The organism is Stenotrophomonas sp. Nf1, assembly GCF_003028475.1.
Taxonomy (GTDB): domain Bacteria; phylum Pseudomonadota; class Gammaproteobacteria; order Xanthomonadales; family Xanthomonadaceae; genus Stenotrophomonas.
Genome location: NZ_PYTV01000006.1, coordinates 55,295 through 111,277 on the forward strand (window position 1 = coordinate 55,295; position 55,983 = coordinate 111,277).

Genomic DNA, 55,983 nt, shown 5'->3' on the forward strand with positions numbered 1-55,983 from the left:
GTCGGTGATCAACAAGGGCTACGCCGATTTCACCGGCCGTGTCGCCGAGGCCCGCAAGAAGCCGGTCGAGGCCATCGATGAAGTGGCCCGTGGCCGCGTGTGGAGCGGTGCCCAGGCCAAGGAGCGCGGTCTGGTCGACGCTTTCGGTGGTTTGAAGGATGCCGTGGCCGATGCGGCCGGCCGCGCCAAGCTCGGCAAGACCGACGCCTACCGCGTGCGCTACATCGAGAAGGCGGCCACGCCGTTCGCGCAGTTCGTCAGCGGTTTCGCCGGCAGCCGTGCCGGTGCGTGGATGCTGTCCGACTCGGGCATGGCGCGGATGATGCTGGCACGCACGATGCCGGAAGTGGACACGCAGCTGCGCTTCGTCGAGAACGCGGCCCGCGAGAAGGGCAACGGCGCGCCGGTGAAGGCGCTGGCGTACTGCTTCTGCGGGTTCTGACCGGCAACGGTATCGAATGAGAACGCCCGGCCCAGGCCGGGCGTTTTCATTCATGGGCCGGATCCCTTTGCGGTGCAAAGGGCTCTGACCCCACCGGTCACTGCGTCGCGTCGGCCTCGGCCTTGCGCTCTCGCGTGTCGGTATCGTCCAGGGTCTTCTGCACACCCTTGGCGCGGTCCAGCGGCTCGTTGATCGCGCGCGACATCGCTTTCGGCACCGGCGGCTGTTCCGGGTTCGGTGCGGGCGGGCGCTGGCAGGCACACAGCAGCACGGCAGCCAGCAGGGGCATGGACAGGTTCAGGATGCGCATGGCGGCACTCCATGACGGGCGTGCCCGCAGTGTCGCATCCCCGGCAGGGGGCCGCCGTGAGCGCGTATCCTTGCCGCATCGGAACACAGCGGGCGCGGCCCGGGAGAACACATGACCCAGCAACGGTGGCGCCTGGATGGCCAGACGGCCCTGATCACCGGCGCCAGCGCCGGCATCGGCCTGGCCATCGCGCACGAACTGGCCGGCTTTGGCGCCGACCTGATGATCGTCGGGCGCGATATCGACATGCTGGAGACCGCGCGCGACGAACTGCTGGACGTGCATCCGCAGATGCAGGTGCATGCGCTGGCCGCCGATGTCTCCGATGACGAAGACCGCCGGCAGATCCTCGACTGGGTGGAAGACCACAGCGATGGCCTGCACATCCTGGTCAACAACGCCGGCGGCAACATCACCCGGCCCGCGACCGAATACACCGAGGACGAATGGCGCAACATCTTCGAGACCAACCTGTTCTCGGCGTTCGAACTGTCGCGCTACGCGCATCCGCTGCTGGCGCGCCACGCCGCCTCGTCCATCGTCAACGTCGGCAGCGTGTCCGGCCTGACCCACGTGCGCAGTGGCGTGGTCTATGGCATGACCAAGGCGGCCATGCACCAGATGACCCGCAACCTGGCCGTGGAATGGGCCGAGGACGGAATCCGGGTCAATGCGGTGGCACCGTGGTACATCCGCACACGGCGAACCTCCGGCCCGCTGTCGGACCCGGACTACTACGAGGAGGTGATCGAGCGCACGCCGATGCGTCGCATCGGTGAGCCGGAAGAAGTCGCGGCGGCCGTGGGCTTCCTGTGCCTGCCGGCAGCCAGCTATGTCACCGGCGAATGCATCGCCGTGGATGGTGGATTCCTGCGTTACGGGTTCTGATCGCGGGCCGCAGTAGTGCCGGCCGCTGGCCGGCAACTGCAATCCTCTGAACATCATGTGATTGCCGGCCAGCGGCCGGCACTACCGGGTGGCAGTCATTCCGGCACCGGGCAATGGCTGGCCTCCAGCACACCCTGCAACCGCTCGCGCTCGCCCTGGGCATGTTCGCGGTTCTCCGGCGCGGCAAAGCGCTCGCGGCCGCGTGCGTCGCGGAAGCGCTGCTGCCAGCTGCCACAACGCTGTGCCTCGGGCAGCTCCTCGCAGGTGTCGCGCACCACTTCGCAGCTGGCCGCATTGACCGGCGTTGCACCGCCCAGGCCCTGCACGGTCATCAGTTCGCAGCGTGCCGGCGAGGCTTCGTATTCGTGAAGGTAGCCGCCGCCTTGGCTGTCGGTGCACTGGAAGATCGGGGGCAGCGGCGGCCTCGGCGGCCCGTCGCTTGCGGCGCGCGCCTCGGTATCGTGGCGTAGCGCCGCGCTGTCGAGGATCTGGTCGCCACCCTCGGCTTCCACCATGCCCGCTTCCATGATCGTGCGCCCTTCGTCCGCGCGTCGTGGCGCCGTCGGCGTTGCCGCCGGCGCAGCCGCTCCGCTGGCCTCGGAAACGGTGGCCGCAGCGGGATCCTGTACCGGTGAGGGTTCGGTCACGACCGGTTCGGCGTTGGCCGGCGCCGGTACGCGAAGGACCTGCTGCTGGCTGCCGGCCGGGCAGGGCGTACGTTGCAGGGTCGGAACGTCGCTGCTGCCGGAGGTGCAGCGGTAGATCACGCCTTCTTCGGCCATTGCAGCGCCGGGCAACACGGCCAGGGCCAGCCAGATCAGTCTGTTCATGCGCACAGCGTACAGGCTGCGCTCAGCGCTCGCAGTCCTGCGACAGGCGTGCGTCGATGCCGCGCTGTTCGGTGCTGATGGTGGTGCGTTCGCTTTGCAGCGCACTGTTGTAGCGGCGGTCCAGTTCCCAGCGGCGGTCACGCAGGCGCGCGCACACTTCCTGCTGCGGCAGGGCGTGGCAGGTGTCGCGCACCAGCACGCTGCCGGCCGGTATCTCCACGCCGACACCGACCGTGGGCGGGCGATACCCGGCGCCTGCGCCGATGGGCCGACCCACCGGCCCACCGATGGCCGGGCGCGGGCCGGGATGGCCGCCGCCCGGGTACCCGTGCGGCAACCAGATGCTGGTCCACAACGGGATCCAGCGCGGATTGCCCTCGTTGCTGTCGCTGGTGTAGCGCCGGCCGTCGTCGCTCACGCATTCGTACATCGGCTGCGGTGGCTGGACGTAGACGTGGCGCACTTCGCGCCCGCCAATGTCCGGCGTTGCGCTGGGCGGTGGCGGCGGGGCGTCGCTGCTGACCACTCTCGGCGGCGGATCGCGCGGGCGCTGCAGGTCGCGCACTTCCTGCCGCCCGTTGCTGCAGGGTTTGTCCTGCAGGGCCACGGCACCATTGCTGGCCACGCAGCGGTACACGCGCACGTCGTCGTCGGCGGCCGGCGCTGCGCTCCACGGCAGCAACAGGCACAGACCCAGGGCGGTGCGTGTCAGGTTCATGGCAGCAGGGTGCGGGATTGTCCGGAACCGTGCAATCGTCGGCTCAGGAGCGCAGCACGTTGCCGCTGAGCGCATCGCGGATCGGCGTCGGCTGGGCCAGGCCGCCGGTCTGGCCATCAAGCACCCCATCAAGCAGGCGCAGCAGGCGTGGATCCAGCTCTTCGCGGCGGCGCGCCGGCGGCTCACCGGCCAGGTTGGCGCTGGTCGACACCAGCGGGCCGCCCCAGGCGTTGCACAGGGCGGCCACCAGCGGATGCGCGCTGATGCGCACGGCGATGCCGCTGTGCTCGCCGGTGACCCAGGGCTGCGCCCGCGGACCGGCCGGCAGGATCCAGGTGTTGGCACCGGGCCAGCTGGCCAGCACGGCACGTTGGCGGGCGTCGGGCAGCGCCTGCAGGCGCACCCAGCCTTCCAGCTGCGGCAGGTCGGCGGCGACCAGGATCATGCCTTTCTCGATGGGGCGCTGTTTCAGCCGCAGCACCATGTGCACCGCCGCTTCGTGCGAGGGATCGCAGCCCAGGCCCCAGACCGCTTCGGTCGGGTAGGCGATCACGCCGCCGGCACGGAGCGTGGCGACAGCGGAGTCCAGGGTGAGTTCTTTCATGGCAGGGACCGGCCCGACGTGGGCCTTCATTATCCCCCTGCGGCGTGCAGATGGGGTGGTGGGTGCGGACCGTTGGTCCGCACACCTTGACCCTCATCAACGCAGGGCGTGGCAGAGCATCCACGCATGGCGTGGATCTACTTTGCGGCTTTTTTCACCGCTTTCTTGGCCGCCTTCTTCACAGCCTTCTTCACCGCCTTCTTGGCTGGCGCCTTCTTGGCGGCGGCCTTCTTCGGTGCGGCTTCCTTCTTCACTGCCGCCTTCTTGGCCGGGGCCTTCTTCGCCGCGGCCTTCTTGGCGCCGAAACCCTTGCGCACCGGCTTGCCGGTTTCTTCCATCAGCTGCTGCACCTCGGCCAGGGTCAGCGATGCCGGCTCGCGATCCTTGGGGATCTTGCCGTTCATCTTGCCGTCGCTGATGTACGGGCCGAAGCGGCCGTTCAGCACCTGGATGTCGCTGCCTTCGAATTCCTTGATGATCCGGTTGCGCGCGATCTCTTCCTTCTCTTCCACCAGGAACACGGCGCGGGCCAGGTCGATGGTGTACGGGTCGTCTTCCTTCTTCAGCGAGGCATAGGTGCTGCCACGCTTGGCGAACGGCCCGAAGCGGCCGATGCCGACGCTGACCGGTTCGCCCTTGTCCTCACCCAGCGCGCGCGGCATCAGGAACAGTTCCAGCGCGTCTTCCAGGGAAATGGTGTGCATCGACTGGCCGGGGCGCAGCGAGGCGAATTTGGGCTTTTCCTCGGCGTCCTCGGCGGTGCTGCCGATGGCCGCGTACGGTCCGAAACGGCCCAGGCGCACGCTCACCGGCTTGCCGGTCTTGGGATCGGTGCCGAGCTCGCGCGCGCCACTGGCCTCGGCGCGGTCGACCGATTCCTTCTTGTCTTCCACCAGCTCCTTGAACGGCTCCCAGAAGCGGGCCATCAGCGGAATCCACTCTTCTTCGCCACGCGAGACGGCGTCGAGCTCGTCTTCAAGCTTGGCGGTGAAGTCGTAGTCCACGTACTGGGTGAAATGGCTGGACAGGAACTTGGACACCGCACGGCCGACGTCGGACGGGCGGAAGCTGCGGCCTTCCATTTCCACGTACTTGCGGAACAGCAGGGTCTGGATGATCGAGGCGTAGGTCGAGGGACGGCCGATGCCGTACTCTTCCAGCGCCTTCACCAGCGCCGCTTCGGTGTAGCGCGGCGGCGGCTGGGTGAAATGCTGTTCGGCCAGGATGCGTTCCAGCGGGATGCGGTCGCCGGGCTTCATCGCCGGCAGCTTGCGGCCTTCGTCCTCGTCCTCGGCGCTCTTGCTGTCCTTGCCTTCCTCGTACACGGCCAGGAAGCCGGGCACTACCACGGTGGTGCCGCTGGCGCGGAACACGTGCTCGCTGCCGGCGGACAGATCGACGCTGACGGTATTGAGCGTGGCCGGAATCATCTGGCAGGCCACCGCACGCTTCCAGATCAGTTCGTACAGGCGGCGCTCGTCGTCGGTCAGGAAGCGAGCGACCTGGGCCGGGGTGCGCAGGGCCGAGGTCGGGCGCACCGCTTCGTGCGCTTCCTGGGCGTTCTTCGACTTGGTCTGGTAGGTGTTGGGCTGGTCGGGCAGCGAAGCGATGCCGTAGTCGCGGGCGATCACGTCGCGGATCTCGGCCAGCGCATCCTGCGACAGGTTCACCGAGTCGGTACGCATGTACGAGATCAGGCCGACCGTGCCTTCGTCACCGATCGCCACGCCTTCGTACAGCTTCTGCGCCACCTGCATGGTCTTGCGGGTGGTGAAGCCGAGCTTGCGCGAGGCTTCCTGCTGCAGGGTGGAGGTGGTGAACGGCGGCGCCGGGCGGCGCTTGCGCTCCTTGCTGGCCACATCGGTGACATGCAGCGAGCCCTGCGCGGCCTGCTGGATGCGCAGGCGGGCGGCCTCGGCAGTGTCGCCGTCGGTGATGGTGAACTGTTCGAACTTCTGCCCGTCCAGCTTGATCAGCTTGGCATTGAAGTGCTGCGACGGGTGCGCGCACTCGGCGCCGATGGACCAGTATTCGCGGGCGATGAAGGCTTCAATCTCCTCCTCGCGCTCGACGATCATGCGCAGCGCCGGGCTCTGCACGCGGCCGGCGGACAGGCCACGCTGCACCTTGCGCCACAGCACCGGCGACAGGTTGAAACCGACCAGGTAGTCCAGCGCGCGGCGCGCCTGCTGGGCATCGACCAGGTCGCTGGCGATGGCGCGCGGCTGGCTGATCGCTTCCTTGATGGCGCGCGGGGTGATCTCGGTGAACACCACGCGCTGCATCGGCTTGTCCTTGACCAGCCCGCGCTCTTTCAGGATCTCGGCGATGTGCCAGCTGATCGCCTCACCCTCGCGGTCCGGGTCGGTTGCCAGCAGGATGTCATCGGCGCCCTTGGCGGCCTTGGCAATCGCATCGACGTGCTTCTCGTTCTTGTCGATGACGTCGTAGTGCATGGCGAACCCGTTGTCCGGGTCGACCGCGCCTTCCTTCGGAATCAGGTCACGCACGTGCCCATACGAGGCCAGGACGGTGTAATCCTTGCCGAGGTATTTGTTGATCGTCTTGGCCTTGGCCGGCGATTCGACGATGAGCAGGTGCTTGGGCATGGCAGCAGGGTCTGTGGGGCGAACCGTGGGGAAGGGGCCGCTAGGGTGGAGCAAACGGCCGCATTAGTGAAGCGGCCACGGGCAAATCCATAAACTGAACGCCCGGTACTGTGCCGGGCGTTCAGGTTTCACCTTGTTAGAGGAATCATGCCCGGCCAGCTCGTGTCAAGCAGCCAGACGTGAGGATGGCCGTTCAGGAGGCCATCTTGGCGAGGAAGCCGACCGCGAACACCAGCAGGGCCAGGCCTGCCAGCGTCAGCAGACCGGTCACCACCAGGATCGCGATGGTGACCGCGCCCAGTTCGCGCCGCTGCAGGTGCGGCTGGTCAGTGAAGGCCCAGCGATCCACCACCAGGGTGTCGCAGATCATGTCGTGCAGGCCCTGCTTGCGCTCGGTGAAGGCGGCCATCAGGAAGCCGATGCCCAGGGTCACACTGCTCAGCATCGCCGCCCAGTAGCGACCAAAGGCGCGGCCCTTGGTCAGGCGCTCGCCGTTGCTGCGCACCACCTTGATGCCAACCGCCATCTTACCCAGCGTGGCGCCGCCCTGCGAGGCATGGAACCAGGTGTAATACGCCATGCCGATGCCGAGGTTGATCAGCGCGCTGGCCAGCTGCGCGACGATTTCGATGGCGGTATCACCGCCGCCGAACGCACCCATGCTGGCGCCCAGCACGACACCGATGATGGCACCGATGATGCCGCCGGGAATGGCCAGCACGAAGTAGTCGATCATGTAGGCGGCCACACGCTTCCAGAAGCCGGCGTAGACCACTTCGCCACCGGCGATCGGTTGGCCATGGCTGCTGTCGCCGGCGGCCGCGGGGGCGCTGTAGGGCGAGCTGCTGAGGGCGCCGGTGCCGGGCAGGGGCGCGGTGCCGTTGTCGATCGCGGCATAGTCGCCGCGCAGGTCGAAGCCGCCACTGGCGGCGGTCGCGCTGGCATCGGCCAGCGTCTGCAGGCCGAGCTCGTCGACCACCTGGCGCAGCGCGGCCCATTGCGCCATGCCCTCGCGCCAGACCAGGGTGTCCAGATTCAACTGGCCGCGCTGGAAGCGCTGGCGGATCTCCTGGACCGGCAGCGGGCCCTGGCGTTGCTGCCCTTCAGCGTAGTACCACTCGGTCATTGCATGTTCCCCGTAGGATCGTCCTTGGAAGCGCGGTCGTGCATGCGGCTCAGCCGCGGCACGACGGCGGCAGATACTTGTTGTCGCTCTCGCCGCTGCATTCCCAGCGGCCGCTGTCGCGGTCGTATTCCAGCCACAGCAGGTCGCCGTCGATCTGCTTGCCCGGCGCGGCCAGTGTGGCTTCGATGCCGCAATGGCCGTTGTTGAAGCGGCCGATGTGCACGGCCGACAGGCCCGCCTGGGTGAAGTCGCCCGGGGCCGGGAAACCGGCGTCGTTGGCGCCGGGGCAACGGCCTTGCTCATCGGCGAAATGCTGCACCTGGTCCTGCAACGGGTGCAGGGCATCGGCCGCGGCAGCGACCTTGGCACGCACGGCGTACTCGTTGTAGGCCGGCAACGCGATCGCCGCCAGAATGGCCATGATCGGCACCAGCACCAGCAGCAACCCACCACCGATGATCGCGGTGAGGGCGCATCCGGAGAGCTTCTTCTTCGGTGGCGGCAACACGCCGGCGGCGGCGGCCGTGGCGGCATAGGGGGTGGAGGGCGGCAGCACCGGTGGCTGCGGCGGCGCGGGTTCCGGCGTGGGGTCAGGCGTCAGCGGCGGTGTTGCCGCGTCCAGTGCCGGCACGATCAGGCCCAGCTCGTCCACGACGCTGCGCAACGGCTGCCATTGCGGCAGGCCGTCGCGCCACACCAGGGTGTCCAGGGTGATCTGGTTGTTGCGGAACAACTCCACCACCTGTTCCGCCGGCAGCGGACCCTGCTGCCGGTTGCCTTCTGCATGGAACCACTCGCTCACGGGGACGCTCCTGAATGCGCTATGCCCCCAAGTGTACGGTCAGTGCAGGGGTTCTGGCTCGTCCATGAACATCTGCGTTTCCATCCAGGCGTAGGCTGCCTCGGAGCCGGGCTGGTTGAACAGCACCATCAGCACGACCCATTTCAGGTCGTCCAGGTCCAGTTCGTCCTGGTCCAGGGCCATCGCCCGGTCCAGCACCAGCTCGCGCTGGTCGGCGTCGAGGATGCCGTGCTGTTCCAGATACAGCAGGAAACCGCGGCATTCCACGTCCAGCTTGTCCAGCTCGGGGCCGTGGTAGACGCGCACAGGGCCATCGACCCGTGCCTGGGCCATGCTCGGCCGCTGCGCGGCCAGGGCGTCGAGCCAGTCGAACGCCTTGTTGATCTCGGTTGGGCTGAAACCGGCCTGGATCAGGCCGTTCTGGAGCGAATCGCGGTCACGGATCAGGTCCGCATCTTCGCTGAAATAGTGTTCAAACAGGTACAGCAGTACGTCCAGGATGCTCTCTTTCATTGCCCCTCGGCCTGCGTCGCGCGACGCTGTGGAGGTGAAGAAACTAGGGAGTTCGACAGTAGCGGCCGTGTACGCACACCACGATTCCCGCCAGTTCCATGGCCAGCAGCATGGAGGACACCTGTGGCGCCGTCAATCCACAGCGCGTGATCAGTGAATCCATACCGCTTGGGTTGTGGTCCAGGGCCTGCCACAAGCACTGGTAGTCAGGGTCGTTCGCCCAGCGCGCCGGCAGGAGCGCCGGCGGTGCCTGTTCAGTGGGGGTGGCCAGCCGCGATTGCAAGTCCGGCAGCTGCTGGCGCAGGGCGGGGGCCAGCAGCTCCAGTACGTCCTCGGGGCGCTCGACCAGCGCTGCACCCTCGCGGATCAGGCGGTGGCAGCCGGCGGCCCGTGGGTTGAGCACCGAGCCGGGCAGGGCGCAGACCTCGCGGCCGGCCTCGGCAGCCAGCCGGGCAGTGATCAGCGCGCCCGAGCGTTGCGCGGCTTCGACCACCACCGTGGCCAGTGCCAGCCCGGCCACCAGCCGGTTGCGTGCCGGGAAATGGCCGGGGCGCGCGGGCGTGCCGGGCAGGTACTCGCTGAGCACCACGCCGTCGGCGGCGATCCGCGCCTGCAGCCGGGCATGGCTGTCCGGATAGGCCCGGTCCGGGCCGGTGCCAATCACCGCCACGGTACAGCCGCTCGCGTCCAGGGTGGCCTGGTGGGCCGCGGCATCGATGCCGGCCGCCAATCCACTGGTCACGGCCAGGCCGGCCTCGACGAAGCACCCGGCAAAGCGGGCCGCCAGCGCGCGGCCGCCCGGCGTGGGCGAGCGGCTGCCAACCAGGGCCACCGACGGGCGCCAGGCCAGGCTGGGGTCGCCGGCCATGAACAGGGCCAGCGGTGGGTTGGGCACCTCCAGCAGCGACGGTGGGAAGGCGGGGTCGGTGCAGGCCAGCAGATGATGGTGGTCGCTCTGCAGCCAGCGCAGCGTGCTTGCCCACGCCTTCGGGTCGGGGCGCTCCAGTGCCGCGCACTGCTCCGGCGTGCAGCCGTGTTCACGCCATCCGGCGACGCCCCGTGCGATGGCCGCCGCGGCGTCCTCGGCCCCCTGCAGCAGTGCCCGCCGTGGCGCCAATGCGCCGCCCGCCATCACCAGGCGCAGCAGCGCCTCATCCATCGGTCTGGTCATTGCCCCACTATCGGCCGGATACAACGAAGGCGCCCTAGGGCGCCTTCGCATGTGACCGTCAGGGTTTGCCGGAGGCCGCCCCTGTAGAGTCGAGCTTGCTCGACTCCCGCTCCAGTCAGTCGAGCAAGCTCGACGCTACATTCATGGCCAGTCGAGCAAGCTCGACGCTACTTCGCGTCCGGGTGCAGTGCGTTGTAGCCCACCCGCACCGGCTTCACGCCCTGCATCACCAGCGCGTAGCTGACGTTGTCGAAGGTGCGGAACACCATCGCGTGCGCGGCATACTCATCCGGCAGCGAGACGCGGCCGGCGCCGGTGCCCAGCGCGTCGTCCATGCGCGAGGAGGTCGGGTACTTCATGCGGTGCGCGACATGACGGCCCGGACGCCACAGCGAGAACACCGTTCCGTTGTCCACGCCCTGCGCGCGGCCGGCCGAGATCGCGATCACATCGCGCGGGCCGCCGGCGGTGAACATGTCGGTCACTGCCAGCACGCGCACATCCACGCCTTCGACCCCGGCTGCCGGTACGTGCGGCACGAACTGCAGGTCGTACGGGCGGGCTTCGACCGGCACCAGGCGGTCGCCGGAACGCACTTCACGGCCGCCGACGTTCTTGTCCAGGACCAGGGTGGACGCTTCGACCTTGCCGCCGGCGATCTGGGTGATGGTGCCGGTAGCGACCTGGGCCAGCTCGTAGCCCAGCACGCCGCGGCGCGCGTTGGGGGCGTTGTAGGCCTTCCACAGGTTGCCGCTGCCGGGGGTGACATCGCCATTGGCGGTCAGGTCCTCGGTCGGCTTGGGCTGGGCGTAGCGCACGGTCGGGCGGACCACGGCCCAGCGCTGGCCGACCTGGGCATCGGCCAGGCGGACATAGACGGTATCGCCGCCGGAGACGCGCAGCCGGTTGTCTTCCAGGCCGACCACGTAGGGCAGCTGCTTGACACTGTCGACCACGCTCAGCTGCTTCAGGAACGGCTCGACCTGGGCCAGCGGAATGGCATCGATCGGGGCCTCCTGGCGCGGGCCGGGCTGCGCGGCCACGGTCACCCGGTCCAGATAGGCCAGGCTCAGCACGTCACCGGGATAGATCAGGTGCGGGTTGGCGATCTGCGGATTGGCCTGCCAGATCTCCGGCCACAGCCAGGGCTTCTGCAGGAAACGCGCGGCGATATCCCACAACGTGTCCCCTTTTCGGACCACATAGGTGTCCGGGTGCCCGCCATTCACTTCCACGGCGGTAGCATAGGCAGCCACGGTCAGCATCGCCGCGGCGACGACCGTACGAAAACGAAGCAACATAGGTGTGAAGCCCTGATTCCCCAACAGGTTCGCGCACTATAGTCCAGAAACCGGGGCGCAAGGCAAGCGTTGGAGCTAGAATCTGCGACGTATGCCGGCGTGCCGGCCCTTATATCCGGAAACAGCCATGGCCCTTCTCCCCATTCTCGAGTTCCCCGATCCGCGCCTGCGTACCAAGGCCGCGTTGATCGACGCCGCCGAAGTCACCACGCCGGCCTTCCAGGAGCTGGTCGACAACATGTTCCAGACCATGTACGACGCCCCCGGCATCGGCCTGGCCGCCACCCAGGTGGACGTGCACAAGCGCTTCATGGTCATCGACGTCAGCGAAGAAAAGAATGAACCGCATGTGTTCATCAACCCGGAAATCATCGCCAAGGACGGGGGCCGGGTGTACCAGGAAGGCTGCCTGTCGGTACCGGGCATCTTCGCCGACGTGACCCGTGCCGACACCATCACCGTGAAGTACCTGGACCGCAACGGCCAGCCGCAGCAGATCGAGGCCGGTGAAGTGCTGGCCACCTGCATCCAGCACGAGATGGACCACCTGGACGGCAAGCTGTTCATTGATTACCTGTCGCCGCTCAAGCGCGAAATGGTCCGCAAGAAGCTGGCCAAGCAGCGCAAGCACGTGGCGTGATCGCCCATCCGGGCCACCCGTCGGGTGGCCCGTGCCTGCGCACTGCGCAGGCTGCACGGCGCCGGCCGACGGCGCCGTTTTCTTTCCTGCACGAATCCATCCTGCAAGTGGGGTAGCCATGAGGATTGTCTTTGCCGGTACGCCGGAATTCGCGGTGTCGTCGCTGCGCGCCGCCGCGCGCCACCACGAGGTCGTGGCCGTCTACACCCAGCCGGACCGCCCGGCCGGCCGCGGCCGTGGCCTGGCGCCGTCGCCGGTCAAGCTGGAGGCGGTGGCCCGTGGCATTCCGGTCTACCAGCCCGAGTCGCTGAAGGACCAAGCCGCACAGCAGCAGCTGCGCGATCTGCAGCCGGACCTGATGGTGGTGGTGGCCTATGGCCTGATCCTGCCCAAGGCGGTGCTGGCCATCCCGACCCATGGCTGCTGGAACGTGCACGCTTCGCTGCTGCCGCGCTGGCGCGGCGCCGCGCCGATCCAGCGCGCGATCCAGGCCGGTGACGAAACGACCGGCGTCTGCCTGATGCAGATGGAAGCCGGCCTGGATACCGGCCCGGTGCTGCTGCACCAGGAACTGCCGATTGCCGCGACCGATACCGGCGGCCAGCTGCACGACAGGCTGGCCGAGCTGGGCGCGCAGGTGCTGTCCGACGGGCTGGGCCTGCTGCGGGCCGGCATCAAGCCGATCGCGCGGCCGCAGCCGGAGCAGGGCGTGACCTACGCGCACAAGCTGGACAAGGCCGAAGCGAAGCTGGACTGGGCGCAGGACGCCGGAGCGCTGGCGCGTACCGTGCGCGCATTCAACCCCTGGCCGATCGCCGAGGCCACGCTGGCCGGCGAGCGCGTGCGCATCCATGGTGCCGTGGCGCTGGACCTGGCGCACGGCCAGGCACCGGGCACGGTGCTGGCCGCCGGCCGCGAGGGCATCGACATCGCCTGCGGCCAGGGCGCGCTGCGCCTGCGCGTGCTGCAGCGCGAAGGCGGCAAGGCGATCACCGCCGCCGACTACCTCAACGCCCGCCGCGACCTGCGCGTGGGGGCATAAGCGGTGTCGAAGCAGAACGATTTCTCCATCGCCAAGGCGGCACCGGGCGCAGCCACCCGCATGCTGGCTGCGCGCGTGCTGGCGCAGGTGTTCACCCGCGGCCGTTCGCTGAAGGCCGAACTGGCCTGGGCACTGCCGAAGCTGGCCGACAGCCGTGACCGTGCGCTGCTGGAAGCGCTGTGTTTTGCCGTGCTGCGCCGGCGCAGCACCTACGACGCGGCGTTGCAGTCGTGGATGCAGAAGCCGCTGTCGGCACGTGATGCCGACCTGCGCACGCTGCTGATGGTCGGGTTCGCCCAGCTGGACGTGCTGGAACTGCCGGCCCATGCGGCGCTGTCGGCGACCGTTGACGCCGCGCGCGCGCTGGGCCGCGAGCGCCAGGCCGGCCTGGTCAACGCGATCCTGCGCCGTGCGCAGCGCGAAGGGTTCCCCGAGCAGCCGGCCCGTGACGCGTTCCCCGACTGGCTGGCCGATGCCCTGGAGCGCGATTGGCCGGGCCAGGCCGAGGCGATCTTCGCCGCCAGCCTGCAGCCGGCTCCGCTGTGGCTGCGTGCCAACCGCCAGCACGGTGGCCGCGACAAGGCCCTGGCGGCGCTGGCCGAGGCCGGTATCGCCGCCGAGCCCAGCCCGCTCAGCGCCGATGCGCTGCGCCTGGCGGCGCCCGTCGCAGTGAACCAGCTGCCGGGCTTCGCCGACGGCGCGCTGTCGGTGCAGGACCTGTCGGCGCAATGTGCTGCCGACGCGCTGGCACCGGCGCCCGGTGCCCGTGTGCTGGACGCCTGCGCGGCCCCCGGTGGCAAGTCGGCGCATCTGCTGGAACGGGACCCGACCCTGCAGCTGCTGGCCCTGGATATCGATGCCCGTCGCCTGGCGCGCGCCCGCGATACCTATGTGCGCACCGGCGTCGGCGAAGCTGCGCAGACCCGGGTGGCGGACGCAAGTGATCCCGGTTCCTGGTGGGATGGCAGGCTGTTCGACGCCATCCTGCTGGACGCGCCGTGTTCGGCCACCGGCGTGATCCGCCGTCAACCGGACGTCATGTTCCACCGCCGTGCCGAGGACATCGAGGCCCTGGTTGGTGTGCAGGCACGTCTGCTGGAAGCCTGCTGGTCGATGCTGCGCCCGGGCGGGGTGCTGCTGTACGCCACCTGTTCGATCCTGCGCGCCGAGAACGTCGATCAGGTCAAGGCGTTCCTGAAGTGGCATCCGGATGCGCAGGCGCAACCACTGGGCGACGCATTCGGCCTGGATTGTGACGGTATCGCACGCCAACGACTGCCCGGTGACAACGATGCTGACGGATTCTTCTACGCACGTCTGCTAAAAACGGCCTGACCCCCGCTGCCGTTGCGAGTCCCATGCTGAAAACCCGCGCGTCGCGCGAGACCTGGTTGTTGGCGGTGATGGCCCTGCTGGTGCTGGGGGCCGGGCTTGGCCTTCGCGATCCGTGGCCGTCGGACGAGCCACGCTTCGCGCTGGTGGCCAAGCAGATGATCGACAGCGGGCACTGGCTGTTCCCGCATCGTGGCACCGAGCTGTACTCGGACAAGCCACCGATGCTGATGTGGTGGCAGGCCACGCTGTACAGCCTGATCGGGCACTGGCGCGTGGCCTTCCTGCTGCCGTCGCTGCTGGCGGCGCTGGGCACCCTGTGGTGCGTGGTGGATCTGGGCCGCCGGCTGTGGACGCGGCGGGTGGGGCTGTATGCGGGCTGGGCCCTGCTGTTTGCGCTGCAGTTCACCTTCCAGGCGAAGAAGGCGCAGATCGACGCACTGCTGCTGCTGTTCATCACCCTGGCCAACTACGGCCTGCTGCGCCATCTGCTGCTGGGCCCGGCCTGGCGCTGGTGGTGGCTGGGCTGGTTCTTCGCCGGTATCGGGGTGATCACCAAGGGCGTGGGCCTGCTGGCGCTGCTGATGCTGGTGCCGGCGGCGCTGGCCGCAGCGCTGCACTGGCCGCGGCTGCAGCTGCACGCACGCGACTGGCGCTTCTGGCTGGCGCCGCTGGCCTTCGTGCTGGCCGTGGCGCTGTGGCTGGCGCCGATGCTGCTGGCGGCGTTGGCCACCGGCTCGGACGCCTACCGGGCCTACATCGACGACATCCTGTTCCAGCAGACGGCGCGGCGCTACACCCATTCCTGGGACCACCACCAACCCGGCTGGTATTTCCTGGCGACGATGCCGCTGCTGTGGATTCCGCCGATCCTGGCCTTGCCCTGGGCGCTCCCGGCGTGGCGCCGGCGCCTGCGCCGCCGTGACCCGCGCTACCTGCTGCCGCTGGCTTGGTGGCTGCTGGTGGTGGTGTTCTTCTCCCTGCCCGACGGCAAGCGCGATGTGTACATCCTGCCGGCGCTGCCGATGTTCTGCCTGGCGTTGGCGCCGTTGTTGCCGGGCCTGCTGAAGCGGCGTGACGTGCAGGCCGTGGTGGGCGCGTTCACCGCACTGTTGGCGTTGGGCCTGGCGGTGGCCGGAGCCCTGGCACTGCTGGGTGACCCGGGCTACGAGCTGCGGCTGACGCACAGCCGCGGGCTGGCGCCGGGGGCGGTCGACGCGCTGGCGTGGGCGATTCTGGCCATGGGCCTGTGGGGGGGCTTGAGCCTGCTGGCCAGTGGCCGCCGGCGTCACCTGGCGCTGGTCTCGACCCTGGCCGGGATGTGGACGGTGTACAGCCTGATCGGCTACCCGCTGCTGAACGATTCCAGTTCCGCCCATGGGCTGATGCGGACGGTGGGGGCCCGCATCGGCCCGGACGCGGAACTGGGGCTGGTGGCGTGGAAGGAACAGAACCTGCTGCTGGCCGACCGCCCGGCAGCCACGTTCGGCTTCCAGACCCCCTGGTACGCGCAGCTGGCGGCCGCGACCCGCTGGCAGCGACTGGTGCCCGAACGTCGCTGGCTGCTGGTCAACGAGCACGCCCTGCTGTCCTGCGTCGACCGCAGCCGCGCGGAACTGGCCGGCGTGGCCAACCGCCGCCGCTGGTGGCTGGTGCCTGCCGCAGCGGTCAGCCTGCCGTGCGTGGCCACCCCGGCCGAGCGGGAACGTGAACGGCGCTTGCAGGAACATGACTAGCGCCTACGATTTCTGCTTGTCCAGTCTGCCCAAGCGCGGCCAAAGGCAGTAAAACAGCAGGCGGGGACGGCCTCCGCCGGCCGCTTCCGTTCATTCCGCAGATTGCAGCGATATCTCCCGACGTGCCAGCTTCACCGGACAACCTGAATTCAAAGGGCGGCGATCTGCTGGGCGTTCCCGTCGGTGGGCGCCAGGGCGCTGCGCACGGGCTGGCCCAGCTGGGCCTGTTCTGCCTGCCGGCGCTGGTCCTGACCGTGCCGATCAACCTGCTGCCGTATGGCCTGCTGCTGCTGCTCAGCACCTTGCTGGCGCCGGAGCTGCTGTGGCGCGCGCGTGGCATGGCCGGGCAGCCGGTCAAGGTGCTGACCTGGCTGATGCTGGCCGTGCTTGCGCTGGGACTGGTGTCGGTGCTGCTGTTCGAACAGGGCCTGCGCGACGTCGACAACCGCTCGCGTTTCGTGGTGATCCCATGGATCGCGCTCTGGGTCTGCGCGCTGCGTCCTGACCTGCGCTGGCTCTGGTACGGCGCGCTGACCGGTCTGCTGGCTACGTTCGCCATGTCGCTGTGGCAGGTGCTCGGCGGTGCACCGCGCGCCGAACTGTTCACCAATGCCATCGTGCTGGCCGACATCGTGATGGTGCTGATGGTGCTGCTGGTGTTCTGCCGCCCATCGCGGCGCTGGTCGCTGGTGATCGTGGGCATGGCGGCCGGCTGCGGCACCATCGTCCTGACCGGCAGCCGCGGGGTCTTCGCGGCGTTGCTGGCGCTGCTGGTGGTGTTGGCGCTGAGCCTGCGCTGGCGGACCGGTGCGGCGCGGCTGTCGGTGCTGGCGGGCATGCTGGCCATCGGCGCGACACTGCTGCTGTCGGTGCCGGAACTGCGCCACCAGGTACGCCTGAGCGAACTGCACAGCGATGTGCAGCGCATGGAGCAGGGCGACAGCGATTCGTCGGCCGGCGCGCGCGTGGAGCGCCTGCAGGTGGCCTGGGACACCTTCCGTGACCACCCGCTGGTTGGGGTTGGCATCGGGCATTTCGACAACGCCATGCAGCGGGTACCGGTCTGCCGTGACAACCCGGCCGAGGCGCGTTGCCACCTGGGGCATGCGCACAACGATATCGCCGAATGGGCGGCCACCCAGGGGGTGCCGGGCCTGGCGCTGCTGCTGGCGGTCTACGGCATTCCGCTCTGGTTGTTCGTGCGCCTGCACCGGCGCAGTGGCCGGGCGACGTTCCGTGGTCCAGCTGCCGCCGGCGTGATGCTGGTGATCACCTACGCCCTGTGCGGCTTGACCCAGTCGATGTTCGCGCACCAGATGACGGCCAGTTTCTACGTCACCCTGGTCGGCCTGCTGACCGGCCTGTCGATCGTCGAAGGTGCGCGGCATCGGGCACGCCTCGGCGGTTGACCGCCACGCGACAGCCGACGATCAGGCGCCTGGTGGATCGGCCACGGCCTGGCCGTTGCCCAGCATCCACAGCATGATGGTCTTCTGCCGAACGTAGTTGGCGCGTACATAGGCATAGACCAGGCCATGCCAGCCGTCGCAGAAACCGCCACGGAACAGGAAGCCGCGCCAGAACCGCCAGGCCGGCGCCAGCACCAGTTTGCCCAGGGTGGCGCGCTTGCCGCGTGCGAACTCGTGCTCGGCCATCATCCGCGCGTACTTCTCGGTCTTGGCCAGCTGCTGCTGCAGCGAACGGTACGGGTAGTGGATCAGGTCACCATGCAGGGTGCCGACGCGGCCATCGACGCTGGCCGCCTCGTGGATCTCGCGCTTGCCGCGCCAGCCGCCCTGGCGGCGGTCGAACAGGCGCATCACCCGGTCCGGGTAGGCGTTGCCGTGGCGCAGGAACTTGCCGAAGTACTCGGAAAGGCGCGCGAAGCGGTAGCCGGCGTGGCCTGCGAAGCCGCCGTCGCGGGCCTGTTCGATGGCCGTGCGCAGCTCGGGGCTGATGCGCTCATCGGCGTCCAGGCACAGCACCCAGTCGTGGCTGGCCTGCTCGACGCAGAACGCCTTCTGGCTGCGGAAGCCGTCGAACGGCCGCTGCAGCACACGGGCACCGGCCGCTTCGGCGATGGCCACGGTGGCGTCGGTGGACTGCGAGTCCACCACCACGATCTCATCGCAGAAGGCCAGCGAGGCCAGGCAGTCGCCGATGCGGCCGGCCTCGTTGAACGTGATAATGCACGCCGAGATGCGAGGCCGTTCGATGGGAGCGGTCGTGGAGGACATGATGGCCGGTTACCTGTTGTTTGCGACGGAGCGCTATGCGCTGCCTATTCTCGCCCCGTTGGCGCAGGCCTTGCACGCCTCCGGGCAGGAGTTGGCCGCCTGGTTCGAAGGCGGCGCGGCCGGCAGCAGCCTGCCGGGCGTGCCCAACATCGGCCTGAAACAGGCCCTGGCGATGCGTCCGCGCGCGGTGTTCAGCGCCGCCAACTGGGTGCCGACCTTCCTGTCCGGGGCCAAGGTGCAGCTGTTCCATGGCTTCAACGTGGAGAAGCGTGACAGCGCGCGTGGCCACTTCCGGGTGCGCGGCATGTTCGACCTGTACTGCACGCAGGGCCCGGCCACCACCGCACCATTCCGCCAGATCGCCGATCAGCAGGGCCACTTCGCGGTGGCCGAGACCGGCTGGCCGAAACTGGATCCCCTGTTCCGCGATGATGGCGGCGAGAGCGCCGCGCTGCGCGCGCCTGCGGGCGATCGCCCGGTGATCCTGTTCGGCTCGACCTTCACCGAACGCCTCAGTGCGGCCCCGCACCTGCATGCACAGATCGCCGCCGACATCGCCGCCGGCGAACGCTACTGGCTGCTGACCCTGCATCCGAAGTGCCCGCCACAGCTGTTCGAGCAGTACCGCGCGCTGGCCGGTGCCAATGCGCGCTTCATCGAGCCCGAGCAGGTGATGGCCGCGCAGCGTGCGGCCGACGTGCTGGTGTCGGATACCTCATCGATCGTTTCGGAGTTCATCGTCCAGCACAAGCCGGTGGTGACCTTCCGCAACCGCGTGCCGAAGCCGCACATGATCGACTTCGACGACCCGGCGCAGCTGGCGGCGATGCTGCAGCGCGCGCTGCACCCGGACACCGCGTTGAGGGCGGAGATCGTGCGTTATGCCGATGCCATCCATCCCTACCGTGATGGCCTGTCCAGCGAACGGGTGATCGCGGCCACCGAGGATTTCCTGTCCGGTGAGATGGGCGCGTTGCGCCGCAAGCCGTTCGGCAGCTGGGTGCGCGACCTGCAGATCCGCAGGGACCTGGGGTATTGGGGCCCGTCGCAGCGGTGAACGAGGGGATGTAGAGCCGAGCCATGCGTGGATGCGCGGGAAAGTGATCCGACCCCGAAATCGGTAGTGCCGGCCGCTGGCCGGCAATCGCGCATCATGGTTCGGCAGTAGATCCACGACATGCGTGGATGCGCGGAATGTCCCCGCCTCACCAGCGAAGTTTGCGACGTGCCAGCGCGCTGGCCAGCTGATCCATCACCTGCTGCGCCTGTGCCTGCGACAGGTAGGACAGGGTCAATGCCACATCACCGTGCGCACCGGCGGTGTCCAGCTGCAGGCTGCTGGTGCCCAGCAGTCTGTCCAGCGGCGAGCGTTGCAGGCGCAGGCCCTGCACCTTGTCCAGCTCGGCCCAGCGCCACCAACGGTTCCACCAGCCGCCACGCACCGCCACGTAGTGCGCATCCAGGTACCAGCCGATGCGCGCCATCTGCTGGCGTGCCACCCACAACGCCACTGGCAGCCAGGCCAGCACGATCAGGCCCCAGCCACCCCAGCGCCAGTAGCCGGCCGCCGCCAGCGCTGGGACCAGCACCAGCGCGCCCACGCACAGCCGCCACCGGCCGCGTTGCGGCACCGCCTGCCAGTGCGCGGGCGGCCAGTGCAGGTGCGGCAGCAGCTGCTGCACCAGCTGCTCGCAACGCAGTGCCGGAGCCAGTGGCGCCAGCTCGCGCAGGGCACGATCTTCCTCGCGCGACGGGCCACCGGCGGCGCTGTCGATACGCAGCTGACGCAGCCCGAACCATCGATGCAGGGTGCCCTCACGCAGCGTCCAGGCCTGGATGCGGCGACGCGCCACGCTGCTGCGGGTGCGGCTGAGCAGGCCGGCCGACACGGTCAGGCGGCCGGCCTGCTCGGCGAGGATGAAGCCGTGATAGCGCAACAGGGTCAGCACCACCGACAGCGCGCGCAGCACCAGCCAGCCCAGCAGCAGCGCACCGGCCAGCAGCGCGAAGGCACCGGCCACGCCGGGGTGCAGATGGCTGGCATAGCCGAACGCCTCGCGGCCGCCGCGCTGCAGGGCATCGTCCATCAGCGAACGCGGCACGATCTGGAACAGCACACCGATGGCGGCCACCACCAGAGTCCAGCCGCGGTTGGAGAGCAGCCCCATGCGCACCACCTCCCAGCTCGACAGGCGCAGCAGTACCTGCCCGTCGCCTGCATCAGCGGTGTCGGTGGAGGTGGGGCTATCAGCGGCCTGTGGCGCGTGCCCGCGCTGGCGCACCAGACGCTCCAGCGCCAGCGCCTGGTCCAGCTTCAGGACCCGCATTTCCGCTTCCGGGCGGGTGCCGCCGGCCGATTCCAGGCGCAGTTCGGCCACGCCGAACAGGCGATGCAGCGGGTTCTGCCGCACCTCCACGTTGTGGATGCGGGCGAACGGAATCTCGCGACGATTGCGCGCAAGCAATCCGCTGCGCACGGTGATCGCATCGCTGCCGATACGGTAGCGATAGCTCAGGTACTGCAGCACCGACACCAGCACCAGCACGGCGATGGCGGAGAGTGGAACCAGCTGTGCCCACATCGGATCGCGGTCACCGCGCTGGCCGAACACCAGCAGCGCAACCAGCGGCAGGAAGTAGTGGCGCAGCTGCATCAACAGCACGAACAGCCACGACCACGGGTGCAGGCGATGGTCCTCGCCACCGGCGGGCAGCGATGCGGGCAGGGGCGGCGGCAGGCTCACAGGGCGTCGGCGTCCTGGTCCAGCTGGTGCGCCAGGGTGTCACGCAGGCGTTCGGCGTCGGCTTCGTCCAGGCCGCTGACGGTGACCGCGCTCATGCGCGTGCCGGCGGTGTGCACGATCAGCGTGGCCAGGCCGGCGCGGCGTTCCAGCGGGCCGCGGCGCAGGTCCAGGTGCTGCACGCGCGAAACGGGAATGCGCGTTTCCAGCTGCCACATCAGGTCGCGGCGCAGACCCAGGCCCTGTGCATCCAGCCGCCAGCGGGTGCGGGTGAGGCGCCGATGGCCCAGCCAGGCGCCGAACAGCAGCCCCGCCAGCAGTCCCGCCGGTGCAGCCCAGAGGCCGCCGGGAAGATCGAAGAACCACCAGGCCGCCGCCAGTGGCAGGCCCGGCACGAACAGGCCGCCGAAGGCGCCTTCAAATGCGGCCAGACGCGCCGCGCGCGGGGGCAGCGACTGCCAGGCGGCGGTGGGCGGGGTGGCAGGAACGACGTCGGTCACGCAGGCTCCGTCAGGCGGCAGGGCGGGCGATGGCGGCCGTGGCCGCACCGCGCAGACGGTAGCAGGTCGGCTGCGTTACTGCGCAGCCTGGATCAGCGCATCCACATCCAGCAGGTGGCCGGCACGGTCGGCCTTGGTGCGCAGATAGTGCTCGTTCTCGGTGGTGATCTCGCCGGTGACCGGAATGCAGTCCAGCACCTCGATGCCGGCATTGCGCAGGCGCTGCGCCTTGGTCGGGTTGTTGCTGAGCAGGGCCACGCGGGTAATGCCCAGGCCGTGCAGCATCGCCACCGCGCTGCCATAGCGGCGCTCGTCGGCACCGAAGCCCAACTGCGCATCGGCGTCGATGGTGTCCAGGCCGTCGTGCTGGTAGCCATAGGCGCGCATCTTGGCGGCAATGCCGGTGCCACGGCCTTCCTGGTCCAGGTACAGCAGCACGCCGCCGCCCAGCTCCTTCAGCTTGCGCAGGCCACGCCGCAGCTGGTCGCCGCAGTCGCACTTGAGCGAACCGAACAGGTCGCCGGTCAGGCACGAGGAGTGCACGCGTACCGGCACCACCGCCGACAGGTCCGGCTCGCCGACGATGATTGCCACCTGGTCGCGCTGTGCCACGCCGCCGCGGAACACCGCGAAGGTGGTCATGCCGACATCACGCAGCGGCACCGGCGAACGCGCCACCAGTTCGTAGTCGTGGGCCGCGTGTGCCGCACCCTCGGCCAGGTCGCACAGGGCCACTTCGGCGGCACCGTCGAAGGTGCTGTCGCCGGATTCCAGGCGCACTGCCACCATCGCCGGCAGCAGCAGGCCGAGGCGGGCCAGTTCCACCGCGCCGGCATCGAAGTCGTCACCGGCGCTCCAGTCGGCCGGCATCGGGCCCGGCTCGCGCAGATAACCCAGCGAGGGCAGCGCATCGAAGGCGATGCCGGCCAGCGGCAGGCGCGCACCCTGCGCTGCCTCCACGCCGAGCACGCGGGCGCGGGTGGCGGTCAGGAACAGGTAGTGGCGCTCGCGCGCTGCGTTGGCAAAGGTGGCGAAGCTGCTGGCGGTGGCACTGTCCAGGGCGATGACCGCCAGGCGCTGGCCCTGGCCATCGTGGAGCAGCACCGGGCGGCCGGCGCGCAGTTCGGCCACCGCGCGTTCGCAGCGGATCGCGGCGGGGTCGCCGAACAGGGAAGAAGCAGGCATGGCAGGACCGGGGGAGGCGGACATCGCAGTCTCTATGGGGGCGCCAGCGTCGTATTCAACACGGTGCGGCCGCCGGTCGCAGGGGCCGGGCGGGCCTCGGTGCGGTGGCCGTCAGTGAGGCGGCCGTCAGTGAGGATGTTCCTCGGTGGCGTACGGGTCGTCCTCGCCGCTGCCCGGTGGCCGCAGCGTATAGCGCTTGTAGGTCCACTGGTACTGCGCCGGGTCGCGCCGGGCGATGCGCTCGATGCCGGCATTGAGCGCGGTGGCGGCCACCTGCGGGTCCGGATCGGCCACCGCAGGATCGGTGGGTTCGATGTGCAGGGCAAATTCCATGTCCGGCCCGATGCGCTCGCACCAGCCGTACAGCACGGTGGCACCGGTGCGCTCGGCCAGGCGGTTGACCAGGGTCATGGTCAGCGCCTGCACGCCGAAGAACGGCACGAACACGCCGTCGCCGGCCTTGGGCTGCTGGTCGGGCAGGATGCCGGTGGCACCGCCCTCCTTGAGCACCTTGAACAACTGACGCACGGCCGGGCCTTCGGCGCGCACCTGCTGCACGTTCTGGCCGCCGCGCACCAGCTGCAGGAAGGCATCGCTGGCCTCGTCCTCCGGCGGCTTGTAGACGATGGCGATCTGCCCGCGCGAGGCCAGCCACTGGTTCAACAGCTCCCAGTTGCCGAAGTGCGGGGCGGCCACGATCACGCCCTTGCCGCTGGCCAGCGCCGCGTCGTACAGGGCTTCGCCGTGGCGCTGCTTCAGATGCAGGCGCAGGTTGTCGGCCGGCTTCTGGCTCCACAGGCGCAGGGTCTCGATGGCCTGCAGGGCGGTGGAACGCAGCAGCTCGCGGTGCAGGCGGTCGCGCGCGGCGGCGTCCAGTTCCGGGTAGGCCAGTTCCAGGTTGCGGCGCGTGACGCGGCTCTCACGGGCGTTGAGATTGATCCATGCCCACGCCAGGGCGCGCGCGACCCCCCGCAGCAGCGGCCAGGGCAGGCGGGCGAACAGGGTGGTGGCGCGGTAGACCAGCCGGGCTTTGCGTTGCGGATTCATCGGCGCCAGTTTAGCCAAGGGCGCTGCTATCGTGGCCGGCCCTGTTCATTGGAAGCCCCCGCATGCTCGTCCTGATCCAGCGCGTCAGCCAGGCCGCCGTCCACGTCGAGGGCGAAGCGGTGGGGCAGATCGGCCCCGGACTGCTGGCACTGGTCGGCATGGAGCCGGGCGACAGCGAGGCCCAGCTGCAGCGGATGGCCGAGCGCCTGCTGGGCTACCGGGTGTTCGCCGACGAGGCCGGGAAGATGAACCGGTCGCTGCGCGACACCGGCGGCGGCCTGCTGCTGGTCAGCCAGTTCACCCTGGCCGCCGACACCCGTTCGGGCATGCGGCCCAGTTTCACCACGGCCGCACCGCCGGACGAGGCTGAACGCGGGTTCAACCGATTTGTCGGGATCTGCCGTGAAAATCACGCCCCAGGGGTGGAAACCGGCCGATTTGGTGCCCATATGGTCGTCAGCCTGGTCAATGACGGTCCTGTGACCTTCCTTCTCAGGCCCTGAAGCCGCCGGGACCACCGCCCGGCAGGCGGGGCCCCGGGCTGGTATAATGCTACGTTCCCTATTTCCTACCCAGCCGGTGGCGCGAGCACTACATGGCCAACGAACGTCCTGCCCAATCCGAAATCAAGCAACTGATCAGCAAGGGCCTGGAACAGGGCTACCTGACCTACGCCGAAGTCAATGACCATCTGCCGGACGACATGGTCGACCCGGAACAGATCGAAGACATCATCGGCATGATCAACGGCATGGGCATTGATGTCCATGAAGTTGCGCCGGATGTGGAGACCCTGCTTCTCAACGACGGTAACACCGGCAACCGCGAAGTCGATGACACTGCGGCCGAAGAAGCCGCCGCCGCGCTGAGCGCGCTCGACACCGAAGGTGGCCGTACCACCGACCCGGTGCGCATGTACATGCGCGAAATGGGCACCGTCGAGCTGCTGACCCGCGAAGGCGAAATCGCCATCGCCAAGCGCATCGAGGAAGGCCTTTCGCAGGTGCAGGCCGCACTGGGCCAGTTCCCGGTCTCGGTCGAGTCGCTGCTGAACGACTACGAAGCCCACAAGGAAGGCAAGAAGCGCCTGGCCGAAGTGATCGTCGGCTTCAACGACCTGGCCGACGAAGAGCCGGCGCCGCCGGCGGCCGCTGCCGATGACAGCAGCGATGCCGACGCCGAAGGCGACGAAGACGAGGACGATGATGTCGACGGTGGCGAGGAAGAAGCCGCACCGACCGGTCCGGATCCGGAGGAAGTCGCCGCGCGCATGCAGGCGCTGAGCGATGCCTTCAACGCCTTCAGGAAGGCCGCGACCAAGGGCGACAAGAAGAACCTGCCGCGCCTGCGCGAAGAAATGTCGGCGGTGTTCGTCACCCTGAAGCTGCCGCTGCCGCTGACCGACGTGCTGACCAAGCAGCTGCGCGACACCATGGCCGACATCAAGGCCCATGAGCGCCGCGTGCTGAACCTGGCCACCGTCACCGCACGCATGCCGCGCAAGGACTTCATCCGTTCCTGGGAAGGCAACCAGACCAACCTGGAGTGGGTGGAAGACGCACTGAAGCGCAAGCAGAAGTGGTCCTCGGCGCTGCGCGAGGTGAAGGACCAGATCATCGCCGAACAGCAGGCGACGATCGACATCGAGACGCTGACCCAGCTGGACCTGGAAGAGCTGAAGGAAATCAGCCGTGCCATGGCCTACGGTGAAGCCAAGGCGCGCAAGGCCAAGAAGGAAATGGTCGAGGCCAACCTGCGCCTGGTGATCTCCATCGCCAAGAAGTACACCAACCGTGGCCTGCAGTTCCTCGACCTGATCCAGGAAGGCAACATCGGCCTGATGAAGGCCGTGGACAAGTTCGAGTACCGCCGCGGTTACAAGTTCTCGACCTACGCCACCTGGTGGATCCGCCAGGCGATCACCCGCTCGATCGCCGACCAGGCACGCACCATCCGTATTCCGGTGCACATGATCGAGACGATCAACAAGTTGAACCGCATTTCCCGCCAGATGCTCCAGCAGTACGGCCGCGAGGCCACGCCGGAGGAGCTGGCCAAGGAAATGGACATGCCGGAAGACAAGATCCGCAAGGTGATGAAGATCGCCAAGGAGCCGATCTCGATGGAAACCCCGATCGGCGACGACGAGGATTCCCATCTGGGCGACTTCATCGAGGACACCAACGTGGAGTCCCCGATCGAGAACACCACCAACATCAACCTGTCTGAAACCGTGCGCGACGTGCTGGCCGGCCTCACCCCGAGGGAAGCCAAGGTGCTGCGCATGCGCTTCGGCATCGACATGAACACCGATCACACGCTGGAAGAAGTCGGCAAGCAGTTCGACGTGACCCGCGAGCGCATCCGCCAGATCGAAGCGAAGGCCCTGCGCAAGCTGCGTCACCCGAGCCGCTCGGAGCAGCTGCGCAGCTTCCTGGATATCGATTGATTTCCCGGTTGCGCTGATGTGTTGAGAAAACCCCGCTTCGGCGGGGTTTTTTTTGGGTAGCGCCGGGCCATGCCCGGTAGATTCGTATCGCAATTCGTATCTGGATACGTCTTGGTTACGTAACACTATTCTGGCGGGCTCCAATCGCGTCGTGGATGAAATTCCCTATAAACAGAGGCTTGCGCTTTCACGTGGACGTGTGAGGCGCGTTGTTTGACGAGCATTACGTAACACTATTCGTCCCACAACTCCCCGCTTGGTAGCGCCAGGCCCAGTCCGCTGCGCCTACCTGGTGTCGCATCTGTCGTTTGAATTCTCCCTGCGACAGCTGCACGCTGGTTCGGCGCAGGTGTACGCAGAGGCTGCTGAAGCTCGGTTGCGGCAGGTCTCGAAGGGGCTTGCCGTTGATGACTGAGTAGCGAGGGAAGGGCGGGCTCCACTACACTGTGGCGCTGCGCAGGGCCTATAGCTCAACGGTTAGAGCAGGGGACTCATAATCCCTTGGTTCCGGGTTCGAATCCTGGTGGGCCCACCAGCGCCGCCACCGCCGCCAGCCTTCAACGCCACGCTCACACCTGCAGCGCCACGCTCAGGCCTCTGCACGGAGGCTCGCCATGGCACCTACCATCCGCATCGCCTCGCTTTCCGACCTTCCGCAGGTGGCTGCACTCTTCAACGAGTACCGGCAGTTCTACGAACAGCCTGCCGATCTTGAACTGGCCACCACCTTCATGCGTGAGCGGTTGCAGAGCGGCGATTCACTGCTGCTTGTAATCGAAACCGAACACCACGGAATCGTCGGCTTTACCCAGCTGTACCCACTGTTCGATTCCGTAAGTGCACAGCGCAGTTTTATTCTTTATGACCTGTACATCGCGCAATCGGCGCGCCGCCAGGGCTCGGCCCGCGCACTGATGATCGCAGCAACGGACGAGGCACGTCGGCGTGGTGCTGGCCGGTTGGAACTGCAGACCGGCCGCAGCAATCTGCCTGCCCAGCGGCTCTATGAAGGCCTGGGTTGGCAGCGCGACGACGCATTCTTCGTCTACGCCATTCACCCGTAGAGGGCGCCGGGCGCGGGGCGTCTGCGGCAAAGCCAGCTTGACAGTCCGCCCGCCAACATGGACCTTCCCCACCATGACTATCGATATCGAATCGCTCAGCCTGCGCGAGCTGGGCGCCCTGGTGGTGGCTGCCGAACAGCGCAAGGCCCTGATCACCACCCGTCGCCCGGCCGCAGCGGTGCGCCGCCTGTTGAAGGCCGCCGCGGCCGAAGCCGGTTACACCATCGAAGAACTCTTCGGCGATGAGGCTGCGGAAGACGCGGCACCCGCGCGCAGACCCGTCCGCCGTAAGTCGGCCAAGGTCGCCCCCAAGTACCGCGATCCGGAATACAAGCGCCTGACCTGGAGCGGCCGCGGGCGCATGCCGCGCTGGCTGGCGGCCAAGGTGTCCAAGGGCCACAAGGTCACCGATTTCCTGATTCCCGGTCTGGCCAGGCCGACGGCGGGCAAGACCAGCACCATCGGCAAGCGCACCGTCATCAAGAAAGCCTGAGGCCTGCATCCCACTGCGCATGCGAAGTGGGGCTGCCTGCCTTCGCATCCGCACTTGAATCGATCTAGGATGCGCCCATCGATCCAGCACGGGAGCGCACGGCATGGCGTTGGGTACGTGGATGATGGTCGCCTGCATGGCGGCGGCAGGGGTAACGGGTGCGCAGGCCGCGCCGGCGGTCACCTCGGGTAATCCAGTCCTGCAGGGCTGGTATGCCGACCCGGAAGCAGCGGTATTCGGAAACCGCTATTGGATATTCCCGACCACCTCGGCGGACTACGATGCGCAGACCACCTTCGATGCGTTTTCTTCGCCCGATCTGCTGCACTGGACCAAGCATACTGACGTACTGAACGCCAGGGCGGTGCCGTGGGCCAGGCGCGCGATGTGGGCGCCTTCGGTGGTGGAGAACAAAGGAAAGTACTACTTCTTCTTCGCCGCCAACGACATCCAGAATGATGGCGAGCTCGGTGGCATCGGCGTGGCTGTGGCCGATCACCCGCAAGGGCCGTACAAGGACCTGCTCGGCAAGCCGCTGGTGGGCGCGTTCCACAACGGCGCACAGCCCATCGACCAGTTTGTCTTCCGCGATGACGATGGCGCCTGGTACATGATCTACGGCGGCTGGAAGCACGCCAACATCGTGCGCCTGAAGGACGATTTCAGCGGCGTGCTGCCACTGGCCGATGGCACGCTGTTCAAGGAGATCACGCCGGCACCGGAGTACGTCGAGGGCCCGCTGATGTTCAAGCGCGGTGGGCGCCACTACTTCATGTGGTCGGAAGGCGGTTGGGGTGGGCCGGATTACTCGGTCGCCTACGCCATCGCCGATGCACCCACCGGGCCCTTCAAGCGCATCGGCAAGGTGTTGCAGCAGGACCCTGCCATCGCCACCAGTGCCGGGCACAACTCGGTGATCCAGGTGCCGGGCAGCGACCGCTGGTACATCGTCTACCATCGCCGGCCACTGGGAGACCGCACGCGCGACCATCGGCAGACCGCCATTGAACGCCTGCAATTCGATGCGCAGGGGCACATCCTGCCGGTGAAGATCACCCGCGAGGGTGTACCGGCCGATCCGCTGCGCTGAGCCGGAACGGGGCCAACCGCGCTACCCTGCGCGGGTCCTCACCGCAGGGAGTCAGCGCATGGCAGACAACGGCAACATGACGATCACACCCAGGGCCTTGTATATCGCGGGCGCCGTGGGTGTGCTGATCAGCATACTGGCGTGGTCGGTGGAATGGAGCGGGCTGGCCTATGTCTGCCCGTACTGCCGCGTGCAGCGCACGGTCATCGGCGTGCTCGGCGTGCTGCTGCTGTTCGCGCGACCGGGCCGCATCGTGGTGCCGTGGCTTGCCTACACGTGCGGCGGTTTCGCCTTCGTGGTGGCAGCGATGCAGCACTTCAACGGCTGGAAGCGCATCTCTGCCGGAGAATTCAGCCTCAACGCGCAGTGGTACATCGACCCGTGGCTGCTGTCCGGCTGCGCGATGCTGATCCTGGTGGCGCAGCTGATGCTGGTACAGGCGGCCTGCCGAGGACCGCTGCATTCCCGGATGGAGGTCCGCTGATGCGCAGTTCCTGCCTGTTGTTGGCTGTCTTCCTCCTCCCCGGTACTGCGGTCGCTGCGTCCGACGACGCTGCTTCGCCCAGGCGCCCGTCGGTGGAAACGCTGCAGCGCCTGATCGTGGACAAGGCGCCGCAGACACGCGTGGAAACGCCGGACAGCGAACGCATCACCGCGCGCCGCATCGATATCGTCGATGACCAGGGCGTGATCCGCATGACGTTGTCCGGCAAGACGCCGGCGCCGATCATCGACGGCATCCAGTACAAGCGCGCCTTCAACGTGGCCGGCATGGTGCTGTACGACGACAAGGGCAGCGAGCGCGGCGGCTTCGGCACCGCCGATGTCGACGGTGGCATGGCGGTGCTGGCGCTGGATCATCCGGCCATGGATGCGATCGGGTGGCGGGTGTCACCCGACGGGCAGGTGAGCTTTTCGATCAACCAGGCGCCGAAGCTGATCCGCGAGCCGGCGCTCGACAACAAGCTGATTCCCGGCGTGCAGGCACCGACCCGCATCGGCCTGGTGGTCGGCGCCGATGGCACGCCGGCCATTGCGCTGAACGACAAGGCCGACCGCACCCGCCTGCGCCTGACCGTCACCGCCGAAGGCTATGGCGCGATCGAATTCCTTGATGCGCAGGGCAAGGTGATCCACACCTTGGCACCGGAGGCCGAACTGCGTCGCTGATACGCTGGCAGGGCCGGTTGGCGCCTAGCCGCGCCGGCCGCGCCCGTCGATGCTGTAGCGCCCGGCGCCGGTGCACGCCAGCAACAGGAAGCCACCGGCCAGGCCCAGGTTCTTCAGGAACATGATCTGCTGGGTCGCATCGCCGAGGTTGTGGTGGAAGACGAACGCGGTGACCAGGCTGAAGCCGGCCAGCACGATGGCGACCAGCCGGGTCTGGAAGCCGAACAGGATGCACAGGCCGCTGCCGATCTCGAAGATGATGGTCGGCCACAGCAGGATGCCGGGCACGCCCATGGTTTCCATGTAGCCCTGGGTGCCGGCCAGATTGCCGAGCTTGCCCAGCCCGGAGACCAGGAACAGCGCCATCAGCAGCAGGCGGGCAAGCAGGTAGGCAAGCGAGTGCGATGAATGGCTCACGGAAGGTCCTTGGGGATGGCCGACGAACGCGATCGGAGCCCACCGGCGGTGAAGCCTGTGTGTAGGTGGCGCTACGCATTCTGGAACACCGCCAGCTGCGCTGCGAACGCACGCTGGTAGGCGGGGCGCTGCGTTGCGCGCGCCACGTACGCGGCCAGCACAGGGTACTCATCGACGATGCCGCTGCTTTTCAGCCGCAGCAGCACCGAGACCATCATCAGGTCGCCTGCGCTGAACCCGCCGTCAAGCCAGGGGGCCGCGCCCAGCCCTGTCGACAGCTGCGACAGCCGCGTGCGCACCCGCTCATCGAGCATCGGCAAGCGCTGCGCATACCAGGGCTGCTCACGCTCCAGCACCCAGGCCATCGAGCGCTCGACGATCGGCGGCTCCACGGTGTTCAAGGCGGCGAACAGCCACATGATCGCGCGCAGGCGGGCGTCCGGATCGGCGGGAAGCAGGCCGGGATGCTGCTCGGCCAGGTGCAGGACGATCGCGCCGGACTCGAACAGCACCCGCTCGCCCTCCTGCCAGGTGGGAATCTGGCCGAACGGATTGCGGGCCAGATGGGCGGGCTGCTTCATCTGCGCAAAGCTGAGCAGCTGCACGTCGTAGGCAATGCCCAGTTCCTCCAGCGCCCAGCGCACGCGCATGTCACGGGCCAGGCCCTGGCCGCGGTCGGGGGAGGTGGCAAAGGCGGTGAGGGTGGGGGACATCGCTGTGCTCCTGCAGGCGGAAGGTCCTGCTCTTGCTGGTTCGACGAATGAGCGGGCCGCAAATCGACCGCGGTCACCAGCATCGCGCCATCGCTGTGCAGGTGGCGGCTACACTGCGGCAATTCCATCCAGCCAATACAGCCCCATGTGGCAGCGCGCCCGTTCCCTTGCCCGATTGCAGCAACAGCGTGACGCGTTGGAAACCGAGCTGGCCGAGCACGCCCAGCGACTGGCGTCGCGGTGCGGGCCCGAAGAGCTGGTCGCGGCACTGATGCCACAGGCGAGACGGCTGGTGGAAGTCAGGTCCAAGATCCTGCGGGCCACACCTGCGCGAGTGCTGATGGAGCGGGCGCACACGCTGGAGCATGAACTGCGCCGATCGACCGCGCGCGATGAACGCACGCAACGCTTGCTGCGCGATGAGCTTCGCGACCTGCGCCTGTATCTGGATACGCCGCGGCGGCGCCCGCTGACGCTGCGGGTGCTGCTGATCCTGTTGGCCAGTGTCGCTGCCGCGCTGCTGTTGCCGGACCTGGTCGTGGATCTGTTGTCCGGCGCCTGACTGGGCAGCGCCTCGCCTCTGCACAGGTGATGCACGCCTCGTGCACGTGCAGGCAATTGTTTGCGGTCCAGGCTGGCAGCTCCATGCCACCGCGACGCAGGAGGACAACGATGAATACCCCCGGAAAACCGAAGCCCAGCTGGCGCCAGAGAAATGTGCTGATGGGAGCACTCGCTGCCGTGCTGGTGATCGTGCTGATCATCCTCTTCGTGCCCTGGTGACCACGTGAGGTCGGCTTGATGTGAGCCGCACGCGGCTGTGGCGTGAAGCAGTCAGTGCGGGTTGGGTGAAGTGAGGCAGGCATCAATCGCTGCTCACCCGCGAACCACACCAGCGTGTCCACAGTGGTCCCACAGGCAGCGCAGTCAACGCTGCTTTTCTCCCCCGATCCGAAGACAGGAGCAACGCCATGAGCACCCAGTCCACCATCGAACATCGCCTCAACGATCTGATTGAAATTGCCCGCGACGGCAAGTCGTTCTACGAGGAAGCGGCCACCAAGGTGAAGGATGCCGAACTGTCGGCGCTGTTCGTCCGCATCGCCGGCGTCAAGGGCAGGATCGTCGCCGCGCTGAGTGGCTCGGTGGCCGCCAGCGGTGGCAAGCCGGCCGAGCACGGCACCCTGGTCGGTTCGATGCAGCAGTTCTACGGCAAGGTGCGCGCTGCGTTCGGCGACACCAACTACGGCTATGTGGCCGAACTGGAAGAATCCGAGGACCGACTGCTCGGCGCATTCAAGGATGTGCTGAAGGAGAACGATCTACCGCCGGCGGTGCGCCAGGAAGTCACCCAGCTGCTGCCGGACGTGCAGGAGTGCCACAACGTGATGCGCGCGCGCAAGCACGCGATGAAGGCGGCCTGATCATCGGGCGCAGGATGTAAAAAAGGGGCGGCCGTGAGGCCGCCCCAACCCGTCAAGGGCAGGTTGTGTCAGAAGCGGATCGACCAGCGTGCATTGGCACCATGGTCGCGGCTTTCACTGCCGAACTGGCCGCTGTAGCCCAGTTCCAGCTGCTGGCGCGGGCTCAGCCAGGCCGCCAGGCCGATCTCGGCCACCACCGCGCTGTCGGCAATCGGCGCACCGTTCACCGCAAAGGTGGTTGCGCCATCAGCGAAGGCCAGGTTGGCCACCTGGCTGCGGTCACCCGAGGCACGGCGATAGCCGACGCCGCCACGCAGGTGCAGCCAGCTTTCCTGCTGGAACGACGCCTTCAGGCCCTTGTCGAAGCGCACGCCGGCGGTGGCGATGGTGGTGCCGGTGTCATCCACCTCGCCACGCAGTGCCGCCGCACCGCCGCGTTCGTTGATGCGCTTGAGGTCCACTTCAACGCGCGCCACCTGCAGGTACGGCTCCAGCCCGGCTTCCGGCCCGCCGAAGCGGTACCCGGCCTCGATGAAGGCCTGGCGGGTGCGGGCGTCGTAGCGTGCACTCAGGCTGTCGCTGAAGCCGGCAAAGCCGACCTCACGCGTGCTCTTCACTTCGTGCTGGCTCCATGCCACACCGCCGCGCAGGCCGAAGCCACCCCAGCTGTGGCTGGCGTAGGCACCGAAATGCGTGTTGTCGATCTTCGACTTGGCGCGACGGTCCTGCTGCTTCACGTCAGTGCGGCCGGTACCGGCCAGCACACCCAGCTGCCAGCCGGAGACCTCGCGGTCGATGCCGACCAGCAGGCCGTTGCTGTTGGCTTCGGTACGGGCGGTGTTGAAGTCACCGTCCAGCTTGCCGTTGCCACCGATCGCCTGGACCCAGGCGCCGGTCGCATCGCCGGTCTCTGCACCGGGCGCGGCGGCACCGGCACGGCGCGACAGCGCGGCATCGCGCACATAGCGGCTGCCCTCGACCAGGGCCAGAGCGGTGGCCGGATGCAGCTCGCCACTGAGGCCGTCGAGCACGCCGCCGACCTGCTGCGGGAACAGCTGGGTGAGCGGCTTGGGCAGGCCCTGGTTGATCGGCAGCAGGTCAGCGGCACCCGCCGCTGCGCGCTGGTTGGGGGTGGCGGCAGCGGTGGTCAGCGAGGCACCGCGGGCAACGTCGATACGCGCACCATTGGCGCCGTAGGCCAGGCTGAACTGCAGGAACGGTGAGAACGCGCTGAAGTCGGTCTTGGCGAACTGGCCGCTGACGCCACCGTCGGCGCGCAGGAAGTTGAACTGTTCGCCGAGGTAGTACACGCCCGGTTCCGGCAGTGCGACCAGGGTGCCGCCGAGCGTGGCGGTGCCGGTGACGTGCAGCTGGTCGCTGCGGCCACCCGGAGCCAGTTCCGCGGCATACACGCCGGTGGCGCCCTGCACGTAGTTGCCGTTGATGGTGAGTGTGCCGATCGAGTTGCCCGGTGCGATGATGCCGTCCACGCGGGTGGTGCCCAGCGTACCGACACCCTTCAGCAGGCCGTTGGCGCCGACCGTGGTGGTGCCGCCGGTCTGGGTGCCGTTGAACGACACCACGCCGCCGTTGACGGTCAGGTTGCTGTTCTTCAGCAGGCCACTGCTGCTGACCGTGCTGACACCCCCGCTGGTGTTCAGTGCGGTGGAGACCAGGCTGCCGTTGAGCAGGAACTGGCCGCCCTGTACCTCGACCGCTGAGGTCAGCGTGTTGGTGCCATTCAATTCCAGCGTGCCGTCGCGCAGCACTGCGCCGTTGAAGCTGTTGTTGCCGCTCAGGCGCAGCCAGCCGATGCCGGACTTGGTCAGCTTGCCGGGGCCGCCGATGTCATTGGTCCAGTTGTCCCAGGCATCGCCTTCCCAGACCTTCAGGCCACCGGCCTTCTGGTTCATCACCACGTTGGTGTCCACGCGCAGCGAGCCGTAGCCTTCGATGGCCTTGCGCAGATCCATCAGGCCCCAACCGTAGATCTCATCGATGCCCGGATCGCCGATGTCGCGCGTGGTGGTCAGCAGTACGTCGCGTACCTGTGCGCTGTCCAGATAAGGGAAGCGCTCGAACAGCAGGCCCAGCGCACCGGTGACGTGCGGTGCGGCCATCGACGTGCCACTGAGCAGACCATAGCTGTACGTTGGCACGCGTTGGCTCACGTCCAGCGACAGATTGCCATTGGCATCGATACCCAGCGAAGCTGCCAGCGCGGAGTCGTCGCCGTAGACGGTGGAGTTGATGTTGGAACCGGGGGCGGCCAGGCACCAGTTGGCGCTCAGGCCGCACTTGTTGGAGGTGCGGCTGAGGGTGAAGTCCTGCCCGACATTGACCACGCTCAACCAGTATTTTTCGATGTCGGCGAAAGCCCGGGGCAGCGTGGCATACATGCCGGCGATCGGGCTGGCCGATACCGGCGCGGTAACCGCACGCGCAGGTGAATTGCCGGCTGCCCAGACCTGGATCATGCCATTGGCACGCGAGCCGTCTGCATAGGTGGCCAGGTACTCACGATAATCCGGGTCGTTGTAGATCTGGTCCATCAACGTGGCGCTGGGCTCTTTGCTCAGGCCCCAGCTGTGGTTGACCGCGCGAACGCCCTGGGCGTTCATCTGGTCGTACATCTGAACCACCGCCGAGGAGTCGGGGCCTACGCTGCCCAGCGAGACGACCGAGTAGCTGGTTCCTACGCGCTGCCATTCACTGGCGCTGTTGAAGAACAGGCGGGCAACACTGAGGTCGGCGCCGAAGGCCACGCCGTGCATGCCGTTGCCATCACGGTTCGCGGCGATGGTGCCGGCCACATGCGTGCCATGCACCTCGAACTCGAGTCCGGGCTGCACGTAGTTGCCTGCCCGGATCAGATCGCGGATGTTCTGCGGGACGTTGGCGTTGAAGCCCACGTAGCTCACCTGCACGTCATTGCCGTCGCTGGAGAAACACGCGTCGGGACCGTTCAACTGCGTAGTGTTGCTGCAGTAGGAGCCATCGGCCAGCAGGTCGGCGATGTGGATGCTGCGATGGTTCTTGCCGGCGAACTCCGGATGATCCAGACCGCTGCCACTATCGAACACGCCGAGGCGGATGCCAGTGCCCGTCAGGCCGCGCGCATAGGCGTAGTCCGCATTGGTCGCGGCCAGGCCCCAGTCGGCACTGAACTCGCTCGTGCGCCAGCTGGCCGGATCACCCGGATTACCGAGGATTGAGCTCGCGCTGGCTGACGCTGCGGGTGCTACGGCCGACAGGTTCGCGCCGGCCGACGGGCTCGCCAGCGACGCAGGCTGCGCCCACGCAGCCTGCAGCTGGCGCTGCTGCTGCCAGGCATCAAGTGATTCGCTGGCCAGGGCGGGCAGCGCGGTAGCCAGCAGCAGCGAACTGGCAACGGCAAGCGCCAGCGGGCGGTGCGACAGGGAGCGGGACGAACGGCCGTACAGCGGGTGATTCATCGGACAACTTCCTTGGTTGACGGACAACAACGCCGTTAACGCCAAGGCGGGGCAACACCCCCCAGTAATGTGAAGGCAATTTTATGAACGCGTTAATTTTGCGTGACAGAGGTGTTCACGTGGTCTCCCCACGGCCGCTTTACCGTGGGCCGGCCTGGGCTCACCAGGCTTATCAAGGAGTGATATCGATGCGTACTTTCAGGAAAGTGATCGCGGCGGCGGTGTTCGCCCTGGCCTGTACCGGTTCAGTGGCCGTGGCCGGGCCGGTGGAACCCTGCGACCGGCCGTGCTGGCGGGCCTACCAGGCGTGCCTGTCCATCGGCGGAGATGCCACTGAGTGCGAGCAGGCATACAACACCTGTGTGATCGATCTGTGCTTGGGCGTGTGAGTCGCGCCGGTTGAAGCAGCATGATGTGGGGCCCCGTCAGCGACGGGGCTCTTCTGTTTCCGACGAAGGAGTCTCATGGCTGTCAAACGTGTCGTCGCCAACATCGCCACCCCGGACCCGTCACGTGCGGCGGCCTTCTACACCGGTCTGCTCGGCATGCCGGTGGTGATGGACCACGGATGGATCGTCACCCACGGCGGCCAGGGCAACGCGCTGGCCCAGATCAGTTTCGCCAGTGAAGGCGGCGGCGGTGCACCGGTGCCGGACCTGTCGATCGAGGTGGACGATCTGCAGCAGGTGCTCGACCGCATGCACGCGGCCGGAATCGCACTGGAATACGGGCCGGCCGACGAGCCGTGGGGTGTGCGCCGCTTCTTCGTCCGCGATCCATTCGGGCGCCTGCTCAATATCCTGGCTCATCGCTGAGCGAGGCAGGCTGCCCGGTCGTAGCGCGCTCAGCCCTGCTGCCGCGGCGGGCGTTCGGCCAGCGGCTCATCGGCCTGCTGTTGCTGTTGCTGCCGTATGCCTGCGTGGCGGGCGTGACCTCCTTCGCGGCCGATGGCGGCCATGTGCTGGCGGTCGCGGCTGATGGCCTGGCCGCCCTTGCGGCCGGCAAGACGCGCTTCGGCTGGGCTGAATTCGTGCGCGTTGCCGGAGGCATGCGCCGCACGGCCGCCCTTGGCGGCGATCGCGCGCTGCTTGTCCTGGTCCATCGAAGCGAAGCCGCGTTGGGAAGTGCCGCGCTGCGGGTCGGCCATGGGAACTCTCCAGAGCAGGGAGGAAAGCCGCATCCTTGCCGATGCCCGGCTAAGGCCATGTCCGCGCGGGCGGCGCAGCCTTCACGCCACGCCGCAGTTGCGTTCACGCGCCGCTACGGTAGCGAACACAGCGTTGGCGCCGGTGCTATCGCAGATGACCGATGGCTTGCCTAGAATCGCAGCATCCCGGTAGTTCCCGGGAGCCTCGAGTGAATGGACTCAATGAAGATTCTGTTGACCGGCAGTTCCGGGCGGATCGGACGCGCGATCTTCGGTGCGCTGGCGGCGACCCATGAAGTGGTGGGGTTGGATCGCAGCCCATTCGCCACCACCCGCATCATTGCCGATGTCACCGACCGCCAGGCCGTGGCCCGTGCGGTGCAGGGCGTCGACGCGGTGATCCACACCGCCGCCCTGCACGCACCGCACGTGGGCCTGGTGCCCGATGTGGTGTTCCAGCAGATCAACGTGGACGCCACCGCGCACCTGCTGCAGGCGGCACGCGAGGCGGGCGCACGGCGCTTCGTGCTGACCAGTACCACGGCGCTGTACGGCCATGCGGTGGTCGCCGGCGGCTGCCGTTGGATCGACGAGGACACCGAGCCGTTGCCGCGCACGATCTACCACCGTACCAAGCTGCAGGCCGAGGCCCTGGCCGAGGCTGCGGTGGCGCCCGGATTCAGCGTGCGCGTACTGCGCATGGGCCGCTGCTTCCCCGAACCTCCCGAACGCATGGCGATGTTCCGTCTGCATCGTGGCCTGGACGCGCGTGATGTGGCCAGCGCGCACGCCACGCTGCTGCTGGATGCGGGGGAGGGGTTCGCGCGTTACGTCGCCTGTGCGCCCACTCCGTTCCGGCGCGAGGATTGCCTGGACCTGGCCGCGCGCCCGCGCAGCGTGCTGGCGCGCCGCGCCCCGCAGTTGCTCGCCGAGTTCGAGCGCCGTGGCTGGCCATTGCCGCTCAGCATCGACCGCGTCTATGACAGTGCGCGGTTGCGCAGCGAGCTCGGCTGGCAGCCGCGCTTCGGCCCGGATGATGTGCTGCAGCAGTATGCGGCCGGCAGCATCGAGGTCCTGCCGCGCGCGCAATGGATCAAGGACCGCGTGGCCGAGTAGGCGCAGGTGGCTGTGCGGGCGGCGCTTCATGACCCGTCCCTGAGCGGATTCAGCAATGTGTAGGCGGGGCCACTCAACCTCGTGGGTGCGCGGCCGCTAACCCGGTGCGCTTCCAGTGCCGGGCCAGACCCGGCCGCTGGGGGCCCGCGCGACGGATCGCGCGCCTGCGCGGCGCCTCGCGGTGCCGGTCGTCCTGAACTGCCTTGCGGACCCTTCCATGCCTTCTTCCCGCTCCGCCGCTGCCCGCCGCCCGGGCAGCATCGCCCACAAGCTGATGCTGGGCACTGCCCTGATCGCGCTGTTGTGCTTCGGCCTGACTGCCTTCCTGATCTACCGCCAGGCCAGCGCCAGCCTGATCGATGCCTCGCGCCAGACCATGACCAGCGAGGCCAATGCGGAGGCCCGCCAGGTCGCCGCCGACCTGGGTACTGCTTTCGCCAGCAACGATGCGATGGTCGAAGCCGTGCTGGCCCAGCGCGCACGCGGCGACGTTCCCGACCGCGCCAGCCTGGCCGCGGTCCTCGGTGAGCAGCTGCGCACCCATCCGGAATGGCTGGGCAAGAGCACCATGTGGGAAGCCGAAGCGTTCGACGGCAAGGATGCCGAGTTCGCCAACACCGAGATGCACGACGCCACCGGCCGCTACATGAGCTACTGGGCCTGGCACGAGGGCAAGCCGCAGCAGTCGACCATGACCGACTACACCGAGGCCGCCGACGGTTCGGCCGACTGGTACGTGGTGCCCAGCCGCGACAAGCTGCCCAAGGTCAGCGAACCCTACGCCTACGACATCGCCGGCCAGCAGGTGCTGATGAGCACGCTGAGCTCGCCGATCGTGGAGAACGGCACCTTCCTGGGCGTGTTCACCGTCGACTTCTCGCTGGCGGCCTTGCAGAAGCACCTGGCCACGCTGAAGCCGATGGGCGCCGGCCGTGTCGAACTGCTGTCACCCAAGGGCGTGGTGCTGGCCTCGGCCAATGCCGCCGAGATCGGCAAACCGCGCAGCGATGCAGTGACCCGCGGCATGCTGGCCGATATCGCGGCCGACCGCCGCTTCGAAGCCTTCACCCCGGATGCCGAGGGCAACGTGCGTGTGTACGTGCCGCTGCGCGTGGGCGATGCGCCGCAGCGCTTTGCGTTGGGCGTGGTGATGCCGCATGCGGTGATCGTGGCCGAGGCGCGCCAGCTGCTGTGGCTGACCCTGCTGGTGGGCGTGGTGGCGGCGCTGACGCTCAGCGTCGGCGTGTATGTGCTGCTGCGCCGGCTGGCGATCCGCCCGTTGGCCGAGGCCGTGCGTGTGGCCGGTGATGTGGCCGCCGGCAAGCTGGACAGCACGCTGCCGGCGCGCAGCAACGATGAAGTGGGCCGCCTGCTGGACGCGATGCAGGGCATGCGCGGCCAGTTGCAGGCGGTGATGGCCGCACAGGCGGAAATGGCGCGGCGCCACGAGGCCGGTGAACTGAGCTATCGCATGGATGCGACCGCGTTCCCGGGCGAGTACGGCCGCATGGTGGCCGACAGCAACCAGCTGGTGGCCGCCAGCAATGCCGTCACCCAACGCCTGGTGGAAGTGATGCAGCGCTATGCGGTGGGCGACCTGAGTGTGGACATGGAAGCGCTGCCGGGCGAGAAGGCGGTGTTCACCGCTGCGATGGCCACCACCAAGCACAACCTGGCCGCGATCAACGAGCAGATCCAGCAGCTGGCGGCGGCCGCTGCCGCCGGCGATTTCGCGGTGCGTGGTGATGTGTCGCGCTTCGATCATGATTTCCGCCGCATGGTGGACACGCTCAACACCATGATGCAGGTCAGCGACCACAACCTGGCCGAACTGTCGACGCTGCTGCGGGCCATTGCCGCCGGCGACCTCAGCGCGCGCATGCACGGTGACTTCCATGGCGTGTTCGCGGTGATGCGCGATGATGCCAACAGCACCGTGCAGCAGCTGACCGGCATCGTCGGGCAGATCCAGCAGTCGGCCGCCAGCATCCGTCTGGCCGCGGGCGAGATCGCCGCCGGCAACAGCGATCTGTCACGCCGCACCGAGCAGCAGGCAGCCAACCTGGAAGAGACGGCGGCCTCAATGGAGGAACTGACCTCCACCGTGCGCCAGAACGCCGACCACGCACTGCAGGCCAATACCCTGGCCGGCTCGGCAGCCGGTGTTGCCAGCGAAGGCGGGCAGGTGGTCAGCCAGGTGGTGCAGACCATGGAGCAGATCGAAGCCTCGTCGCAGCGTATCGCCGAGATCATCTCGGTGATCGATGGCATTGCGTTCCAGACCAACATCCTGGCGCTCAATGCCGCCGTGGAAGCAGCACGTGCCGGTGAACAGGGGCGCGGCTTTGCGGTGGTGGCCAGTGAAGTGCGCGCGCTGGCGCAGCGCTCGGCCGGCGCCGCCAAGGAGATCAAGGAACTGATTGATGCCTCGGTGGCCCAGGTGGGCGCGGGCGCGCAGCTGGTGCACGGTGCAGGCCGCACCATGCAGGAGATCGTCGGCCAGGTCGGCCGGGTCAACGAGATCATGGCCGAGATCTCGGCGGCCTCGCGCGAGCAGTCGGCGGGCATCGAGCAGGTCAACCAGACCGTGGTGCAGATGGACGAGACCACCCAGCAGAACGCCGCGCTGGTGGAGGAAGCCAGCGCCGCGGCACGCGCGATGGAAGAACAGGCCGAGCAGCTGGCGGTGGCGGTGTCGCGCTTCCGCCTGCAGGCCGAACCGCTGCCTGCAGCGCGCCGCGCCGCCTGAGCGGCGCCGTGGGCTGAAGCGATTCAGCTTCGGCAGACGGCCGGCAGGGGCGGGAATCTGGCGCCGGGACACCCCGGCGCCACCGTCGGTGGCCGCACCGTCACCCACCCGCCTTGTTTTTAGGATAGGGTGCGCAGTTCCGCTGCCGTTCCAGCTGAACCCGGATGGCAGCGGGATGTCCATGGAGGTTGCATGACCACACCTGCTACACCGGAAAACGCACCGGGACCGGTGCTCCTGCCGACACCTGAAGTGGTGCAGGCACAACAACTGCTCGCACGCCAGCAACTGGCGGTGGCCATGGATCGTGCACGCACGGCGGCCACGCAGAACGCGGCACCGGCCGCGCTGGAAAGCGAGTAACGCGCAGCGGCAACGATCGCGCTGGCACATGGCCAGCGCGATCCCGACGCGCATCGATCAGAAGCGTGCGGTCATGCTGAAGAAGTAGCTGCGCCCCGCGACGAAGTAGTCGGTGGAGCCTTCGGCATACAGTTTCTTGTCGGCCAGGTTGCTGACGCCACCGCGCAGGGTCAGTACCTCGTTGACGTTCCATGCTGCGGTCAGGTCATACAGGGTGTAGGCCTTGAGGAAGGTGGTGGCCACCCCGGTCTGCTTGCCGGTGTACTGCGCCGACAGGCTGCTGGAAAACACCGTGTTGGGCGTCCAGTCCAGCGACGAGTAGCCCGAGAATTCCGGGGTGTCGATCAGGTTGCGGCCGGTGGTCAGGTTCTTGGCTTCCTTCATCCAGGTCGCCGAGGTGCGCCAGCGCCAGTGCTCGCCGAAGCGCACGTTGAGGTTGCCTTCCATGCCGCTGGTGCGCGCGCGCTGGACGTTGCTCATGCGCGTCCACCAGATGCCGTTGAACCGGCCCAGCGGCGCGTACTCGATCTTGTTCCTGAAATCGGTATGGAAGTAGGTCAGGCCGGCATCGACACGTTCATTGTCGAAGCTGATGCCGATCTCGCGGTTGGTGCTGGTCTCCGGATCCAGATCCGGGTTGCCGGCCATGTAGCAGCCGCCGCGGGTGTAGCCCAGCGGGATCAGCGAGGTACAGCCACGACCGCCGGACTGGGTGGCGGCATTGGGCGAATTCTCGGTCAGGCTCGGCGCGCGGAAGCCCTTGGAGACGCCACCGCGGATCGTCCACTGCTCGGCCGGGTGCCAGACCAGGTAGGCACGCGGGCTGACGTGGCCGCCGAATTTCTCGTGGTGGTCCAGGCGTGCGCCCAGGGTCAGTGCCAGGGTGCGGTGCAGCTTCAGTTCGTCTTCGACGAACAGGGCCCAGGTATCCACTTCCAGGCTGGAGCCATTGACCGGGTTGCCGGCGTAGTCGATCGGCGCGCGGCCGATGGTATCGGTGTTGGTCAGTTCCTGGCGCTTCCACTGGCCACCGACGGCGAACTGGTGCTCCACGCCCAGCGTGAACGGCGTGGTCAGGCTGCCTTCGATGATGGTGTCGGTGGCCTCGGAGCGGCCGGTCGCGCCGATGTCATTCTTGTACTCGGTCCAGTACGCACTGATCCTGGAGGTGCCGAAGCTCCACGTGCCATCGTGATTGAGTGCCAGCGAGCTGCGCTTGAGTTCACTGGCTCCCCAGGCACCTTCGTCCTGCTGCTCCAGCGCGGTGTCGATGAAGGCCTGCTGCACGCCGTGGCCCGCTTCAAGCGATACGTCCTGCGCGTCGCTCAGTTTCCATTGCAGCAGCGCATCGACGTTGCGGTCCTTCTCGCCGGCATAGGCATTGCCGTAGACACCACCGTTGGACCGGTCGGAATCGCGGCGCATGCTGTTGGCGCCGATGCGCAGCCCGACCCGCTCGCTGAGCGGGCCGGAGAACGTCGCGCCGATCTGCTGGGTGTCGCCGCGCGTGTCATCGCCGGGGCGGGTATAGCTGTGGGTGGCACTGCCGCGCCACTCATCGCCGATGCGCTTGGTGATGATGTTGATCACCCCGCCCATGGCGTCGGAGCCGTACAGCGAGGACATCGGCCCGCGCACCACTTCGATGCGCTCGATCTGGTCGGGCGAAATCCAGTTCAGATCCTGGCGGCCCAGGTCCGGCCGGTAGTTGGTCGAGGCCGAGCTGCCCATGCGCTTGCCGTCCACCAGCACCAGCGTGTAGTTGGACGGCATGCCGCGCAGCTTGATCTTGGACTGTTCGCCAGCCGCACTCAGGCCGCCGGTGACGCCGGGCACGCGGCTGAGCAGGGTGGCCAGGTCGTGCACCGGCTGCCGCTCGATGTCCTCGCGGCTGATCACGCTGATGCTGGCCGGCGCATCCTTGATCCATTGCTGGTTGCCCGAGGCGGTGACCACCACGGTGTCCAGATCCTTGGTGGAGGCATCGGCGCTGGCCTCGGCGGCGGCCAGGCCGGGCAGGGTCAGCAGGCAGGCGGTGGCCAGGGCGTGGGCCAGACGGGTGCGCGGCAGGCGCGCGGAGCGGGGGTGGGACGGCAGGGACATGACGGCTTCCATGGGAGGTGGGGGACCCGGTGGAAGCAGCAGGCGCAGGCAATCGGCAGCCAGCCCCTTCCATGGGTCATCTGGGGTGCGCGGTTCGGACCGGCGCAGCTGGGTGGGTCTGGGCCGTGAGGAAGACGGCGACCTGCCTGGTTAATGAAATGATAACCGTTCGCGTTTGATACGATCCAGTACCCGGGGCGACATCGTGACATCCAGCGCGCACCGCGCCCGCTCGCCTGCTATTGGCTGAATGGGGAGAAATCCCGGCGTAGACCTTCGCACCCGGCTTACATCCGGCGCCCTAGACTGGGCCGCATTTTCGATTCCGCCCCGTTGGAGATCGTGTGGGTTCCGGTAGTGACAGACATCGACTGTGTGGCCTTGCGCCGACGCAGCCAGGACAAGTGCGGGCGCCGGGAAAGCGCGCCGGGAACCTTGGTGCATGCAGCCCGGCCGGGATGGCCGGCCGTGCCGACTGCGCGGAGTAGGCGGCAATGGGGGTGCAGACCATCCACGCTGAAGCCGATACGCCCGGGCTTGATGCAGGCTGGGCACTGCTGCCGGCCGAATCACCGTTGCCGATGCCTGAGCAGACCCTGCGCCAGGGCGCGCTGAAGGTCCGTCGGCATCGTACGTCGCCGCGCCTGATCGGCCTGCGCCGGTTCTACATTTTCGGCGGCACCCTGGCCATGACGGCCCTGGCCACGCGGATGATGTGGCGGGTGCTGTCGGCCAACGGCATCAGCGTGCTCGAAGCCTGCCTGCTGGTGCTGTTCGTCGGCCTGTTCGCCTGGATCGCGCTGTCCTTCGCCAGCGCCCTGGCCGGCTTCCTGACCGCAGTGTTCGACCGCGGCTACCGCCTGGGCATCGATCCGGATAAACCGCTGCCGACCGTACACAGCCGCACCGCGCTGCTGATGCCGACCTACAACGAAGATCCGCGGCGGCTGCTGGCCGGCCTGCAGGCGATCTACGAATCGGTGGCGGCCACCGGCCAGCTGGAACGTTTCGACTTCTTCGTGCTCAGCGATACCCGGCGCGAGGACATCGCGCGCGCCGAGGAGCAGGTGTTCGCCGAACTGCGTGAGCGGGTGCCGGAGGGCATGACGCGGCTGTTCTATCGCCGCCGTGGCGACAACAGCGGGCGCAAGGCCGGCAACATCGCCGACTGGGTGCGCCGCTTCGGTGGCGCCTACCCGCAGATGCTCATCCTCGACGCCGACAGCCTGATGACCGGCGACAGCATCGTGCGCCTGGTGGCCGGCATGGAACACAACGCCGATGTCGGCCTGATCCAGACCCTGCCGTCGGTGATCGGCGGGCGCACCCTGTTCGCGCGCATGCAGCAGTTCGGCGGCCGCGTATACGGCCCGGTGATCGCCCGCGGCGTGGCCTGGTGGCATGGTGCCGAGAGCAACTACTGGGGCCACAACGCGATCATCCGTACCCGTGCCTTTGCCGACCACGCCGGTCTGCCGGCACTGCCGGGGCGCAAGCCGTTCGGTGGCCACGTGCTCAGCCATGACTTCGTTGAAGCGGCGCTGATGCGCCGTGGCGGTTGGGCCGCGCACATGGTGCCCTACCTCGGTGGCAGCTACGAAGAGGGCCCGCCGACGCTGACCGACCTGCTGGTGCGCGACCGCCGCTGGTGCCAGGGCAACCTGCAGCACGGCAAGGTGGTGGGCAGCCGCGGCCTGCACTGGATCAGCCGCACGCACATGCTGATCGGCATCGGTCATTACTTCACCGCGCCGATGTGGGCGATGCTGATGCTGATCGGCATCGCCATCCCGCTGTTCCAGGAGGGCATCGATTTCAACGCCCTGCTGCACCTGTCGCCCAGCGTGTACTGGCGTGCCCAGGACGAGCAGCAGGTGGTGCGCCTGTTTGCTGCCACCATGGCGGTACTGCTGCTGCCCAAGGTGCTGGGCTACCTGGCGATGCTGCTCGATCCGGTCGACCGTCGCGGCTGTGGTGGTGCGATCCGTGCCTTCGTGTCGATGCTGGTGGAAACAGTGCTGGCCGCACTGATGGCGCCGGTGGTGATGTACGTGCAGTCGCGCGGCGTGGCCGAAGTGCTGTCCGGCCGCGATTCGGGCTGGGACGCGCAGCAGCGTGACGATGGCGGCATTTCATGGATGGCGCTGATCCGCGGCTATGGCGGCCTGGGCGTGTTCGGCGCGTTCATGGGGGTGCTGGCCTGGGCGGTGTCGCCGTCGCTGGCCGCCTGGATGGCGCCGGTGGTGATCGGCATGGTGCTGGCCATTCCGGTGGTGGCGCTGACCTCCTCGCGCGGTCCGGGCGCCTTCCTGCATCGCCTGGGCCTGCTCGACATTCCCGAAGAGAACATCCCGCCGCCGGTGCTGGTGCGGGCCGCGCAGCTGCGCCGGGAAGCAGCCGAGCTGCCGCCCCTGTACTGATCGCCCCGCGCCAGCGGCATAATGCGGCTCGAACTTGAAGGAGCCGCATCATGCTGCAAACGGTGGAACAGGAAACCGGCGCCTCGCCGCAATGGTCGGTGATCTGGCTGCACGGGCTCGGCGCCGACGGCCACGATTTCGCGCCGATCGTGCCGGAACTGGTGCGCCCGCACTGGCCGGCGCTGCGCTTCGTGTTTCCACATGCACCGGTGCGGCCGATCACCATCAACAACGGCGTGCCGATGCGTGGCTGGTATGACATCGTCGGCATGGATTTCCGCTCGCGCGCCGACATGGCCGGCGTGCGTGAATCGGTGGCGCAGCTCGATGCGCTGATCGCGCGCGAGATCGAGCGCGGCATCGCCGCGGAAAAGATCTTCCTGGCCGGCTTCTCGCAGGGCGGCGCGATCATCCTTACCGCCGCGCTGTCGCGCATCGCGCCGTTGGCCGGGCTGATCGCACTGTCGACCTACCTTCCCGATGCCGATGCTGCCACCCGGGTGGAGGGAGCGGTGCAGGTGCCGGTATTCATGGCCCATGGCAGCAGCGATCCGGTGATTCCGCAGCCGGTGGCCGCGCACAGCGCACAGACGCTGCGCACGCTGGGGCTGGAGGTGGAATGGCACAGCTACCCGATGGCCCACCAGGTCTGCGCCGAAGAAATCCAGGCACTGGGTGACTGGCTGCAGGACCGGCTGGGCGCTGCCTGAGCCATGTCGCCGGCCAGCGCGCCCCCCTGGATGCCGGAGCTCTGCCGCCTGCCGCGGGTTGCGGCGATGCTCGGCCTGGCCGAGCTGGTGGTGGTGGTGCTGGCCCTGGCACCCGATGGCAGTCGTCATTGGACCTTCGGCGAACTGCTGTCGGCCAGTGGCTTCGCGCTGTGGCTGGCGCTGGCGGTGACCGCAAGCCTGTGCCTGCTGCGGCAGGCGCTGTCGAGCCTGCCGCAGATGCTGGGCGCGGTCACGGCGATTGCGCTGGCGGCGCTGATCGCGGTGGTCTGCGCCGGCATCGTGCATGCGCTGTACGCGGTGCTGGGTGACAGCTTCGCGCGCGGCATCAGCTTCTGGCGTTTCACCCTGGGCAGCGCGGCGACCACCGCGCTGATCACCGCCCTGGCGCTGCGCTATTTCTATGTGAGCGACCGTTGGGCGGCGCAGGTGCAGGCCAATGCACGCGCGCAGGCCGATGCACTGCAGGCGCGGATCCGACCGCATTTCCTGTTCAACAGCATGAACCTGATCGCCAGCCTGCTGCATCGCGACCCGGCGGTGGCCGAGCGCGCAGTGCTGGATCTGTCCGACCTGTTCCGCGCGGCACTGGGGGCGGGCGAGGGCGATTCCACGTTGCGCGACGAATGCGAACTGGCCGAGCGCTATCTCTCCATCGAATCGCTGCGCCTGGGCGACCGCCTGCAGGTGCGCTGGCAGCGTGATGAGCCACTGCCGTGGGATCAGCCCTTGCCGCGCCTGGTGCTGCAGCCGCTGGTCGAAAATGCCGTGCTGCATGGCATCTCGCGCCTGCCTGAGGGCGGCACCATCGAGCTGCAGCTGGCCTGCGAAGGCAACGAACTGCAGATCCGTGTGCGCAATCCGGCGCCCGACCCGCAAGCGCCCGGGCTGGCCCTGGCGCGCGGCGCCGGCCACGCCCAGCACAGCATCGGCCATCGGCTGGCCTGGCGCTTCGGCAGCGCCGCGCGGATGACGGCTGGCTGGAGCGAGGGCTACTATGCCTGCCAGGTGACAGTGCCGATCCAGTGAGGGAACGATCGTGAGGGTAGTCATCGCCGATGACGAACCGCTGGCGCGCGAGCGCCTGCGCAGCCTGCTGGCGGCGCAGGAGGGCGTGGATGTGGTGGCCGAAGCCGGCAACGGCGAACAGGCCTTGCACGCGTGCGCGGAACTGCAGCCGGACCTGGTCCTGCTGGACATCGCGATGCCCGGACTGGACGGGTTGGAGGCAGCGCGTCATCTGGCCAGTTTCGAGCCGCGGCCGGCCGTTGTGTTCTGCACCGCCTACGATGCACACGCGCTGTCGGCCTTCGAGGCGGCGGCCATCGACTATCTGATGAAGCCGGTCCGCGCCGAGCGGCTGGCCGCGGCGATCGCGCGTGCGCGCACCTTCCTGGCCGGCCGTGACGGCCAGCCGCATGACAACAGCGGGCAGCAGGCGCGCAGCATGCTGTGCGCGCGCCTGCGTGGCAGCCTGCGGCTGATTCCGCTGGACGACATCCACTATCTGCAGGCCGAAGAGAAGTACGTGGTGGTGCACCATGCGCGCGGCGAGGATCTGATCGAGGAATCGTTGAAGTCGCTGGAAGAGGAATTCGCCAGCCGTTTCATCCGCATCCATCGCAACTGCCTGGTGGCGCGGCATGAGCTGGTCGAACTGCGTCGGGGCACTGGCGGGCAGGTGCAGGCGGTGCTGCGGCATGGCAAGCAACCGTTGGAAGTCAGCCGCCGCTGCGTGGCGACGCTGAAGCAGGAACTGCGGCATCTGTGAGTGTTCCGCGCGGCCTGCGGCCGCGACTGCTTGCGAGCAACGTCGAAAGCAACAGCAACAGCAACAGCCGGTTGGTCGGCTCTGTGTTGTTGCGTGCTGGGCAAGGCGGGATGGGCGGGCGGGACACGCCGTAAACCCCGCTCCGCGGTCCGGCCCAGCCGCTGGCGGCTGGGCGTTCGGGCGCTTGCGAAGCAGTGCTTCGCAAGCAAAGCGCCCTCACCCTTGGGGGCTCGATGGCGCCATCCATGGCGCCAACGGTCCCGCCCGCCCATCCCGCCTTGCCCTCGCGAACTTCCCGGTGACGGACGGCAAGAGCATTGGTGTTATCGGGTGGGAAAGAGGGGTCAGATCCCTTTTCCTGCGGAAAAGGGATCTGACCCCGGAAGCCGCCGGCTGTTGCTTTTGCTTCTGCTTTTTTCTTTTGATCTTCCGTGGCTGGCGCACACGGAAACTGTCAGAGGCCGGGCGGGGTGGGTTCGCGGGGGTGTCCGCGGCATGGATGCCGCGGCCAAGCCTCCACGGACGGATTCACGGCGTCCCCCGCGAACCCACCCCGCCCGGCCAAGCCCAGCTGCTGCTCCAAGCCACGAGGGGCTCCGCCGTTGGCCGTATCCGCGCCGGAGGCGCGATAATGTGCCGATGGAAACCGTCCGCATCGCCACCCGCAAGAGCCCGCTCGCCCTCTGGCAGAGCGAACACGTCGCCGATCGCCTGCGCCAGGCCCACCCTGGCCTGCATGTGGAACTGGTACCGATGAGCACCCGTGGTGACGAAGTGCTGGACCGCTCGCTGGCGGCCATCGGCGGCAAAGGGCTGTTCCTGAAAGAGCTGGAGCTGGCCATGCTGCGTGGAGAGGCCGATTGTGCCGTCCACTCGCTGAAGGACGTGCCGATGGAGCTGGACGCGCCGTTCGCGCTGCCGGCGATGCTCACCCGCCACGACCCTGCCGACGGCTTTGTCTCCAACCTCTACGCCTCGCTGGACGCGCTGCCGATCGGTGCGCGGGTCGGCACCTCGTCACTGCGCCGCCAGGCCCAGCTGCGCGCGCTGCGACCGGACCTGGAACTGCTGGACCTGCGCGGCAACGTCAACACCCGCCTGGCCAAGCTCGACAACGGCGGCTACGACGCCATCGTGCTGGCGGTGGCCGGGCTGGAGCGGCTCGGCCTGGGCAATCGCATCGTCGCGCGCCTGCAGCCGCCGCAGTGGCTGCCGGCCCCGGCGCAGGGAGCGGTGGCGGTGGAGTGTGATGGTGGCAATGCGCGCCTGATGGCGCTGTTCGCCGGCCTGGACGATGCGGCTACGCGTGCCTGCGTCGAGGCGGAGCGGGCCATGAACCGCGCGCTGCATGGCAGCTGTCATGTCCCGGTGGCGGCGATCGCGCAGTGGCAGGGCCAGGACCTGCACCTGCAGGGGCTGGTGGGCAGTGCCAGCGATGGCCGCGCGGTGCGTGCCGAGGCAGTGGGCCCGGCCAGCGACCCGGAAGCGCTGGGACAGCAGGTGGCGAGAATGCTGCTGGATGCAGGCGCCGGCGTACTGCTGAACGTCTGAGCCATCAGGTAGTGCCGGCCGCTGGCCGGCAACCTCATGATCCCGATTGAATGCGGTTGCCGGCCAGCGGCCAGTCACCACCGAAAGAAAACGGGCGCCCTGGCGCCCGTTCTGCTTATTTGAACTTGTAGACCACGTTCATGGTGGTCAGCGTATCGGTCTTGCGCTTGTCCTCGGCCACGTCGCTGTTGTAACGCGCCTGCCAGCCGGCCTTCAGCGCCAGGTGCTCGTTCATGCTCACCGACACGCCGAAGTCGTTCTGGCCGAAGGTGTTGTACGAACCGGACTCGACCAGCAGGGTGTTGACCAGGTCGGTGTTGTCGGTCAGCGAGTACTTCAGGTCGAACAGGCCGCGACCGATCATGCCGGTGCGGGTGCGGTCGTCCTCGGTGCTGTGGGTGCGGCGCACACCGGGGCCGAGCTGGGCATCGAAGGAGAAACGCTCGGTGTTCCACAGACGAGTGCCGTAACCCAGACCGAACGAGCTCTGGCGGTCGTAGGTGGCGAAATCATCGCGTTCGGTACGCACCGTCGCGGTCAGCTGGCGGTGCTCGCCCAGCTGCAGCGCGCTGCCGGCGCTGCCGGTATAGCGGTTGGCGGTGGTGTTGTTGCGGCGGGTGGTGGTGCCGTCGTCGTTGGTCTCGGTCACCTTGGAGCTGGAGCGCAGGCCGAATAGGTCCATGCTGTGCACCCAGTCGCCGTCGGTGTAGCGCAGGCGCAGGCGGCCGTTGAAGCTTTCGGTGCTGCTGTTGCCGCGCGCCGAGGCAAAGCCGAGCTCGCCGCCGCTGCCGCTCCACGGCGAAGACATCGCCGCCAGTTCGGAGGCATCCTGCGCGTACGCCAGCGGCGCGCACAGCAGCAGGGGGATCAGCAGGGACACGCGCAGGGACATCGAGGCTTCTCCGAAGCGGTTGACAGCCGGTGATGATACTGGAAGCGTGATGGCGGTCCGAATCGATCCAAAACCCGCTTCAGCAGGCGTTGCCGCGATCGCCCATTCAGGGCAGATCGACGCGCAGTGCCGGGTCGTTGAAGCGCGAATACCGCAGCCGCAGCTGGAAGCTGCGGCCATTGCTGCTGCCACTGCGTACCAGTTGCCGCGGCAGGCCCTGCGCATCCAGCCAGTATTCCAGGCGTTCGCCGGGCTGCGCGCCGCGCAGCCGGTAGTGGCGGGTCTGCACCCCATCCAGCAGCTGGTCGCCGAGGTCTTCGGCCTGCAGGTCGGCGGGCAGGGCGTTGGCCGGCAGTGGATTGCGCCACTGTTCGAGCAGGCCTGCCGGGGCCGGTACCTGGCGGATGGCGCCATCGGCCTGCAGGAACAGGGTATCGCCGATGATCGTCTGCGCACCGGCCGGGGTCTGCACCCGGAAGCGGTCGGGGGCGACGAAGTCCATCGAACTGCGCACCGGCTGCGGCGCACCCAGCAGCTCCAGCTCGGCATGGAAGCTGCGCAGGGCGGCAAATCGCTGGCTGGCGGCCAGCACCGCCTGGGCCGGGTCGGCGGCCGGGACCACGCCGGCGGAGGACGCCGGGGGCGGAGCTCCGTTGCAGGCGGTCAGCAGCAGACAGGCCAGCAGGGGCAGGGCAGGCAACCGGCGCATCGGGGCTTCCATGGGGGCGGGGGCGCCCACGATAGCCCAAACGTCCCACACAAGACCCGCGACTCGGACATAATCGGGGGCATGGACCGATACGAACGCATCACCGCCCTGCATCGTCTGCTCAAGTCCGCGCGCTATCCGGTGACGGTGGCGACCCTGCAGGACAAGCTCGGTTGTTCCCGCGCCACTGTCTACCGCGACCTGGCCTTCCTGCGCGATGCGCTGATGGCGCCGATCGAGGGCGACGGTGAGGCCGGCTTCCGCTACCACGCCGACGAGAGCGACCGCTTCGAGCTGCCGGGCCTGTGGCTCAGCTCGGAAGAGCTGCACGCCCTGCTGGCCTCGCAGCACCTGCTGGCGCGTACCGGCGGCGGGGTGCTGTCGTCGGTGCTGGCACCGTTGCAGCAGCGCATCGAGAGCCTGCTGGCGGCGCAGGCGGGGGTGTCCAGCTGGCCGGTGGACCGGGTGCGGGTGATCCCGCATCGTGGCCGCAAGTTCGATGAAGGCAGCTTCCGCAGCGTGGCCTCGGCCGTGCTGGAACGCCGCCAGCTGGCGTTCGAGTACCGCGCCCGTTCCACCGACGAGCCGACCAAGCGCACCGTATCGCCGCAGCGCCTGACCCACTACCGCGACAACTGGTACCTGGACGCCTGGGACCACGACCGCGAAGCCCTGCGCAGCTTCGCCGTGGACCGCATCCACAAGGCGCGGGTGATCGACAGCACCGCCCGCGATGTGGCCGACAGCGAGCTGGACGAGCAGCTGGGCGCCAGCTACGGCATCTTCTCCGGTGCCCCGAAGGGCTGGGCGACCATCCTGTTCAGCGCCAAGGCCGCGCGCTGGGTGGCCGACGAGCACTGGCACTCCAAGCAGCAGGGCCGCTTCCTGGCCGATGGCCGCTATGAGCTGAAGGTGCCCTACAGCGTCTCGCGCGAACTGCTGATGGACGTGCTGCACTATGGCTCGGACGCCGAGATCGTCGAGCCGATGATGCTGCGCGAGCAGGCCAAGGCGCTGCTTGAGCTGGCCCTGAGCAACTACGAAAACGCCTGACCCTCCCCCCGAGAGACCCATTGCCCCCATGAAGAAGACCCTGTTGCTGCCCCTGCTCGCTGCTGCGCTGGCCCTGACCGCCTGCGGCAAGTCCGGTGAGCCCTCGCAGAAGCTGGTGGTGGCCGCCACGGCCGTACCGCATGCCGAGATCCTGGAAGTGGTCAAGCCGATCCTCAAGCAGGAAGGCGTGGACCTGGATGTGCGCGTGTTCAATGACTACGTGCAGCCCAACGACCAGCTGGTGCAGAAGCAGGTGGACGTGAACTACTTCCAGACCGAGCCGTACCTGGACGCCTACAACCGCGACCGCAAGACCGATCTGGTCAAGGTGATCGGCGTGCACATCGAACCGTTCGGTGCGTACTCGCGCAAGATCAAGTCGCTGGCCGAGCTGCGCGAAGGCGCCGACGTGGTGATCCCCAACGACCCGAGCAACAACAGCCGCGCGCTGATCCTGCTGCACAAGGCAGGGGTGATCGAGCTGAAGGACCCGACCAATGCGTTGGCTACCCAGCGCGACATCATCGCCAACCCGAAGAACCTGAAGTTCCGCGAGCTGGACTCGGCGATGCTGCCGCGCGTGCTGGACCAGGTCGACCTGGCCCTGATCAACACCAACTACGCGCTGGATGCCGGCCTCAACCCGACCAAGGACGCACTGGCGATCGAGAGCAAGGATTCGCCGTACGTGAACTTCCTGGTCGCGCGCCCGGACAACAAGGACGACGCCCGCGTGCAGAAGCTGGCCAAGGCACTGACCAGCCCGCAGGTGAAGACCTTCATCGAGACCAAGTACAAGGGCGCGGTGCTGCCGGCGTTCTGATCGCGGCTGATCTGTTGATCTGAATGGTGGGTGTCGACCTTGGTCGACACTGCCTTCCCTGTAGAGCCGAGCCCACGCTCGGCTCTGCTGTTTTCGGCGTTCCACCAACGGCAGCCGAGCATGGCTCGGCTCTACAGAGTCAACCCAGGTGCCGCAGCAGGACGGGGTGGTGCGGTTTCAATCGACGTGGAAGGCGAGGGTGGCGGCCACGGCCTGCTGCCAACCGGCATACAGCTTTTCGCGCCGGGCCACCTCCATCTGGGGTTCGAAGCGCCGGTCCAGGCCCCACTGCGCGGCGATCTGTTCGCGGCTGGTCCAGAACCCCACCGCCAGCCCGGCCAGATACGCCGCGCCCAGTGCGGTGGTTTCGGTCAGCCGTGGCCGCAGCAGCGGCACACCGAGAATGTCGGCCTGGAAGCCGGCCAGGAAGTCGTTGCCGATCGCACCGCCGTCAGCGCGCAGTTCGGTCAGCGCGATGCCGGCATCGGACTGCATCGCATCGAGCACATCGCGGGTCTGGTACGCCATCGACTCCAGCGCCGCGCGCACGAAGTGCGCCTTGCGGGTGCCGCGGGTCAGGCCGAACATCGCGCCACGCACGTCGCTGCGCCAGTAAGGCGCACCCAGGCCAACGAAGGCCGGGACCAGATAGGCCCCGCCGCTGTCGGGAACCTGCGCGGCCAGCGCCTGGCTGTCGCCGGCCCGCTCGATCATGCGCAACCCGTCGCGCAGCCATTGCACCACCGAGCCGGCGATGAAGATCGAGCCTTCCAGCGCGTACTCCACGCGCCCATCCAGGCCCCAGGCGATGGTGGTCAACAGGCCATTGCGCGAACGCACCGCCTGCGTGCCGGTGTGCATCAGCATGAAGCAACCGGTGCCGTAGGTGTTCTTGACCATGCCCGGCTGGAAGCAGGCCTGGCCGAACAGCGCCGCCTGCTGGTCACCGGCGATGCCGGCGATCGGGATCGGATGGTCGAAGAAGAACTGCGGCCGGGTGTGCGCATACACTGCACTGGAATCGCGCACCTGCGGCAGCATCGCGCGCGGGATGTCCAGCAGCGCCAGCAGGTCGTCGTCCCAGTCCAGCGTGTGGATGTTGAACAGCAGGGTGCGCGCGGCATTGCTGTAGTCGGTCACGTGCGCCTGGCCGCCACTGAGGTTCCACACCAGCCAGCTGTCGATGGTGCCGAACAGCAGTTCGCCACGCTCGGCGCGCTGCTGGGCGCCGTCTACGTGGTCGAGGATCCAGCGCACCTTGGTCGCGGAGAAATAGGCGTCGATCAGCAGGCCGGTGCGCTCGCGGATCAGTGCCTCATGCCCTTCGGACTTAAGCCGCTCACAGATCGCGTGGCTCTGCCGCGACTGCCAGACGATGGCGTTGTGGATCGGCTGGCCGGTGGCACGGTCCCAGACCACGGTGGTTTCGCGCTGGTTGGTGATGCCCAGCGCGGCAATGTGGCGTGGGTCGATCTGCCCGCGGCTGAGCAGTTCGGTCAGCGTGGCGTACACGCTGGTGAGGATCTCGCGCGGGTCGTGCTCGACCCAGCCGGGTTGCGGGAAGATCTGCGCGAACTCGCGCTGCGCGCTGCCGACGATGTCGCCGGCCCGATCGAACAGGATCGCGCGCGAACTGGTGGTGCCCTGGTCGATGGCCAGCACGTAGCGGGGCGTCATGGGGCGTCTCCGGTAGAACGGTCAGGGTAACTTACCTTTCTCTCTGTAGAGTCGAGCTTGCTCGACTGCTTTGCACAACAGTCGAGCAAGCTCGACTCTACGATGCGCGTTGCATCCACGCCTGCAGCCGTGCCACCTGTGCCGCATCCAGGCGCAGGCCGAGCTTGCTGCGTCGCCACAGCACATCCTCGGCGCTCTGCGCCCACTCGTGGTCGCGCAGGAAGGCGACCTCGCGTGCATGCAGCCCGCCGGCAAAGTCTTCGCCAAGATCGTCGATGCCCTTCGCGCCGAGCAGCAGCCCGGCACTGCGGCTGCCGTAGGCGTCGGCCCAGCGCCGCGCGATATCGGCGGGCAACCAGGGGGCAAGCTCCCGCAGGTGCGCGCGTGCCTGTGCGGCGTCGCCCCAGTCACTGCCGGGCAGCGGGTCTCCGGCAGCGGTCCAGGCCTGCCCCATCTGTGGCAGGGCAGGGCGCAGCAGGTCCATCGCCTCTTCGGCCAGTACCCGGTAGGTGGTCAGCTTGCCGCCCAGCACATGCAGCGCCGGTGCCGGGGCCACCTGCAGCTGCAGGCGATAATCGCGGCTCAGCTTCGCCGCGCGCGGGCCCGGGTCGGCCAGCAATGGGCGCACGCCGGCAAATTCCCAGACCACCTCATCCGGCACGACCGGTTCACGCAGGTAGCGACTGGCCGCCTCGCACAGGTACGCCACTTCAGTTGGCAGCACGCTGCAGCGCGCGGGGTCGCCACGATAGTCGGTGTCGGTGGTGCCGATCAGCAGGTGATCGTGGGCGAACGGGAGCAGGAACACCACGCGGCCGTCGGGTTGCTGCAG

General features: G+C 68.0%; 53 protein-coding genes and 1 tRNA gene (2 of these 54 only partly in view). 30 read left to right on the forward strand and 24 right to left on the reverse strand.

The features are described from left to right. Positions 1 to 442: the 3' portion of a signal peptide peptidase SppA gene (gene sppA / locus C9412_RS12285; protein ID WP_107231878.1), read on the forward strand. Its footprint begins 1,481 nt before the window's first position; only the last 442 of its 1,923 coding nucleotides appear in the window; its start codon lies off the left edge, out of view; its stop codon occupies positions 440 to 442. Between the two features lie 97 nt (positions 443 to 539). Here the strand turns inward: sppA and C9412_RS12290 are convergent, their stop codons facing one another. Beyond that, positions 540 to 752 carry a hypothetical protein gene (locus C9412_RS12290; RefSeq protein ID WP_107231879.1) on the reverse strand — a complete coding sequence of 71 codons (213 nt, stop codon included), beginning with the start codon at positions 750 to 752 and terminating at the stop codon, positions 540 to 542. Positions 753 to 863: 111 nt separating this feature from the next. Here C9412_RS12290 and C9412_RS12295 point away from each other — a divergent pair, with 111 nt between their 5' ends. Next, positions 864 to 1,640 (forward strand): SDR family oxidoreductase, encoded by a 777-nt coding sequence (locus tag C9412_RS12295; protein ID WP_107231880.1) that lies wholly within the window; start codon positions 864 to 866, stop codon positions 1,638 to 1,640. Positions 1,641 to 1,735: 95 nt separating this feature from the next. On the opposite strand, the gene C9412_RS12300 is transcribed toward C9412_RS12295, so the two are convergent. The 9 genes from C9412_RS12300 to C9412_RS12340 all read right to left on the reverse strand — a co-directional run bounded on the left by C9412_RS12300 (position 1,736) and on the right by C9412_RS12340 (position 11,314). Next, on the reverse strand, positions 1,736 to 2,470 hold the full coding sequence (locus C9412_RS12300) for a hypothetical protein (RefSeq protein ID WP_107231881.1): 735 nt from the start codon (positions 2,468 to 2,470) through the stop codon (positions 1,736 to 1,738). Positions 2,471 to 2,492: 22 nt separating this feature from the next. Beyond that, the gene (locus C9412_RS12305; RefSeq protein WP_107231882.1) at positions 2,493 to 3,188 is read right to left on the reverse strand and encodes a DUF4124 domain-containing protein; all 696 of its coding nucleotides are present in this window, start codon (positions 3,186 to 3,188) and stop codon (positions 2,493 to 2,495) included. 43 nt (positions 3,189 to 3,231) lie between these two features. Further along, positions 3,232 to 3,822: a Sua5/YciO/YrdC/YwlC family protein gene (locus C9412_RS12310; protein ID WP_107231883.1), complete on the reverse strand. Its 591-nt coding sequence runs from the start codon at positions 3,820 to 3,822 to the stop codon at positions 3,232 to 3,234. A gap of 107 nt (positions 3,823 to 3,929) precedes the next feature. Further along, entirely contained in the window at positions 3,930 to 6,401 is a 2,472-nt protein-coding gene (locus tag C9412_RS12315) for a DNA topoisomerase I (protein ID WP_107231884.1), read from the reverse strand. A 193-nt stretch (positions 6,402 to 6,594) separates the two neighbouring features. Next, entirely contained in the window at positions 6,595 to 7,527 is a 933-nt protein-coding gene (locus C9412_RS12320) for an RDD family protein (protein ID WP_107231885.1), read from the reverse strand. Between the two features lie 49 nt (positions 7,528 to 7,576). Then, positions 7,577 to 8,329 carry a pilin gene (locus C9412_RS21005; protein ID WP_107231886.1) on the reverse strand — a complete coding sequence of 251 codons (753 nt, stop codon included), beginning with the start codon at positions 8,327 to 8,329 and terminating at the stop codon, positions 7,577 to 7,579. 39 nt (positions 8,330 to 8,368) lie between these two features. Then, positions 8,369 to 8,842: a DUF494 family protein gene (locus C9412_RS12330; RefSeq protein WP_057497164.1), complete on the reverse strand. Its 474-nt coding sequence runs from the start codon at positions 8,840 to 8,842 to the stop codon at positions 8,369 to 8,371. Between the two features lie 43 nt (positions 8,843 to 8,885). Then, entirely contained in the window at positions 8,886 to 10,013 is a 1,128-nt protein-coding gene (gene dprA, locus C9412_RS12335) for a DNA-processing protein DprA (protein WP_107231887.1), read from the reverse strand. Between the two features lie 167 nt (positions 10,014 to 10,180). After that, a complete protein-coding gene (locus tag C9412_RS12340) occupies positions 10,181 to 11,314 on the reverse strand; it encodes a LysM peptidoglycan-binding domain-containing protein (protein WP_107231888.1) in 1,134 nt (377 codons plus the stop codon). 127 nt (positions 11,315 to 11,441) lie between these two features. Here C9412_RS12340 and def point away from each other — a divergent pair, with 127 nt between their 5' ends. The 5 genes from def to C9412_RS12365 all read left to right on the forward strand — a co-directional run bounded on the left by def (position 11,442) and on the right by C9412_RS12365 (position 17,473). After that, positions 11,442 to 11,954 (forward strand): peptide deformylase, encoded by a 513-nt coding sequence (def, locus tag C9412_RS12345; protein ID WP_107231889.1) that lies wholly within the window; start codon positions 11,442 to 11,444, stop codon positions 11,952 to 11,954. A 118-nt stretch (positions 11,955 to 12,072) separates the two neighbouring features. Then, a complete protein-coding gene (gene fmt / locus C9412_RS12350; protein ID WP_107231890.1) occupies positions 12,073 to 12,996 on the forward strand; it encodes a methionyl-tRNA formyltransferase in 924 nt (307 codons plus the stop codon). 3 nt (positions 12,997 to 12,999) lie between these two features. Then, positions 13,000 to 14,331, forward strand: a complete 1,332-nt coding sequence (gene rsmB, locus C9412_RS12355; protein WP_107231891.1) for a 16S rRNA (cytosine(967)-C(5))-methyltransferase RsmB — start codon at positions 13,000 to 13,002, stop codon at positions 14,329 to 14,331. Positions 14,332 to 14,354: 23 nt separating this feature from the next. After that, a complete protein-coding gene (locus C9412_RS12360) occupies positions 14,355 to 16,064 on the forward strand; it encodes a glycosyltransferase family 39 protein (protein ID WP_107231892.1) in 1,710 nt (569 codons plus the stop codon). Between the two features lie 164 nt (positions 16,065 to 16,228). Next, positions 16,229 to 17,473 (forward strand): O-antigen ligase, encoded by a 1,245-nt coding sequence (locus C9412_RS12365; RefSeq protein ID WP_258190225.1) that lies wholly within the window; start codon positions 16,229 to 16,231, stop codon positions 17,471 to 17,473. A gap of 21 nt (positions 17,474 to 17,494) precedes the next feature. Here C9412_RS12365 and C9412_RS12370 read toward each other — a convergent pair whose 3' ends face one another. Further along, positions 17,495 to 18,301: a glycosyltransferase family 2 protein gene (locus tag C9412_RS12370; RefSeq protein WP_107231893.1), complete on the reverse strand. Its 807-nt coding sequence runs from the start codon at positions 18,299 to 18,301 to the stop codon at positions 17,495 to 17,497. On the opposite strand from C9412_RS12370, the gene C9412_RS12375 reads away from it, so the two are divergent. Beyond that, positions 18,300 to 19,358 (forward strand): CDP-glycerol glycerophosphotransferase family protein, encoded by a 1,059-nt coding sequence (locus tag C9412_RS12375; RefSeq protein WP_107231894.1) that lies wholly within the window; start codon positions 18,300 to 18,302, stop codon positions 19,356 to 19,358. The genes C9412_RS12370 and C9412_RS12375 overlap by 2 nt on opposite strands. 148 nt (positions 19,359 to 19,506) lie before the next feature. On the opposite strand, the gene C9412_RS12380 is transcribed toward C9412_RS12375, so the two are convergent. The 4 genes from C9412_RS12380 to C9412_RS12395 form a co-directional block, all read right to left on the reverse strand. Further along, positions 19,507 to 21,045, reverse strand: a complete 1,539-nt coding sequence (locus C9412_RS12380; protein WP_107231895.1) for a PH domain-containing protein — start codon at positions 21,043 to 21,045, stop codon at positions 19,507 to 19,509. Further along, positions 21,042 to 21,542, reverse strand: a complete 501-nt coding sequence (locus C9412_RS12385; protein ID WP_107231896.1) for a PH domain-containing protein — start codon at positions 21,540 to 21,542, stop codon at positions 21,042 to 21,044. The genes C9412_RS12380 and C9412_RS12385 overlap by 4 nt, the downstream gene beginning before the upstream one ends. A gap of 75 nt (positions 21,543 to 21,617) precedes the next feature. Beyond that, a complete protein-coding gene (gene ribA / locus C9412_RS12390; protein WP_107231897.1) occupies positions 21,618 to 22,751 on the reverse strand; it encodes a GTP cyclohydrolase II RibA in 1,134 nt (377 codons plus the stop codon). 102 nt (positions 22,752 to 22,853) lie between these two features. After that, on the reverse strand, positions 22,854 to 23,774 hold the full coding sequence (locus tag C9412_RS12395; RefSeq protein WP_107231898.1) for a lauroyl acyltransferase: 921 nt from the start codon (positions 23,772 to 23,774) through the stop codon (positions 22,854 to 22,856). Positions 23,775 to 23,836: 62 nt separating this feature from the next. On the opposite strand from C9412_RS12395, the gene dtd reads away from it, so the two are divergent. From dtd to C9412_RS12435, 8 genes are all read left to right on the forward strand, one after another. Then, positions 23,837 to 24,277, forward strand: a complete 441-nt coding sequence (gene dtd / locus C9412_RS12400; protein WP_107231899.1) for a D-aminoacyl-tRNA deacylase — start codon at positions 23,837 to 23,839, stop codon at positions 24,275 to 24,277. Positions 24,278 to 24,369: 92 nt separating this feature from the next. Continuing rightward, positions 24,370 to 26,223 (forward strand): RNA polymerase sigma factor RpoD, encoded by a 1,854-nt coding sequence (rpoD, locus tag C9412_RS12405; RefSeq protein WP_107231900.1) that lies wholly within the window; start codon positions 24,370 to 24,372, stop codon positions 26,221 to 26,223. 459 nt (positions 26,224 to 26,682) lie between these two features. Beyond that, positions 26,683 to 26,758: transfer RNA gene (locus C9412_RS12410), tRNA-Ile, on the forward strand. Between the two features lie 79 nt (positions 26,759 to 26,837). Next, the gene (locus tag C9412_RS12415; protein WP_107231901.1) at positions 26,838 to 27,287 is read left to right on the forward strand and encodes a GNAT family N-acetyltransferase; all 450 of its coding nucleotides are present in this window, start codon (positions 26,838 to 26,840) and stop codon (positions 27,285 to 27,287) included. A gap of 73 nt (positions 27,288 to 27,360) precedes the next feature. Continuing rightward, positions 27,361 to 27,780, forward strand: coding sequence for an H-NS histone family protein (locus C9412_RS12420; RefSeq protein WP_107231902.1), 420 nt, complete (start codon positions 27,361 to 27,363; stop codon positions 27,778 to 27,780). Between the two features lie 103 nt (positions 27,781 to 27,883). Further along, positions 27,884 to 28,870, forward strand: a complete 987-nt coding sequence (locus C9412_RS12425; protein WP_107231903.1) for a glycoside hydrolase family 43 protein — start codon at positions 27,884 to 27,886, stop codon at positions 28,868 to 28,870. Positions 28,871 to 28,928: 58 nt separating this feature from the next. Continuing rightward, positions 28,929 to 29,354, forward strand: a complete 426-nt coding sequence (locus C9412_RS12430; RefSeq protein WP_107231904.1) for a hypothetical protein — start codon at positions 28,929 to 28,931, stop codon at positions 29,352 to 29,354. Further along, positions 29,354 to 30,040, forward strand: coding sequence for a hypothetical protein (locus C9412_RS12435; protein ID WP_107231905.1), 687 nt, complete (start codon positions 29,354 to 29,356; stop codon positions 30,038 to 30,040). The genes C9412_RS12430 and C9412_RS12435 overlap by 1 nt, the downstream gene beginning before the upstream one ends. A 24-nt stretch (positions 30,041 to 30,064) precedes the next feature. On the opposite strand, the gene C9412_RS12440 is transcribed toward C9412_RS12435, so the two are convergent. Continuing rightward, complete coding sequence (locus tag C9412_RS12440) at positions 30,065 to 30,457, reverse strand: DoxX family protein (protein ID WP_107231906.1); 393 nt, start codon at positions 30,455 to 30,457, stop codon at positions 30,065 to 30,067. A 71-nt stretch (positions 30,458 to 30,528) separates the two neighbouring features. Beyond that, complete coding sequence (locus C9412_RS12445) at positions 30,529 to 31,170, reverse strand: glutathione S-transferase family protein (protein ID WP_107231907.1); 642 nt, start codon at positions 31,168 to 31,170, stop codon at positions 30,529 to 30,531. A gap of 145 nt (positions 31,171 to 31,315) precedes the next feature. Here C9412_RS12445 and C9412_RS12450 point away from each other — a divergent pair, with 145 nt between their 5' ends. Both C9412_RS12450 and C9412_RS12455 read left to right on the forward strand, forming a co-directional pair. Beyond that, positions 31,316 to 31,732 carry a hypothetical protein gene (locus C9412_RS12450; RefSeq protein WP_107231908.1) on the forward strand — a complete coding sequence of 139 codons (417 nt, stop codon included), beginning with the start codon at positions 31,316 to 31,318 and terminating at the stop codon, positions 31,730 to 31,732. A 409-nt stretch (positions 31,733 to 32,141) separates the two neighbouring features. Next, the gene (locus tag C9412_RS12455; protein WP_107231909.1) at positions 32,142 to 32,594 is read left to right on the forward strand and encodes a PA2169 family four-helix-bundle protein; all 453 of its coding nucleotides are present in this window, start codon (positions 32,142 to 32,144) and stop codon (positions 32,592 to 32,594) included. 68 nt (positions 32,595 to 32,662) lie between these two features. On the opposite strand, the gene C9412_RS12460 is transcribed toward C9412_RS12455, so the two are convergent. After that, positions 32,663 to 36,049, reverse strand: a complete 3,387-nt coding sequence (locus C9412_RS12460) for an autotransporter serine protease (protein ID WP_107231910.1) — start codon at positions 36,047 to 36,049, stop codon at positions 32,663 to 32,665. A 188-nt stretch (positions 36,050 to 36,237) separates the two neighbouring features. Here C9412_RS12460 and C9412_RS12465 point away from each other — a divergent pair, with 188 nt between their 5' ends. Continuing rightward, complete coding sequence (locus C9412_RS12465; RefSeq protein ID WP_107231911.1) at positions 36,238 to 36,438, forward strand: hypothetical protein; 201 nt, start codon at positions 36,238 to 36,240, stop codon at positions 36,436 to 36,438. A 75-nt stretch (positions 36,439 to 36,513) separates the two neighbouring features. Further along, complete coding sequence (locus C9412_RS12470) at positions 36,514 to 36,864, forward strand: VOC family protein (protein ID WP_107231912.1); 351 nt, start codon at positions 36,514 to 36,516, stop codon at positions 36,862 to 36,864. A 29-nt stretch (positions 36,865 to 36,893) separates the two neighbouring features. On the opposite strand, the gene C9412_RS12475 is transcribed toward C9412_RS12470, so the two are convergent. After that, a complete protein-coding gene (locus C9412_RS12475) occupies positions 36,894 to 37,196 on the reverse strand; it encodes a KGG domain-containing protein (RefSeq protein WP_107231913.1) in 303 nt (100 codons plus the stop codon). A 222-nt stretch (positions 37,197 to 37,418) separates the two neighbouring features. Here C9412_RS12475 and C9412_RS12480 point away from each other — a divergent pair, with 222 nt between their 5' ends. The 3 genes from C9412_RS12480 (at position 37,419) to C9412_RS20700 (ending at position 41,424) form a co-directional block, all read left to right on the forward strand. After that, positions 37,419 to 38,312 (forward strand): NAD(P)-dependent oxidoreductase, encoded by an 894-nt coding sequence (locus C9412_RS12480; protein WP_107231914.1) that lies wholly within the window; start codon positions 37,419 to 37,421, stop codon positions 38,310 to 38,312. A 217-nt stretch (positions 38,313 to 38,529) separates the two neighbouring features. Beyond that, a complete protein-coding gene (locus tag C9412_RS21010) occupies positions 38,530 to 41,061 on the forward strand; it encodes a methyl-accepting chemotaxis protein (protein WP_107231915.1) in 2,532 nt (843 codons plus the stop codon). Positions 41,062 to 41,253: 192 nt separating this feature from the next. Further along, positions 41,254 to 41,424: a hypothetical protein gene (locus tag C9412_RS20700; RefSeq protein WP_169050326.1), complete on the forward strand. Its 171-nt coding sequence runs from the start codon at positions 41,254 to 41,256 to the stop codon at positions 41,422 to 41,424. 57 nt (positions 41,425 to 41,481) lie between these two features. Here C9412_RS20700 and C9412_RS12490 read toward each other — a convergent pair whose 3' ends face one another. Then, complete coding sequence (locus C9412_RS12490; protein ID WP_107231916.1) at positions 41,482 to 43,527, reverse strand: TonB-dependent receptor; 2,046 nt, start codon at positions 43,525 to 43,527, stop codon at positions 41,482 to 41,484. A gap of 494 nt (positions 43,528 to 44,021) precedes the next feature. Between C9412_RS12490 and mdoH the strand changes: the two genes are divergently transcribed. From mdoH to hemC, 5 genes are all read left to right on the forward strand, one after another. Continuing rightward, on the forward strand, positions 44,022 to 45,947 hold the full coding sequence (mdoH, locus tag C9412_RS12500; RefSeq protein WP_107231917.1) for a glucans biosynthesis glucosyltransferase MdoH: 1,926 nt from the start codon (positions 44,022 to 44,024) through the stop codon (positions 45,945 to 45,947). A 50-nt stretch (positions 45,948 to 45,997) separates the two neighbouring features. Continuing rightward, entirely contained in the window at positions 45,998 to 46,657 is a 660-nt protein-coding gene (locus C9412_RS12505; protein ID WP_107231918.1) for an alpha/beta hydrolase, read from the forward strand. A 3-nt stretch (positions 46,658 to 46,660) separates the two neighbouring features. Next, positions 46,661 to 47,704, forward strand: coding sequence for a sensor histidine kinase (locus tag C9412_RS12510; RefSeq protein WP_181358718.1), 1,044 nt, complete (start codon positions 46,661 to 46,663; stop codon positions 47,702 to 47,704). 10 nt (positions 47,705 to 47,714) lie between these two features. Continuing rightward, entirely contained in the window at positions 47,715 to 48,446 is a 732-nt protein-coding gene (locus tag C9412_RS12515) for a LytTR family DNA-binding domain-containing protein (protein ID WP_107231919.1), read from the forward strand. 639 nt (positions 48,447 to 49,085) lie between these two features. Then, positions 49,086 to 49,997 carry a hydroxymethylbilane synthase gene (hemC, locus tag C9412_RS12520; protein ID WP_107231920.1) on the forward strand — a complete coding sequence of 304 codons (912 nt, stop codon included), beginning with the start codon at positions 49,086 to 49,088 and terminating at the stop codon, positions 49,995 to 49,997. Positions 49,998 to 50,112: 115 nt separating this feature from the next. Here hemC and C9412_RS12525 read toward each other — a convergent pair whose 3' ends face one another. Next, positions 50,113 to 50,889, reverse strand: a complete 777-nt coding sequence (locus C9412_RS12525; protein ID WP_107231921.1) for a DUF481 domain-containing protein — start codon at positions 50,887 to 50,889, stop codon at positions 50,113 to 50,115. A gap of 106 nt (positions 50,890 to 50,995) precedes the next feature. Then, a complete protein-coding gene (locus C9412_RS12530) occupies positions 50,996 to 51,598 on the reverse strand; it encodes a hypothetical protein (protein WP_107231922.1) in 603 nt (200 codons plus the stop codon). Between the two features lie 81 nt (positions 51,599 to 51,679). Here C9412_RS12530 and C9412_RS12535 point away from each other — a divergent pair, with 81 nt between their 5' ends. Then, the gene (locus C9412_RS12535; RefSeq protein WP_107231923.1) at positions 51,680 to 52,651 is read left to right on the forward strand and encodes a YafY family protein; all 972 of its coding nucleotides are present in this window, start codon (positions 51,680 to 51,682) and stop codon (positions 52,649 to 52,651) included. Between the two features lie 28 nt (positions 52,652 to 52,679). Further along, entirely contained in the window at positions 52,680 to 53,474 is a 795-nt protein-coding gene (locus C9412_RS12540) for a MetQ/NlpA family ABC transporter substrate-binding protein (protein ID WP_107231924.1), read from the forward strand. A 177-nt stretch (positions 53,475 to 53,651) separates the two neighbouring features. Here C9412_RS12540 and glpK read toward each other — a convergent pair whose 3' ends face one another. After that, the gene (glpK, locus tag C9412_RS12545; protein ID WP_107231925.1) at positions 53,652 to 55,151 is read right to left on the reverse strand and encodes a glycerol kinase GlpK; all 1,500 of its coding nucleotides are present in this window, start codon (positions 55,149 to 55,151) and stop codon (positions 53,652 to 53,654) included. 97 nt (positions 55,152 to 55,248) lie between these two features. Next, on the reverse strand, positions 55,249 to 55,983 hold the 3' portion of the coding sequence (gene glpD / locus C9412_RS12550) for a glycerol-3-phosphate dehydrogenase (protein ID WP_107231926.1). It continues 750 nt past the right edge of the window; 735 of the gene's 1,485 nt are visible here — the last part of the coding sequence; its start codon lies beyond the right edge, outside the window; the stop codon is at positions 55,249 to 55,251.

What these genes read in the sequence shown, in the direction of transcription:
- C9412_RS12290 (WP_107231879.1), bottom strand. Translation starts at nt 752, where the DNA reads ATGCGCATCCTGAACCTGTCCATGCCCCTGCTGGCTGCCGTGCTGCTG.
- C9412_RS12295 (WP_107231880.1), top strand. Translation starts at nt 864, where the DNA reads ATGACCCAGCAACGGTGGCGCCTGGATGGCCAGACGGCCCTGATCACC.
- C9412_RS12300 (WP_107231881.1), bottom strand. Translation starts at nt 2,470, where the DNA reads ATGAACAGACTGATCTGGCTGGCCCTGGCCGTGTTGCCCGGCGCTGCA.
- C9412_RS12305 (WP_107231882.1), bottom strand. Translation starts at nt 3,188, where the DNA reads ATGAACCTGACACGCACCGCCCTGGGTCTGTGCCTGTTGCTGCCGTGG.
- C9412_RS12310 (WP_107231883.1), bottom strand. Translation starts at nt 3,822, where the DNA reads ATGAAGGCCCACGTCGGGCCGGTCCCTGCCATGAAAGAACTCACCCTG.
- C9412_RS12315 (WP_107231884.1), bottom strand. Translation starts at nt 6,401, where the DNA reads ATGCCCAAGCACCTGCTCATCGTCGAATCGCCGGCCAAGGCCAAGACG.
- C9412_RS12320 (WP_107231885.1), bottom strand. Translation starts at nt 7,527, where the DNA reads ATGACCGAGTGGTACTACGCTGAAGGGCAGCAACGCCAGGGCCCGCTG.
- C9412_RS12330 (WP_057497164.1), bottom strand. Translation starts at nt 8,842, where the DNA reads ATGAAAGAGAGCATCCTGGACGTACTGCTGTACCTGTTTGAACACTAT.
- dprA (WP_107231887.1), bottom strand. Translation starts at nt 10,013, where the DNA reads ATGACCAGACCGATGGATGAGGCGCTGCTGCGCCTGGTGATGGCGGGC.
- C9412_RS12340 (WP_107231888.1), bottom strand. Translation starts at nt 11,314, where the DNA reads ATGTTGCTTCGTTTTCGTACGGTCGTCGCCGCGGCGATGCTGACCGTG.
- def (WP_107231889.1), top strand. Translation starts at nt 11,442, where the DNA reads ATGGCCCTTCTCCCCATTCTCGAGTTCCCCGATCCGCGCCTGCGTACC.
- fmt (WP_107231890.1), top strand. Translation starts at nt 12,073, where the DNA reads ATGAGGATTGTCTTTGCCGGTACGCCGGAATTCGCGGTGTCGTCGCTG.
- C9412_RS12360 (WP_107231892.1), top strand. Translation starts at nt 14,355, where the DNA reads ATGCTGAAAACCCGCGCGTCGCGCGAGACCTGGTTGTTGGCGGTGATG.
- C9412_RS12375 (WP_107231894.1), top strand. Translation starts at nt 18,300, where the DNA reads ATGATGGCCGGTTACCTGTTGTTTGCGACGGAGCGCTATGCGCTGCCT.
- C9412_RS12370 (WP_107231893.1), bottom strand. Translation starts at nt 18,301, where the DNA reads ATGTCCTCCACGACCGCTCCCATCGAACGGCCTCGCATCTCGGCGTGC.
- ribA (WP_107231897.1), bottom strand. Translation starts at nt 22,751, where the DNA reads ATGTCCGCCTCCCCCGGTCCTGCCATGCCTGCTTCTTCCCTGTTCGGC.
- C9412_RS12395 (WP_107231898.1), bottom strand. Translation starts at nt 23,774, where the DNA reads ATGAATCCGCAACGCAAAGCCCGGCTGGTCTACCGCGCCACCACCCTG.
- dtd (WP_107231899.1), top strand. Translation starts at nt 23,837, where the DNA reads ATGCTCGTCCTGATCCAGCGCGTCAGCCAGGCCGCCGTCCACGTCGAG.
- rpoD (WP_107231900.1), top strand. Translation starts at nt 24,370, where the DNA reads ATGGCCAACGAACGTCCTGCCCAATCCGAAATCAAGCAACTGATCAGC.
- C9412_RS12415 (WP_107231901.1), top strand. Translation starts at nt 26,838, where the DNA reads ATGGCACCTACCATCCGCATCGCCTCGCTTTCCGACCTTCCGCAGGTG.
- C9412_RS12420 (WP_107231902.1), top strand. Translation starts at nt 27,361, where the DNA reads ATGACTATCGATATCGAATCGCTCAGCCTGCGCGAGCTGGGCGCCCTG.
- C9412_RS12425 (WP_107231903.1), top strand. Translation starts at nt 27,884, where the DNA reads ATGGCGTTGGGTACGTGGATGATGGTCGCCTGCATGGCGGCGGCAGGG.
- C9412_RS12430 (WP_107231904.1), top strand. Translation starts at nt 28,929, where the DNA reads ATGGCAGACAACGGCAACATGACGATCACACCCAGGGCCTTGTATATC.
- C9412_RS12435 (WP_107231905.1), top strand. Translation starts at nt 29,354, where the DNA reads ATGCGCAGTTCCTGCCTGTTGTTGGCTGTCTTCCTCCTCCCCGGTACT.
- C9412_RS12445 (WP_107231907.1), bottom strand. Translation starts at nt 31,170, where the DNA reads ATGTCCCCCACCCTCACCGCCTTTGCCACCTCCCCCGACCGCGGCCAG.
- C9412_RS12450 (WP_107231908.1), top strand. Translation starts at nt 31,316, where the DNA reads ATGTGGCAGCGCGCCCGTTCCCTTGCCCGATTGCAGCAACAGCGTGAC.
- C9412_RS12455 (WP_107231909.1), top strand. Translation starts at nt 32,142, where the DNA reads ATGAGCACCCAGTCCACCATCGAACATCGCCTCAACGATCTGATTGAA.
- C9412_RS12460 (WP_107231910.1), bottom strand. Translation starts at nt 36,049, where the DNA reads ATGAATCACCCGCTGTACGGCCGTTCGTCCCGCTCCCTGTCGCACCGC.
- C9412_RS12465 (WP_107231911.1), top strand. Translation starts at nt 36,238, where the DNA reads ATGCGTACTTTCAGGAAAGTGATCGCGGCGGCGGTGTTCGCCCTGGCC.
- C9412_RS12470 (WP_107231912.1), top strand. Translation starts at nt 36,514, where the DNA reads ATGGCTGTCAAACGTGTCGTCGCCAACATCGCCACCCCGGACCCGTCA.
- C9412_RS12475 (WP_107231913.1), bottom strand. Translation starts at nt 37,196, where the DNA reads ATGGCCGACCCGCAGCGCGGCACTTCCCAACGCGGCTTCGCTTCGATG.
- C9412_RS12480 (WP_107231914.1), top strand. Translation starts at nt 37,419, where the DNA reads ATGAAGATTCTGTTGACCGGCAGTTCCGGGCGGATCGGACGCGCGATC.
- C9412_RS21010 (WP_107231915.1), top strand. Translation starts at nt 38,530, where the DNA reads ATGCCTTCTTCCCGCTCCGCCGCTGCCCGCCGCCCGGGCAGCATCGCC.
- C9412_RS20700 (WP_169050326.1), top strand. Translation starts at nt 41,254, where the DNA reads ATGACCACACCTGCTACACCGGAAAACGCACCGGGACCGGTGCTCCTG.
- C9412_RS12490 (WP_107231916.1), bottom strand. Translation starts at nt 43,527, where the DNA reads ATGTCCCTGCCGTCCCACCCCCGCTCCGCGCGCCTGCCGCGCACCCGT.
- mdoH (WP_107231917.1), top strand. Translation starts at nt 44,022, where the DNA reads ATGGGGGTGCAGACCATCCACGCTGAAGCCGATACGCCCGGGCTTGAT.
- C9412_RS12505 (WP_107231918.1), top strand. Translation starts at nt 45,998, where the DNA reads ATGCTGCAAACGGTGGAACAGGAAACCGGCGCCTCGCCGCAATGGTCG.
- C9412_RS12510 (WP_181358718.1), top strand. Translation starts at nt 46,661, where the DNA reads ATGTCGCCGGCCAGCGCGCCCCCCTGGATGCCGGAGCTCTGCCGCCTG.
- hemC (WP_107231920.1), top strand. Translation starts at nt 49,086, where the DNA reads ATGGAAACCGTCCGCATCGCCACCCGCAAGAGCCCGCTCGCCCTCTGG.
- C9412_RS12525 (WP_107231921.1), bottom strand. Translation starts at nt 50,889, where the DNA reads ATGTCCCTGCGCGTGTCCCTGCTGATCCCCCTGCTGCTGTGCGCGCCG.
- C9412_RS12530 (WP_107231922.1), bottom strand. Translation starts at nt 51,598, where the DNA reads ATGCGCCGGTTGCCTGCCCTGCCCCTGCTGGCCTGTCTGCTGCTGACC.
- C9412_RS12535 (WP_107231923.1), top strand. Translation starts at nt 51,680, where the DNA reads ATGGACCGATACGAACGCATCACCGCCCTGCATCGTCTGCTCAAGTCC.
- C9412_RS12540 (WP_107231924.1), top strand. Translation starts at nt 52,680, where the DNA reads ATGAAGAAGACCCTGTTGCTGCCCCTGCTCGCTGCTGCGCTGGCCCTG.
- glpK (WP_107231925.1), bottom strand. Translation starts at nt 55,151, where the DNA reads ATGACGCCCCGCTACGTGCTGGCCATCGACCAGGGCACCACCAGTTCG.